Origin of the sequence: Brevibacillus borstelensis (assembly GCF_003710865.1) — a bacterium.
GTDB classification, from domain to species: Bacteria; Bacillota; Bacilli; order Brevibacillales; family Brevibacillaceae; genus Brevibacillus; species Brevibacillus borstelensis.
In genome coordinates this window covers 1-55,502 of the sequence record NZ_RHHO01000008.1, presented here as the reverse complement: position 1 = coordinate 55,502, position 55,502 = coordinate 1, and the positions used below count along the sequence as shown (strand labels likewise).

General features: G+C 51.7%; 62 protein-coding genes, 1 riboswitch and 1 other annotated feature (1 of these 64 running past the window's edge). Of the genes, 41 read left to right on the top strand and 21 right to left on the bottom strand.

Features of this window, described 5'->3' with window-relative positions:
* Together pepF and EDM54_RS04090 are read left to right on the top strand one after the other, a co-directional pair.
* On the top strand, positions 1-1,543 hold the 3' portion of the coding sequence (pepF, locus tag EDM54_RS04095) for an oligoendopeptidase F (RefSeq protein ID WP_122957803.1). It extends 272 nt beyond the left edge of the window; the window shows 1,543 of its 1,815 coding nt (coding positions 273-1,815); the start codon falls outside the window, past its left edge; it ends in the stop codon at positions 1,541-1,543.
* A gap of 268 nt (positions 1,544-1,811) precedes the next feature.
* Complete coding sequence (locus tag EDM54_RS04090) at positions 1,812-2,240, top strand: VOC family protein (RefSeq protein ID WP_003391183.1); 429 nt, start codon at positions 1,812-1,814, stop codon at positions 2,238-2,240.
* Positions 2,241-2,453: 213 nt separating this feature from the next.
* On the opposite strand, the gene EDM54_RS04080 is transcribed toward EDM54_RS04090, so the two are convergent.
* The gene (locus tag EDM54_RS04080) at positions 2,454-3,002 is read right to left on the bottom strand and encodes a cysteine hydrolase family protein (RefSeq protein ID WP_003391184.1); all 549 of its coding nucleotides are present in this window, start codon (positions 3,000-3,002) and stop codon (positions 2,454-2,456) included.
* 142 nt (positions 3,003-3,144) lie between these two features.
* Between EDM54_RS04080 and EDM54_RS04075 the strand changes: the two genes are divergently transcribed.
* Positions 3,145-3,510 carry a winged helix-turn-helix transcriptional regulator gene (locus EDM54_RS04075; protein WP_003391188.1) on the top strand — a complete coding sequence of 122 codons (366 nt, stop codon included), beginning with the start codon at positions 3,145-3,147 and terminating at the stop codon, positions 3,508-3,510.
* A gap of 281 nt (positions 3,511-3,791) precedes the next feature.
* Here EDM54_RS04075 and EDM54_RS04070 read toward each other — a convergent pair whose 3' ends face one another.
* Entirely contained in the window at positions 3,792-4,601 is an 810-nt protein-coding gene (locus EDM54_RS04070; protein ID WP_122957802.1) for a class I SAM-dependent methyltransferase, read from the bottom strand.
* Between the two features lie 323 nt (positions 4,602-4,924).
* On the opposite strand from EDM54_RS04070, the gene EDM54_RS04065 reads away from it, so the two are divergent.
* The 3 genes from EDM54_RS04065 to EDM54_RS04055 all read left to right on the top strand — a co-directional run bounded on the left by EDM54_RS04065 (position 4,925) and on the right by EDM54_RS04055 (position 8,588).
* Entirely contained in the window at positions 4,925-7,186 is a 2,262-nt protein-coding gene (locus EDM54_RS04065; protein ID WP_122957801.1) for a TrbL/VirB6 family protein, read from the top strand.
* Positions 7,187-7,196: 10 nt separating this feature from the next.
* Positions 7,197-7,574: a hypothetical protein gene (locus EDM54_RS04060; RefSeq protein WP_003391469.1), complete on the top strand. Its 378-nt coding sequence runs from the start codon at positions 7,197-7,199 to the stop codon at positions 7,572-7,574.
* A gap of 336 nt (positions 7,575-7,910) precedes the next feature.
* Entirely contained in the window at positions 7,911-8,588 is a 678-nt protein-coding gene (locus EDM54_RS04055) for a hypothetical protein (protein ID WP_148040228.1), read from the top strand.
* On the opposite strand, the gene EDM54_RS04050 is transcribed toward EDM54_RS04055, so the two are convergent.
* The 4 genes from EDM54_RS04050 to EDM54_RS04035 form a co-directional block, all read right to left on the bottom strand.
* Complete coding sequence (locus tag EDM54_RS04050; RefSeq protein WP_081924438.1) at positions 8,512-8,814, bottom strand: putative quinol monooxygenase; 303 nt, start codon at positions 8,812-8,814, stop codon at positions 8,512-8,514. The two genes, EDM54_RS04055 and EDM54_RS04050, sit on opposite strands and share 77 nt — an antisense overlap.
* Before the next feature lie 34 nt (positions 8,815-8,848).
* Positions 8,849-9,487, bottom strand: coding sequence for a nitroreductase family protein (locus tag EDM54_RS04045; protein ID WP_003391476.1), 639 nt, complete (start codon positions 9,485-9,487; stop codon positions 8,849-8,851).
* A gap of 3 nt (positions 9,488-9,490) precedes the next feature.
* Positions 9,491-9,925 carry a MarR family winged helix-turn-helix transcriptional regulator gene (locus EDM54_RS04040; RefSeq protein WP_003391478.1) on the bottom strand — a complete coding sequence of 145 codons (435 nt, stop codon included), beginning with the start codon at positions 9,923-9,925 and terminating at the stop codon, positions 9,491-9,493.
* Positions 9,926-10,254: 329 nt separating this feature from the next.
* The gene (locus EDM54_RS04035) at positions 10,255-10,917 is read right to left on the bottom strand and encodes an NAD(P)H-dependent oxidoreductase (protein ID WP_003391483.1); all 663 of its coding nucleotides are present in this window, start codon (positions 10,915-10,917) and stop codon (positions 10,255-10,257) included.
* Between the two features lie 138 nt (positions 10,918-11,055).
* Between EDM54_RS04035 and EDM54_RS04030 the strand changes: the two genes are divergently transcribed.
* Together EDM54_RS04030 and EDM54_RS04025 are read left to right on the top strand one after the other, a co-directional pair.
* Complete coding sequence (locus EDM54_RS04030) at positions 11,056-11,397, top strand: winged helix-turn-helix transcriptional regulator (protein ID WP_031933154.1); 342 nt, start codon at positions 11,056-11,058, stop codon at positions 11,395-11,397.
* A 159-nt stretch (positions 11,398-11,556) separates the two neighbouring features.
* Positions 11,557-12,138 (top strand): type 1 glutamine amidotransferase family protein, encoded by a 582-nt coding sequence (locus EDM54_RS04025; RefSeq protein ID WP_003391486.1) that lies wholly within the window; start codon positions 11,557-11,559, stop codon positions 12,136-12,138.
* 281 nt (positions 12,139-12,419) lie between these two features.
* Here EDM54_RS04025 and glxB read toward each other — a convergent pair whose 3' ends face one another.
* Positions 12,420-12,803 (bottom strand): methylglyoxalase, encoded by a 384-nt coding sequence (glxB, locus tag EDM54_RS04020; RefSeq protein WP_003391488.1) that lies wholly within the window; start codon positions 12,801-12,803, stop codon positions 12,420-12,422.
* The gene (gene rlmD / locus EDM54_RS04015; RefSeq protein WP_024984715.1) at positions 12,739-14,295 is read right to left on the bottom strand and encodes a 23S rRNA (uracil(1939)-C(5))-methyltransferase RlmD; all 1,557 of its coding nucleotides are present in this window, start codon (positions 14,293-14,295) and stop codon (positions 12,739-12,741) included. Before rlmD ends, glxB begins: the two co-directional genes overlap by 65 nt.
* Before the next feature lie 256 nt (positions 14,296-14,551).
* On the opposite strand from rlmD, the gene EDM54_RS04010 reads away from it, so the two are divergent.
* The 7 genes from EDM54_RS04010 to yhfH all read left to right on the top strand — a co-directional run bounded on the left by EDM54_RS04010 (position 14,552) and on the right by yhfH (position 22,306).
* Entirely contained in the window at positions 14,552-15,115 is a 564-nt protein-coding gene (locus tag EDM54_RS04010; protein ID WP_003391496.1) for an RNA polymerase sigma factor, read from the top strand.
* Positions 15,105-16,829, top strand: a complete 1,725-nt coding sequence (locus tag EDM54_RS04005) for a DUF4179 domain-containing protein (protein WP_051567416.1) — start codon at positions 15,105-15,107, stop codon at positions 16,827-16,829. The genes EDM54_RS04010 and EDM54_RS04005 overlap by 11 nt, the downstream gene beginning before the upstream one ends.
* A 507-nt stretch (positions 16,830-17,336) precedes the next feature.
* Positions 17,337-17,897, top strand: a complete 561-nt coding sequence (locus EDM54_RS04000; protein WP_024984713.1) for an RNA polymerase sigma factor — start codon at positions 17,337-17,339, stop codon at positions 17,895-17,897.
* Positions 17,878-19,578 carry a DUF4179 domain-containing protein gene (locus EDM54_RS03995; protein WP_003391502.1) on the top strand — a complete coding sequence of 567 codons (1,701 nt, stop codon included), beginning with the start codon at positions 17,878-17,880 and terminating at the stop codon, positions 19,576-19,578. Before EDM54_RS04000 ends, EDM54_RS03995 begins: the two co-directional genes overlap by 20 nt.
* 70 nt (positions 19,579-19,648) lie before the next feature.
* A complete protein-coding gene (locus EDM54_RS03990; RefSeq protein WP_003391505.1) occupies positions 19,649-19,990 on the top strand; it encodes a hypothetical protein in 342 nt (113 codons plus the stop codon).
* 336 nt (positions 19,991-20,326) lie between these two features.
* Positions 20,327-20,592, top strand: a binding site (T-box leader).
* Positions 20,593-20,685: 93 nt separating this feature from the next.
* Positions 20,686-21,933 (top strand): threonine ammonia-lyase IlvA, encoded by a 1,248-nt coding sequence (gene ilvA / locus EDM54_RS03985; RefSeq protein WP_031933158.1) that lies wholly within the window; start codon positions 20,686-20,688, stop codon positions 21,931-21,933.
* 211 nt (positions 21,934-22,144) lie between these two features.
* A complete protein-coding gene (gene yhfH, locus EDM54_RS03980; RefSeq protein ID WP_003391510.1) occupies positions 22,145-22,306 on the top strand; it encodes a protein YhfH in 162 nt (53 codons plus the stop codon).
* A gap of 156 nt (positions 22,307-22,462) precedes the next feature.
* Here yhfH and EDM54_RS03975 read toward each other — a convergent pair whose 3' ends face one another.
* Positions 22,463-22,768 (bottom strand): hypothetical protein, encoded by a 306-nt coding sequence (locus EDM54_RS03975; RefSeq protein WP_003391512.1) that lies wholly within the window; start codon positions 22,766-22,768, stop codon positions 22,463-22,465.
* Position 22,769: 1 nt separating this feature from the next.
* Positions 22,770-24,002 carry an aminopeptidase gene (locus EDM54_RS03970; protein WP_122957799.1) on the bottom strand — a complete coding sequence of 411 codons (1,233 nt, stop codon included), beginning with the start codon at positions 24,000-24,002 and terminating at the stop codon, positions 22,770-22,772.
* Between the two features lie 175 nt (positions 24,003-24,177).
* Here EDM54_RS03970 and EDM54_RS03965 point away from each other — a divergent pair, with 175 nt between their 5' ends.
* From EDM54_RS03965 to EDM54_RS03955, 3 genes are all read left to right on the top strand, one after another.
* Positions 24,178-24,735, top strand: a complete 558-nt coding sequence (locus tag EDM54_RS03965; RefSeq protein ID WP_003391518.1) for a hypothetical protein — start codon at positions 24,178-24,180, stop codon at positions 24,733-24,735.
* 82 nt (positions 24,736-24,817) lie between these two features.
* On the top strand, positions 24,818-25,381 hold the full coding sequence (locus EDM54_RS03960) for a biotin transporter BioY (RefSeq protein WP_122957798.1): 564 nt from the start codon (positions 24,818-24,820) through the stop codon (positions 25,379-25,381).
* A 244-nt stretch (positions 25,382-25,625) separates the two neighbouring features.
* The gene (locus EDM54_RS03955) at positions 25,626-26,975 is read left to right on the top strand and encodes a cytochrome P450 (RefSeq protein WP_024984709.1); all 1,350 of its coding nucleotides are present in this window, start codon (positions 25,626-25,628) and stop codon (positions 26,973-26,975) included.
* Positions 26,976-27,180: 205 nt separating this feature from the next.
* Here EDM54_RS03955 and EDM54_RS03950 read toward each other — a convergent pair whose 3' ends face one another.
* From EDM54_RS03950 to EDM54_RS03940, 3 genes are all read right to left on the bottom strand, one after another.
* Positions 27,181-28,551, bottom strand: coding sequence for a sensor histidine kinase (locus EDM54_RS03950; RefSeq protein ID WP_003391524.1), 1,371 nt, complete (start codon positions 28,549-28,551; stop codon positions 27,181-27,183).
* On the bottom strand, positions 28,552-29,271 hold the full coding sequence (locus tag EDM54_RS03945; RefSeq protein WP_024984708.1) for a response regulator transcription factor: 720 nt from the start codon (positions 29,269-29,271) through the stop codon (positions 28,552-28,554). It lies immediately after the preceding gene.
* A gap of 230 nt (positions 29,272-29,501) precedes the next feature.
* Positions 29,502-30,161 (bottom strand): C40 family peptidase, encoded by a 660-nt coding sequence (locus tag EDM54_RS03940; protein ID WP_122957797.1) that lies wholly within the window; start codon positions 30,159-30,161, stop codon positions 29,502-29,504.
* Positions 30,162-30,166: 5 nt separating this feature from the next.
* A riboswitch (cyclic di-AMP (ydaO/yuaA leader) is annotated at positions 30,167-30,305 on the bottom strand.
* Positions 30,306-30,684: 379 nt separating this feature from the next.
* Here EDM54_RS03940 and EDM54_RS03935 point away from each other — a divergent pair.
* The 7 genes from EDM54_RS03935 (at position 30,685) to prpE (ending at position 36,159) form a co-directional block, all read left to right on the top strand.
* Positions 30,685-31,095: a LiaF transmembrane domain-containing protein gene (locus EDM54_RS03935; RefSeq protein ID WP_122957796.1), complete on the top strand. Its 411-nt coding sequence runs from the start codon at positions 30,685-30,687 to the stop codon at positions 31,093-31,095.
* Between the two features lie 87 nt (positions 31,096-31,182).
* Positions 31,183-31,878 (top strand): PspA/IM30 family protein, encoded by a 696-nt coding sequence (locus tag EDM54_RS03930; protein WP_122957795.1) that lies wholly within the window; start codon positions 31,183-31,185, stop codon positions 31,876-31,878.
* A 90-nt stretch (positions 31,879-31,968) separates the two neighbouring features.
* Positions 31,969-32,532 carry a class I SAM-dependent methyltransferase gene (locus EDM54_RS03925; RefSeq protein ID WP_024984705.1) on the top strand — a complete coding sequence of 188 codons (564 nt, stop codon included), beginning with the start codon at positions 31,969-31,971 and terminating at the stop codon, positions 32,530-32,532.
* A 30-nt stretch (positions 32,533-32,562) separates the two neighbouring features.
* Positions 32,563-33,438 carry a cell wall-active antibiotics response protein LiaF gene (gene liaF, locus EDM54_RS03920; RefSeq protein WP_024984704.1) on the top strand — a complete coding sequence of 292 codons (876 nt, stop codon included), beginning with the start codon at positions 32,563-32,565 and terminating at the stop codon, positions 33,436-33,438.
* Between the two features lie 13 nt (positions 33,439-33,451).
* Positions 33,452-34,573, top strand: coding sequence for a HAMP domain-containing sensor histidine kinase (locus EDM54_RS03915; RefSeq protein WP_003391538.1), 1,122 nt, complete (start codon positions 33,452-33,454; stop codon positions 34,571-34,573).
* Positions 34,570-35,199, top strand: coding sequence for a response regulator (locus EDM54_RS03910; RefSeq protein ID WP_003391540.1), 630 nt, complete (start codon positions 34,570-34,572; stop codon positions 35,197-35,199). Before EDM54_RS03915 ends, EDM54_RS03910 begins: the two co-directional genes overlap by 4 nt.
* A 132-nt stretch (positions 35,200-35,331) precedes the next feature.
* A complete protein-coding gene (prpE, locus tag EDM54_RS03905; RefSeq protein WP_122957794.1) occupies positions 35,332-36,159 on the top strand; it encodes a bis(5'-nucleosyl)-tetraphosphatase PrpE in 828 nt (275 codons plus the stop codon).
* A gap of 1 nt (position 36,160) precedes the next feature.
* On the opposite strand, the gene EDM54_RS03900 is transcribed toward prpE, so the two are convergent.
* Positions 36,161-36,511, bottom strand: a complete 351-nt coding sequence (locus tag EDM54_RS03900; protein WP_122957793.1) for a hypothetical protein — start codon at positions 36,509-36,511, stop codon at positions 36,161-36,163.
* 16 nt (positions 36,512-36,527) lie between these two features.
* On the bottom strand, positions 36,528-37,274 hold the full coding sequence (locus EDM54_RS03895; RefSeq protein WP_122957792.1) for an N-acetylmuramoyl-L-alanine amidase family protein: 747 nt from the start codon (positions 37,272-37,274) through the stop codon (positions 36,528-36,530).
* A gap of 150 nt (positions 37,275-37,424) precedes the next feature.
* Between EDM54_RS03895 and EDM54_RS03890 the strand changes: the two genes are divergently transcribed.
* Together EDM54_RS03890 and EDM54_RS03885 are read left to right on the top strand one after the other, a co-directional pair.
* Positions 37,425-37,655 (top strand): YneF family protein, encoded by a 231-nt coding sequence (locus EDM54_RS03890; RefSeq protein WP_003391547.1) that lies wholly within the window; start codon positions 37,425-37,427, stop codon positions 37,653-37,655.
* Positions 37,656-37,675: 20 nt separating this feature from the next.
* Positions 37,676-37,861, top strand: coding sequence for a hypothetical protein (locus tag EDM54_RS03885; protein ID WP_003391551.1), 186 nt, complete (start codon positions 37,676-37,678; stop codon positions 37,859-37,861).
* An 82-nt stretch (positions 37,862-37,943) separates the two neighbouring features.
* Here EDM54_RS03885 and EDM54_RS03880 read toward each other — a convergent pair whose 3' ends face one another.
* A complete protein-coding gene (locus EDM54_RS03880; protein WP_003391553.1) occupies positions 37,944-38,714 on the bottom strand; it encodes a TSUP family transporter in 771 nt (256 codons plus the stop codon).
* 203 nt (positions 38,715-38,917) lie between these two features.
* Here EDM54_RS03880 and EDM54_RS03875 point away from each other — a divergent pair, with 203 nt between their 5' ends.
* From EDM54_RS03875 to EDM54_RS03860, 4 genes are all read left to right on the top strand, one after another.
* Positions 38,918-39,526: a superoxide dismutase gene (locus EDM54_RS03875; protein WP_003391556.1), complete on the top strand. Its 609-nt coding sequence runs from the start codon at positions 38,918-38,920 to the stop codon at positions 39,524-39,526.
* A 171-nt stretch (positions 39,527-39,697) separates the two neighbouring features.
* Entirely contained in the window at positions 39,698-40,171 is a 474-nt protein-coding gene (locus EDM54_RS03870; protein ID WP_255320350.1) for a DUF3221 domain-containing protein, read from the top strand.
* Between the two features lie 155 nt (positions 40,172-40,326).
* Positions 40,327-41,118: a dioxygenase family protein gene (locus EDM54_RS03865; protein ID WP_122957790.1), complete on the top strand. Its 792-nt coding sequence runs from the start codon at positions 40,327-40,329 to the stop codon at positions 41,116-41,118.
* Positions 41,119-41,198: 80 nt separating this feature from the next.
* A complete protein-coding gene (locus tag EDM54_RS03860) occupies positions 41,199-41,660 on the top strand; it encodes a carboxymuconolactone decarboxylase family protein (protein ID WP_003391562.1) in 462 nt (153 codons plus the stop codon).
* A 133-nt stretch (positions 41,661-41,793) separates the two neighbouring features.
* On the opposite strand, the gene EDM54_RS03855 is transcribed toward EDM54_RS03860, so the two are convergent.
* The gene (locus EDM54_RS03855) at positions 41,794-42,339 is read right to left on the bottom strand and encodes a pyridoxamine 5'-phosphate oxidase family protein (protein ID WP_003391564.1); all 546 of its coding nucleotides are present in this window, start codon (positions 42,337-42,339) and stop codon (positions 41,794-41,796) included.
* A 144-nt stretch (positions 42,340-42,483) separates the two neighbouring features.
* Positions 42,484-43,485: a metal-dependent hydrolase gene (locus EDM54_RS03850; protein WP_003391566.1), complete on the bottom strand. Its 1,002-nt coding sequence runs from the start codon at positions 43,483-43,485 to the stop codon at positions 42,484-42,486.
* Between the two features lie 212 nt (positions 43,486-43,697).
* On the opposite strand from EDM54_RS03850, the gene EDM54_RS03845 reads away from it, so the two are divergent.
* Both EDM54_RS03845 and mutY read left to right on the top strand, forming a co-directional pair.
* Positions 43,698-43,988, top strand: coding sequence for an MFS transporter (locus tag EDM54_RS03845; protein ID WP_122957812.1), 291 nt, complete (start codon positions 43,698-43,700; stop codon positions 43,986-43,988).
* Positions 43,989-44,012: 24 nt separating this feature from the next.
* The gene (mutY, locus tag EDM54_RS03840) at positions 44,013-45,125 is read left to right on the top strand and encodes an A/G-specific adenine glycosylase (protein ID WP_122957789.1); all 1,113 of its coding nucleotides are present in this window, start codon (positions 44,013-44,015) and stop codon (positions 45,123-45,125) included.
* A gap of 27 nt (positions 45,126-45,152) precedes the next feature.
* On the opposite strand, the gene EDM54_RS03835 is transcribed toward mutY, so the two are convergent.
* On the bottom strand, positions 45,153-45,311 hold the full coding sequence (locus EDM54_RS03835; protein WP_003391572.1) for a YrzI family small protein: 159 nt from the start codon (positions 45,309-45,311) through the stop codon (positions 45,153-45,155).
* A 134-nt stretch (positions 45,312-45,445) separates the two neighbouring features.
* Positions 45,446-45,601: a hypothetical protein gene (locus EDM54_RS26365; protein WP_170208397.1), complete on the bottom strand. Its 156-nt coding sequence runs from the start codon at positions 45,599-45,601 to the stop codon at positions 45,446-45,448.
* A gap of 513 nt (positions 45,602-46,114) precedes the next feature.
* Between EDM54_RS26365 and EDM54_RS03830 the strand changes: the two genes are divergently transcribed.
* Positions 46,115-48,082, top strand: a complete 1,968-nt coding sequence (locus EDM54_RS03830) for a methyl-accepting chemotaxis protein (protein ID WP_122957788.1) — start codon at positions 46,115-46,117, stop codon at positions 48,080-48,082.
* A gap of 198 nt (positions 48,083-48,280) precedes the next feature.
* Here EDM54_RS03830 and yfhS read toward each other — a convergent pair whose 3' ends face one another.
* A complete protein-coding gene (gene yfhS, locus EDM54_RS03825; protein ID WP_003391578.1) occupies positions 48,281-48,505 on the bottom strand; it encodes a mother cell protein YfhS in 225 nt (74 codons plus the stop codon).
* Between the two features lie 194 nt (positions 48,506-48,699).
* On the opposite strand from yfhS, the gene fabL reads away from it, so the two are divergent.
* The 7 genes from fabL to EDM54_RS03790 all read left to right on the top strand — a co-directional run bounded on the left by fabL (position 48,700) and on the right by EDM54_RS03790 (position 55,429).
* Positions 48,700-49,458, top strand: coding sequence for an enoyl-[acyl-carrier-protein] reductase FabL (fabL, locus tag EDM54_RS03820; protein WP_024984700.1), 759 nt, complete (start codon positions 48,700-48,702; stop codon positions 49,456-49,458).
* Between the two features lie 126 nt (positions 49,459-49,584).
* On the top strand, positions 49,585-49,998 hold the full coding sequence (locus tag EDM54_RS03815; protein ID WP_003391582.1) for a GNAT family N-acetyltransferase: 414 nt from the start codon (positions 49,585-49,587) through the stop codon (positions 49,996-49,998).
* 47 nt (positions 49,999-50,045) lie between these two features.
* Positions 50,046-50,582, top strand: a complete 537-nt coding sequence (locus EDM54_RS03810; RefSeq protein ID WP_003391584.1) for a DUF402 domain-containing protein — start codon at positions 50,046-50,048, stop codon at positions 50,580-50,582.
* A gap of 128 nt (positions 50,583-50,710) precedes the next feature.
* Positions 50,711-52,495, top strand: a complete 1,785-nt coding sequence (locus tag EDM54_RS03805) for an ABC transporter ATP-binding protein (protein WP_024984698.1) — start codon at positions 50,711-50,713, stop codon at positions 52,493-52,495.
* Between the two features lie 20 nt (positions 52,496-52,515).
* Positions 52,516-53,724: an MFS transporter gene (locus tag EDM54_RS03800; RefSeq protein ID WP_003391587.1), complete on the top strand. Its 1,209-nt coding sequence runs from the start codon at positions 52,516-52,518 to the stop codon at positions 53,722-53,724.
* Positions 53,725-53,862: 138 nt separating this feature from the next.
* A complete protein-coding gene (locus EDM54_RS03795) occupies positions 53,863-55,149 on the top strand; it encodes an MFS transporter (RefSeq protein ID WP_122957787.1) in 1,287 nt (428 codons plus the stop codon).
* A gap of 49 nt (positions 55,150-55,198) precedes the next feature.
* Positions 55,199-55,429 (top strand): hypothetical protein, encoded by a 231-nt coding sequence (locus tag EDM54_RS03790; RefSeq protein WP_003391591.1) that lies wholly within the window; start codon positions 55,199-55,201, stop codon positions 55,427-55,429.
* Positions 55,430-55,502: the final 73 nt, after the last annotated feature.

Here is a 55,502-nt window from a genome sequence, read left to right as displayed (position 1 = left end):
CCCTGTCAATCAGGCGAACTCGTCCAAGCTTTCCGCAGTTCGGACAAAGGTAAGCGCCGCCTTGTCTTTTATCGATTCCGAAATCCTTCGGCTGCCGGATGGAACAGTGGAAGCCTACATCCAGCAAGAAGCAGGGCTTGAGCCTTTCCGCCGAAGCCTGCATGAGCTTCTGGAGCAGAAAAGGCACAGGCTTTCCCCGGAAACGGAAGAAGCCCTCGCTGCACTCGGAGAAGTTCTGGAAGCGCCGTATCACATCTTCAGCATGAGCAAACTGACGGATATGCAGTTTTCCCCGGTAGAAGACGAGAAAGGGAATGAATTGCCCGTTTCGTTTGCCTTGTTTGAAACCCGTTATGAATTCTCGCCCGACGCCGAGCTGCGCAAAAAAGCGTACGACTCCTTTGTCCATACGCTGCAGCAGTACAAAAATACATTTGCCGCCGTCTACGCGACGGAAGTGAAAAAACAAGTGGCCCTCTCCCGTCTCAGAGGGTACGAATCGGTCACGGAAATGCTGCTGGAGCCGCAAAAGGTTTCGCTGGAGATGTACAACAATCAGCTCGATATCATTGTCAGCGAGCTTGCTCCACATATGCGCCGATACGCCCGACTCAAGAAAAGAGTGCTCGGCCTCGAGACCGTGCGCTTCTGCGACTTGAAAGCGCCGCTGGACCCGCATTATCATCCCTCGGTCTCCTACGAGGAAGCGAGCAAAATGATCCTGGATGCTTTGCAGGTAATGGGGCCGGAGTACCTTCAGATCATGGAACGGGGATTGACGGAGCGATGGGTGGACCGCTCTGATAACATCGGCAAATCGACGGGGGCCTTCTGTTCGAGCCCGTACGGAGCCCATCCATACATCCTCATAACCTGGCAAAACACGATGCGCAATACGTTCACGCTGGCGCATGAGCTGGGGCATGCGGGTCATTTCTTCTTGGCGAACAAGAGCCAAAGAATCATGAATACCCGGCCGTCGCTCTATTTTATCGAAGCGCCGTCTACACTGAATGAGCTTCTCTTGGGACAGCATATGCTGGCAGGTACGAATGAAAGCCAAATGCGCCGCTGGATTGTGCTCCAACTGCTCGCGACGTACTACCACAACTTTGTTACCCACGCCCTCGAAGGGGAGTATCAGCGTCGCGTCTACCGCCTGGCAGAAAAGGGTGGAGCACTTACGGCGGCTTCGCTTTCCGAAATAAAAGGATCGGTTCTCTCCGATTTCTGGGGGGATGCTGTCGACTTGGACGAAGGCGCCCGCTTGACCTGGATGCGCCAGCCGCATTACTACAAGGGCCTTTATCCGTACACGTACTCTGCCGGATTGACAGCGTCTACGACTGTCGCCCAGATGATCCGGGAAGAAGGCCAGCCGGCCGTGGAAAGATGGCTGGACGTCCTGCGTGCAGGCGGAACGATGAAGCCGCTGGAACTGTTGCGGCATGCCGGTGTGGACATGTCGAACCCGGAGCCGATCCGTAAAGCTGTCGCTTACATCGGATCGCTTATCGACGAGCTGGAACGTTCCTTTGAATAGTGGCTAACAGGCATGGACGCAGGGGGCTCGTCCCCCTGTTTTTTAAGGCAGGAAAGTCGGGGGGGTTTCGTCGAACGTTCGAACAGATAGACTAGCAAAGATGTTTTTCCCTAAACCTTCCAGTTGCCTGCACTATACGGCCGAGCGACTATCGGACTGTAAATATCTTTTTGCTACGTAAGAAGATAAGAGCGTTTAAAATGAAGGAGCTTCGGATATAGTAGTAGATAAAAGAAGGAAAATTCGGATAACGAGGAGTTGTTTGATGATGGCAAAACGACTGATCCCCTATTTGATGATGGACGGAAATGCAAAGGAAGCGATTCAATTCTATCAAACTGCTTTGGGAGCGCAGTTGCTTTTCAGCCAGACCTTCGGTGAAATGCCGGAAAATCCGGAGTTCCCGATGCCGGCAGAGGCAAAGGACCGGGTAGCGCACGCAACAATCAAAGTTGGCGAATCCGAGCTGATGTTCTCCGATACGTTCCCGGGTCAGCCGCACAACGTTGGAAATCAAGTGACGATCTGCATTACAACGAACAGCCCGGAGGAAGCAAAGCAACTGTATGAAGCCTTGCAGCAGGGCGGTCAAGTCAACATGCCTCTGCAAGAAACGCATTTCAGTCCAGCCTACGGGATCGTCACGGACAAGTTCGGCGTGGTCTTCCAGGTATACGCGGAAAGTCACCACAGTTAACATTGTGCAGGTTAATTGAAAAAAGCGCATAGGGAATCCATAAAAAAGAACGGCCAGCTTCGCAGCTTTTTACAGTTGGCCGTTCTTTGTGTATGTTCCGAGCGGGCTTTGTCAGCTGTGCTTTGCCATTTTCTTTTTTTCGGAGTGAGAAGGAAGAAAGCTGTCAGAATGCCGACTGCCAAATTTGCGGCAGAACGATTATAATGGAAAAACTTAAACCATGTCATAAAGGCTGCTAGTGTCAATTACCCGGGCAAAGGTATCCTGCAATGATGCCATAAAAGTATCATGAACGGTTTTTGCAGGAATCACTGTATCGTTCCATACCAAATCCTTGGTGGCACACGCTTCACTGAGCAATATCACTTCATAGCCCAAACGATGCGCGGTTCTCACAGTCGAGTCAATACATATGTGGCTCATCATGCCACAAATGACTAACCGCGTTACTTTCATCGACTCAAGATGTTTTTGCAATTCAGTTTGAAAAAAGCTGTCTGGCGTATGTTTCACAATCACTTTTTCGTCAGATTGGGGCTTTACGCGTTCATGAATGTTTATCCCGTCGGTATCGGGCAGAAAAAAGGCAGCCTCTTTCTCCAGAAGAATGCACTGAATATGGACAATAGGCAGATTCTTTTCGCGGAACAGCGACAATGCTTCTTCTGCGTGAGTTACCGCTTTATCGGGTTGGAATAATTCATTTCTCCCTCCTTTGAAATAATCATTTTGAATGTCTACCAATACCAACGCTGTATTCATGGTACATGGCTCCCTTCCGCAGGTTAAAGTTGTTTCTAAACAGCATTGTAATTTCAGTAAATGGAATGGTGAATTACCCACTTTTTTGTGGGTATGGGAAAGGATCTTTTGCGTCTGATATGATTACACAGAGGTGAGTTCCATGATCATTCGAGAGGTATGCACCTGCCCTTTGGAAATTGTTCACGACATTATAAAAGGGAAATGGAAAACAATGATCATCTATCAATTGAAAGACGGGAATATGTCTTTGGCTCAACTGGAGCGAGAAATCGACCAGATAACCCAAAAGATGTTGTTACAGCATTTAAGAGAACTCAAATCTTGTGGGATCGTCGATAAAATCAAAACGGAAGGGTATCCGTTGCATGTAGAGTACTTTCTTACTGAACGCGGGAGAAAGCTGTTGGACGCGGTACTGATCATGCAGGAGATCGGCATTGAATACATGGTGGAACGGGGGCAAACCGAACTTCTTGATCGCAAAGGCATCAGTTATAAGATTTGAAACATGAACTTTGTTCAATTTGAATGGATGTCTTGCTAAATGAATTTGCCCGTTTGCGCAATCATTCAAGTGAGTCTCAAACATGATGGTTAGTGGACAATCCACCGTCGACTGCTCCATCCTTCCAAACAAAAAGCCAGTCCAAACACGAAAAAAGTTTGAGACTGGCTTCGTTTCATGAACGACCTTTACCACAAAACAACGCTACAGAGGGAACCTTCTGCGACGTGTTTAGCCACATCTCGAAAGGCAGCATCAAAATCCTTCTTCAACGCGGCAGCTTATTTATCCCTTACTCCCTCAACAGCCAACATATACATCGTTAAAGCTTGGGCATCCCGGATTATCCATTCCCGGTATTCGCTTTCCGCTGCTACATATTCCTCTTCCGTTATATATCCGTCTCTTTTCATCTGGACGCCTCTGCTTGAAGCGGTATCCGCCCAAATGCCAATTCTATTTTGGAAATCCGGGTCCGATCGCTTCATGACTTCATGTTGGGGCGTTATCGTGATTTCTTTGAGGCCGCTTGCTTGGAACAAATCTGAAAGGCGGTCGGCAATTCCGTTGTCCATTCCTGCATCGGAACGCCATTTCAAATATGCCGAGTAAAAGGCGAGCATACTCGCGGGCGGCTGCGGCTCCCATTGTATTTTTTCATGATTATAATCGGCAGCCACAATCCTTCCACCTATTTTTGCAGCCGATACCATTGATTTCAAAGCCTCTAGCGGATCAGACAGCCAGATCAAAACGCGAGCCGAGGCAACAATATCAAATTCCTGCTCACAGGCAAGCGTGTAAATGTCACCTGTTTCAAAAGTCAACCCCGGGGTATCGCCATGAGCTTTCCGGGCTTTTTCGATGAGGGCCGGATTGCTGTCGATTCCGACAACACGTCCACTCGGACCTACCGCTTCGGCGATTCCGCGTGTAATGGCTCCAGTACCGCAGCCAACATCAAGAACGGTCATTCCTTCCGTCAGGATTTGTGCAAGCCTTCTGTGGGATGTTGCCAATGACCGCGAATCTAAAACATTGGTCAGCTTTCCCGACAATTCCGCACGATTTCGAGCAGTATTTGTGTCCATGTGGAGTCCTCCGTGACCAATCAGATTTTTCCACTTATTCTACCCCTGCGAGTGGTATAGATAAAATATTAAACTTTTATTAATTCGATAGGTATTAACTATAGGTTTGCGAGAGAACTATCGTTTTTGCTGTCTGGAGATGACCAAGGAGGGTTGAGCGGAAACATATGATAATTTGCAGGGAGCCGTTGTCCCCCCTAATCCATAGTGCCTACAAGTTTTTCGTACTTTTGCTGGATGTAGCCTCTCCATCCAAATACTACCATATGAAAAAGAGACGATTGCAGAAAAAGGAATGTCCGGAGAAATAAGGAGGAGCACTGGTGATTCGGAAGCACTATTTGTTATTGATTCTGGCAATGATTCTTTGCCTGCCGCTGGCCACGTATGCAGCAGACAAGCCAAAGCCAAACATGCTGCGCGCAGATGAGCGAAATGATGCGATTTCGGGCGGAACAGCAAAAGCTGGGGCACCTCCCGACGAGCTGATGAGATTCAGGATCATGTACGCGACATATGCGGAAAGTATGTGGGACGGGCGGATACCGGGCCATTTGCACGGGGATGGGGACGACTTGGGCAGAGGCGGAAACAACCTAGGCAAGGGTGGAGACGACCTGGGCAAGGGTGGAGACGATCTAGGCGGAGACGGAGACGATCTGGGCAAAGGCGGAGACCCGGAGCACGGTACTCCGACCCATGAAAACACCCGCACTCCTTTTGACCCCACAGCCAGCGATCATGACCCAAAAAGCGGCGACTCCGATGGGAAAGGCAATGAGTTGAAAGCAAAAGAGGGCAAGCCAGGCTTTTGGGACTGGCTGATCGGCGGAGCCTCCGAAGCGCTCGACAAAGGCTTGGAGCTTTGGGAGTCCACCGTGGACAGCGTAAAGGAAACAGTGAGGGACGCCATTGACACCGTTGTAGATACTGTGAAGGACGTCGTAACTACCGTCGTAGACGCGGTCGTCGATGCAGGAAAATGGGTCGAGGACCACTGGGAGGTCGTGTTGGTCACGACAGCAGGTGTCGCCCTCACCGTGGGCGGCGTGTTCTTTCCGCCGCTGCTGCCGTTTGGCGTCTCGATCCTGGTCGGCGAAGGGATTTCCGGTGTGATCGGGTACGCCTTTGGCATGCGCGGCGATGAGCTGCTGCGGGAAATGGCGCTTGGCGGCGTACTGTCGGCAGCGGGCTTTGGGGCCGGCGCTTTAATTGGAAAGGCGGCTACGGCAGTCGCTCGCCTCAAACCGGTGGCAAATGCCCTTGGCAAAGCATCCGCTTTGACGAGCCGGGCTACCAGCGCTGTCCGGACCGCCGTTGGCAAAGGAGCGCAAGCGGCAGGGGCGGCAGCCAGATGGGTGCGGCAAACCTCGGTTGGCCGTGCCGCAGCCCGCTTGGGAACACAAGCAGCAAATGCGGTACGGTCGGCAACGAGCGCGGCAGGCAAGGCGGGGAATGCTCTTCGCAGCGCTCTGGCAAGCACAGCGAAGCAAGCAGGCGGCGCTCTGAGAGCAGTTACAGCACGCATCGGGCAAACGCGCCTGGCCCAGAGCGCAGCGTCTGTGGCGAAGAATGTAAGAAGTGCCGCCAGCAGCGCAGGAAATGCCGTGAAAAACAGCAGTGTGTACCGGGCAGTGGCCAGCCTCGGACGAAATACGGGGAAAGGCATCGGGAAGCTGGCAAGCAACGTGGGAAGCGGCTTGCGTACCGTGGCGAAGACGACGGGCAGCAAAATGCAGTCCATCGTCCAGACCGTGAAAAAGACGGCACCTGTCCGGGCTGTCGCAGGGTTCACTCGAAAAGCAGGCACGCAAATCAGCCAGAGCTTCCGGCAAATCGGCAGTGCGATCTCCCGCAGTTTGGCAACGACAGTCCTGCGGAGCAAAACGGCGGGGGCTGGCGAAGGCTTTGCGGTCAGTGTGATGGATGACCGGGCGCGTGGGGAAAAGGTGGATTACCGCAAGGCGGTAATTGCTGCGGCCATCGGGGCGCTGCTGGTGACCGGCGGGTCGATTGGACTAAACAAAGCGTATTCTACCGGGCAGGAAACGGCGCAGGCTGTGGTGAAGAGCAGTACTGAGCAGGCCGAGGATAGTTTGGAGGGGATGCTGCGGGTCGAGCGGCAAGTTGATCTTGCCAAGATGGGAGCGAAAGCTCCTACGGGAGACAATATAAACAAGAATAATATCATTAAAGCGCTTGAGGGGACCACCACTCAGTCTACTAAAATTGCTCAGGCTATTAAAAATGGAGACATTAAAGTTAGCATACTTGGAGATGAGCTATTTGACAGGTATTTTGGGGAAGAATTGGCATTGGCAGTAGGTGATAAGATATATCTTCGGAAAAGTTCGGGTAGCTTGTTAAGTGAAACAGTACATGAGGGAACGCATGCTCTTGATTTCAGAAATATGTATGGGTTTGAAGGAACGAAGACAGAATGGCAATGGGAAAAACGTGCATGGTTTTATGAACGTCAGTTCCAGAAAGCAACAGGTGGGAAAGTTGAGTTTGAGAAAATTGAAGACATGCTAATGCACATATATCTTAATTATAAAAATAAACCATATAATCCGTACGAGTAGGTGATAAAAATTGGATGAATTTGTTCGGAGTATGCTATTTTACCTAAAAAATGGTGAAAAATCCTCATTATTAGAAACAGCAGAAGAGAAGATAGGCAGTGATATGCTAAGAGGTGTCCTGCTTAATATTGTTAATTGGTTAAAATTGGAGTATAAAAGAGTGCATATATGGGATCGAAGAAGTATGTATTCCAAACCTCTTAGCCTTAATGAAAATTACCCATGGTGTAAAAACCTTGTAATTTTGGTTCAAGAAGATAAGTTGTTTGGGAAATATTTCGTTATTGAAAAAAATGGTCTTTACTATAGTTTTTTAGTTGATGAAGAAACCCGTAACATAGCTCGAAAAATAGCCTTCGAGGGTTATAATCCACCAAGAATGAGTTGAATAAATTCTTAAGTTCCAATTTTACTATCTTTATATTTGCTCGTTGGGAAAAATTTATCAGGAAGGAAAACCTAATAGAAATCAATTTTTATGAACTATAAATAAAGACAAATGTGTACTTGAAAATATGAGTTGGTGCTTTGCTGTACCGAATAAAACATTCTGTTATTATACCTTTAGGAAATTTGTGTAATTTTGAATGTGCAACTAGGAATAAAAGGCACGCTCTTTTTAACTTAACATCGTTACATCAACCAGGTCGATTATGGTCAGATACCACTATAATTGACCTGGTTTTGTTATATTAACTTTTCTTATTTTATCTCGGTCCAGACCGTGAAAAACACGGCACCCGTCCGGGCAATCGCAGGGTTCACGCGAAAAGCAGGCACGCAAATCAGCCAGGGCTTCCGGCAAATCGGCAGTGCGATCTCGCGGAGCTTGGCAACGACGGTCCTGCGGAGCAAAACGGCGGGGGCTGGCGAAGGCTTTGCGGTTAGCGTGATGGATGACCGGGCGCGCGGGGAAAAGGTGAATTACCGCAAAGCCGTGATTGCTGCGGCCATCGGGGCGCTGCTGGTGACCGGCGGATCGATTGGACTAAACAAAGCGTATTCTACCGGGCAGGAAACGGTACAGGCTGTGGTGAAGAGTGGTGCTGAGCAGGTCGAGGATAGTCTGAAGGCTGTGCTGCGAGGTGAGGGAACGGGCGACCCTTACGATCTTCTGAGACAACATGGCGTACCGACGACCCTGACGGATGAAGAGATTGCGGCGGCAAAAGCTGTGGATTTGCGGATGGAGATGAAGGGAGAAAAATCCCCCAACGTAGGCACTGTAACACTTTGTAAATTAGAAAAAAGGTCCAACTCGCTTGCCAAATTAGAAAAAAGGTCCAACTCGCTTGCCATCAAGCGGGCTGGACCTTTTGAACTGATTAGCGGGAAGTCTGTAACGGCTCTCCCTGATACAGGTCGACTTGCAACGGGGCTGAGAGAAATTCCTGGGCTTTAGCTGTGAAGGCTTTGAAGTGATCGCTTTGATTGTGGGAAGCGACCGCGTCAGGGCTCTTCCAGACTTCGGCCATCAAGAAGGTATTCTCTTTTTCCGCGGATTGATAAAGGTTGTACGAGATGTTTCCAGCTTCCGCTCGGGAGGCTTCGATCAGCGGCTGGATTTCCTGCAAAAATGTCTCGGTCTTCTCCGGATTTACGTGCATGGTGGCGTGAATGATGATCATGGTGCGTTCATCCTCTCAGCGTGTCGTTTATTCGTTACTTCCAGGTTGCGACCTTGTCCACCGGTAAACGGTAGGACGGGTGACCGCTATCGGCCGCTTTCCCGATGGAGATCAGCATGACGGGGAAGTAGCGCTTCGGATCGAGCCCGAAAGCTTCGGCAATCTTGTCTTTTTCGTATCCGCCGATCGGGTTCGTGTCATATCCGTGGGCGCGGGCGACCAGCATCAGCTGCATGGATACCAGGCCGCAGTCAATCAGGACGGTCTGCAGATTGACCTCGGGAGTCATGTTGGCGTAATACTGGGTGATGGATTCCATCAGTCTTTCTTTGACATCAGCCGGCATGTAGCCAAGCTCCACGGCTTTTCCGTAAATCTCCTCGGCATAGGCAAAGCTGTCGAGATCTCCAAAGACGGCAATCACGGCAGATGATGTTTCTACCTGGGTCTGGTTGAACCGGGCGAGGGGAGCAAGCTTCGCCTTCCCTTCAGGGCTGTCAATCACCAGGAAACGCCAAGGCTGCAAATTGACAGAGGAAGGAGCCATGTTGGCTTTCCTGAGAATTTCCGTCATTTCTTCGCGGCTGATTTTGACGGTGGGATCGTATCTTTTAATGGAACGGCGTCCGGTGACGATTTCTTGAAAATCGTTATTGAGTACTGAAGTGTTCATCTGTCATTCCCCTTCTGTGTAGTTTCGTATGTTGGATTGCATGCGCGCAAGCATCCGGGAAAGCTGCTGCTGTTCTTCCATGCTGAAATCCTGGAGCATTTGCGCCAGGAAACGCTCCATTTCCTTTCGGTAAAGGACGATTTCCTCCCGCCCATGATCCGTGAGGCGGACCAAAGTGACCCGGTTGTCGCTCGGGTTCATCCGGCGAGCGACAATGCCGTCGGCTTCCAGTTGCTTCAGATGCCGGGTAATTGCCGCACTGTCGATCTGCAATTCCTTTTGCAGAGCAGCCTGGCTGATTTCATCGGCATGGTAGAGCTGTTGAAGCAGCCGAAACCGGGACGGGCTGACACCTGTGCAATTTCCAAATTGGGCGCTTAGCAGGAGGTAGAGATTTTGAAGTTTATCAATAATGGAAGTTTCTTTTGAATCCGTCAACAAAACACCTCCCCCGTGAACACGTGCAGCCAATCGTTGACCATGTCAATAGTTGACGCATCAAATAATAGTGCAGGCATAAATATTTGTCAACGGCAGAACGTGCCAGATTTCCCTAATCTGGATAAATCGGTGTTGTATAAGATGGTTACTTGCTGTCACAGAAAATAAAGTGCGTGGCTGCTTCGGCTGATCTGTTGCATTTGTTGCAAAGAAAATCTGTTCCCATGGCATTATTTTCACCGAACAGCTCACAGGAGATTACGGAAATCCAAAATAAAAACGACCATGATAGACCAAGGTCGTTTTTATTTTGTGCAATTCCCTGTTTAGCGTACCCATTGCGCAACTTCTTCGATGGGCCTGCGTGTTTTTTCGCGTGGTTCCTGGACACGGTAGCCGAAAGCCACCATGCATGCGATTCCAAAATGGCCGTCTTCCATGACGCCGATTTCACGCAGAACCTGCTCGACCTTATCCTTATCGAAGCCTTCAATCGGGCAGGAGTCGATGCCGATCTGAGCGGCGGCTGTCATCATATTGCCGAGAGCGATGTAGCACTGTCTGGAGGCCCACTCGAACATAGCCCTTTCATTATCGAGGAGATGGAAGTCATGCTCCAGGAAATTGTGATAAATCTCCCCTTTGCGCTGAACAACTTCCGGAGGCAGCTGCTGCACGTCCTTCATGATATGCTGGATGTATGGTGAATCCGCCAGCAGATCCTCCTTCGTCCGTCCCAGGATAATGACAAAATGGCTCGCTGTTGGAAGCGACCGCTGTGCTCCCCAGGTGACCGGCAGCAGCTTTTCACGTATGTCTTGGTTTTGCAGCACGACGAATTTCCAGGGCTCAAAACCGAAAGAGCTCGGAGACAAGCGTCCTGTTTCCAGTACAAAAGCGAAATCTTCCTCGGAAATTTTCCGTCCGGGATCGAACTCTTTGCAGGCGTGCCGGAAGCGATACGCCTCCAAAATCTGTTCTTTATTCATGCGATCATCCACTCCATTTCTGTTGAATATCCATCTTTTCACAGTCGATTATAAGAGTTATATTGGGTCTACGTAAGTACGCACATTTTTGATAGGTAGTATCAATTTTTATACCAGGGAGGAAGCAGGATGGGGAAGATGTCTATCGGATTAGGTCCTTCCAGCCAAGGATGTCCCGTTGAATTTACATTGAGCGTCATTGGGGGCAAGTGGAAAGGAATCCTGTTATATCATTTGATTGACGGGCCCAAACGATTCAATGAGTTTCGGCGAATCTGCCCGAATATCACCCAGCGGATGCTTACGCTGCAGCTTCGCGAGCTTGAAGAGGATGGCATCATTCACCGGGAGGTCTATCAGCAGGTGCCTCCCAAGGTGGAATATTCCTTAACCGACTTAGGTCAAACGTTGACGCCGATCATTCTCCAGATGAAGCAGTGGGGGGAGCAAAACCGGGGGGCTGTAGCGGCTGAAAAGTGACAACTACAGCACTCCACATGTATGGAGGTTACAGGGAGTATCGTGTTAGAAAAGAGGAATGATATCGGCTCAAAGAAAACTTATCTTGCCTGACCATGCTTGTCAGTGAAGCTGGTTTACTATTAAGTTGCACAAAACTTTACCAAGGAGGGAATCACTTTGAAGGAAGTGTTGATTTTTATAACGGATGGTTTTGCTGATTGGGAGGCAAGCTACGTCAGTTCAGAGCTGAACAAGCCAGAAACAGGATATCGTGTAAAGACGATCGCGATTGATCGGGAGCCCAAGGTTTCGATGGGGGGATTAACAGTCCTTCCTGATTACAGCGTAGGCGAATTCAATCCGAATCTCGATATCGCAATGTTGATCATCCCTGGTGGAACGGGATGGAGAGAAGCAAAGAATCAGCAAGCAAAAGTAATCGTTGACTATTGTGTGAGCAAGGATATTCCTGTCGCGGCGATCTGCGATGCGACCACTTTCTTGGGAAACCACGGATATTTGGATAATCATAAACATACAGGCAATACGTTGCCTTATTTGAAGCAAGGAGCTCCGAACTACAGAGGGGATCAGCATTATGTAGATGCGCAGTCTGTCCGTGACGAGAATCTCATCACTGCGAATGGGAGCGGTGCATTGGAGTTTTCAAGGCATATCCTGGAGAGATTGGGTGTATTAGAAGGCGATGAATTGAATGAATGGTACGAAATATTTAAAAAGGGCTACTTCCCCTCATAATATTTACGTTTGATAGGAAAGCACGAGAGCGTACACGGCTGGAGTGCTTTCCTATTTTTCAGCTCTCAAATCAGGCAAGCCTCACAGATGCCTCTACATGGCTTGAGTGTCGGTCACTGTAAATGAAGCCGAAAGAAGAGGGTAGGGGTGAATTTATGATGAATGTTCACCGAGCCATCAGCTTTATTGAGAGTGGTTCTGCATACTGCTTTCGGTTGCAAAAAACACTTCACCAAACTTACCCGTAAAGTTGTTAAGAACTAGGTCACTTCGTCATGGAGTTACTGCTGCAAGATTTGAATCAGGTTGCCGCATGTATCGTCGAAGACAGCTATTGTGACTTCGCCCATTTTTGTCGGTTCCATTGTAAACGTTACGCCTTTGGCGATTAATCGTTCGTACTCTTTTTGAATATCGGCAACGCCAAACATCGTTGCTGGAATGCCATCGGCTAATAACCTCTGTTGATACTCTTTGGCGGCAGGGTGGTTGTTCGGTTCGAGTACAAGCTCGGTACCGTCTTGTTCTTCGGCAGAAACAAGCGTTATCCATCTAAATTCTCCTGCGGGAACGTCATGCTTTTTTACAAAGCCCAGCTTTTCAGTATAAAACTCGAGTGCCTTGTCTTGGTCGTCTACGAATATGCTGGTGACAATGATTTTCATCATATTTTGCCTCCTTTGATATTTTGACGCTGGTTCCCCCTCTGCATTTTCCCGCCGATCCATCTCCGATTTTCTTGTTCTTTCTCACCAACAGCGATACCGCCTCCACATGCGCCGTATGCGGAAACATATCCACCGGCTGCACCTGCACCAGCTCATACTCGGCCAACAGCTTGGCAATATCCTTCGCCAGTGTAGACGGATTGCAGGATACATAAACAAGCTTCTTCGGCTGTACCTCCAGCAGCGAACGGATCAAAGCGTCGTCCAGCCCCGTTCGAGGCGGGTCCACCACGACGACGTCCGGCTTTATCCCTTGCTTGGCCCACTTGGGCATCAGCACCTCGGCGCGGCCTACATGAAACTGTACGTTCTGGGCCCGGTTGCGCTCGGCGTTTGTCCGGGCATCCTCCACCGCCTCGGGGATCAGCTCAATACCCCGAACCTCACGTGCATACGGGGCCAGCCAAAGCGAGATCGTTCCCGTCCCGCAGTATAAATCCAGCAAAAGCTCGCTGCCGGTCAGTCCGGCGGCTTTTTTTACTTCGTCGTACAGCTTGCGGGTCTGCTCCGGATTCAGCTGAAAAAAGGCCCGGGCCGACAGGTCAAACGAAAGCTCGCCCAGCTTTTCGGCGATGGACGGCCGCCCCCACAGCTCGCGGGTCGTATCGCCAAAGATGACCGAAGTCTTTTTCGGATTGACGTTCTGCACGATGCTGACCAGCTCAGGCAGGCGCGTCCGCAGCTCGAGGATGAGCTCCTTGACTCGCGGAATGTCAGGTGTGGCCGTCACAAGCGTCAGCTGCGTTTCACCGGTGGCAAACGCCACACGTGCCACCACCGTCCGGATCACGCCCGTCCGCTTCCGTTCATCGTAGACGGGGATTCCCAGTTCCTCGATGACCTTTTTTGCCGTGCGAACAATGGTCGTAGTAGCTTCGTGCTGCACCTGGCAGGTCTCCAGGTCCACAAGCTGATGAGACCCGGTCTGATACAGTCCGGCCACCAGCTTTCCGTCCTGTCTGCCGACCTGAAACTGTGCCTTGTTGCGGTAGCCCCAAGGGTTGTCCATACCGATTGTCGGGGCTACCGGGGGATTTTCCAGACGGGCGTACTTTCGCAGCGATTCGATGACCAGCTCCTGTTTGGAGGCGAGCTGTGCCTGATAGTCCATATGCTGGAGGCTGCATCCGCCGCACTGTTCATACACGGGACAGGGCGGTTCGACGCGAGCCGGCGATTTTTCTACGACACGCAGCAGCTTGGCGACTGCGTATTTTTCCTTTACCTCGGTTACCTCTGCATGGACTACCTCACCTGGCAGCGCCTTTTCTACGAACACAATTTTTCGCTTGAAATAGCCGATGCCTTCTCCGTTGATGCCCAGACTTTTGATCGTCAGGGTCATCTGCTGGCCGACCGCGAGTTTTGCGTCCGGTTGTTTATCATTTCTGGGACGAGTGTTATTCTGATGCTTGCCAGGTGACTTCATGGGGTGCAGCTCTCCTTACTTTGTGATGATTCTATTATACCTTGTCTCAGCCCTCTGACCCAAGCTTGGCAAGCAGGCAGGGCAAGAATGGCTTTTTCCTCGGGAGGGAGGAAGCTGTTTCGTACTTATTTGATCCATTGCAGAAAAAAATGATGGAAATAGGGAGAAAGATAATGCCGGTTTATCCGTTATAGCTGATGAACAGACAAAAAGGCTAAAAACTGCGCAGTCACCTTTTTGGATGGGAGGATACCACATGCAGGAGGAATGGGAGCTGATCGAACAGCTTCGAAGGGGAAACAAACAGGCGTACACAGAGATTGTCGAGCGCTATAAAGGGAAAATCTACGCATTTCTGTACAGAATGATCGGCCACTCGCAGGATGCTCAGGACTTGACGCAGGAGGTATTTATCAAGGCGTATTGCAAAATTGGCGATTATCGGCCGGACTTCCGCTTTTCTGCCTGGCTGTTTCGGATTGCCGCCAATCATTGTCTGGATGAGCTGCGAAAGCGAAAGCGCCTGCCTGCGACAACAGCGGAAGAAAGCGAACTGGTTCATGAGAATACACCTGAACGAATTTTGCTGGCCAAAGAGCAACATGAAGTGCTGCACGAGAAACTGCTGGCACTGGAGGACGATCATCGGGTCATTTTGCTCCTTCGTTATGTAGAGCAGCTAAGCTACAAGGAAATTGCAGAAGTCCTGTCCATTCCGGTAACGACGGTGCAGATGCGGATTTTTCGGGCACATAAAAAATTGCGACAGTATATGATTCCCGTGAAAGGTGGTGGTCCTGTTGAGGTGCGTGAAGTCTAATCAACTGAAGGCATATCTGAGCGACGACCTGCCTCACTCGGAGAGCCTGCTGGTAGAACGTCATGTTGAAGAATGCAGCTATTGCCAAAGCGAGTTGGAAAAGATCGGAGGAGAACTGCGAGAGATCCGGGTTTTGGGGGACATCCCGCCGTTGCCGGATGCGTTCACGGAGGAAGTGGCAAACAAGCTTGCGCATCTTCCATTTCCCTTTCAGGCGCAGGATGAACGAATGCAGGTTGCCTTGAATAAACCAATCAATTGGAAGAAAAGGAGCATGGATATTATGAAGAAGACAGCGATTACCGTAGCCGGTCTTGCGGCTGCCGTTACATTCGGAACGATGGTTTCACCGACGTTTGCCAATTACGTAAACAGTTTGTTCAATACCGTAAATCAAGCGGACGGCGGCATGAAAAATGCGGCGGCCGAAGGCTACGTACAGGAAGTAGGCAAGAAAGTGACAGACAAAGGCATCACTGTAACTGTCAAGGAAGTGCTCGCCGATCCGACGCGTATCGCTTTGATCTTTGAAATGGTCGATAAAGATGGAAAGAAGCTTGACTTTAAGGCAGGCGAATACGGTGGGGAATTTACGCTTACGGACAAGGCCGGGAAAGACCTGAATCCCGAGGGAGATGGCTGGAGATGGGGAAAATACGGGGATTACATGCTTATTAGCAAAAACCTGCGTGATGTATTCGACAGTGCAGAGAAGGTACCTGACGAGCTTACGGTTGGATTTGCGTTCAATAAAATCCGGGGCACCGAAGGATCATGGAAGCTGGATATCCCTATTGATATGAAGAAGGCAAAAGAAGTGGCAAAAACGATAGAGATCAATCAGGAGTACACATCCCCGCAGGGAGTCGTCATCAAGCTGGACAACATCATGACCGTGCCCAGCGCCAGTCTGCTCAGCCTGGAGACGCATTGGAACGAGCAGAGAAACAAGGAGTATTGGAAGCTGATCGAGGAGAAAGGCTGGAATGATGCGCCAGAGGAGCCAAGGAAGGAAATGCGGTTAACCCCTGGAGAGATTATGCAAGACTTTTTGACTAGCTATAATCTGGCGTATGAAATTCTCGACGAAAAGGGAAAGCGGATCGCCGGTCGGGATGATACGTTTTTCAAGACTTTGAACGGTATTGAAAAAAATAGCGTACACAGCATAAGTTCAGGAAGAGGAGAGGGCGATAGCCAAACAATGGAGTGGTGGCACGGATTTACACCGTTTACAGGCTATGAAAAGCTGACCTTCAAGCTCCATTCGATCTATCTGAATGAACCGGCTTCCTTCGAGGCCAAGATTGCCCTCGATGAATTGAACAAGCAGCCGGTGACGGTTGAAAACAGCGGAAGCACCTTTACCTTTAGCAAATTCCACCTGAAGACAACGGAAGCAGAGGAAAAGATCGGAGGGTACAAGTCGGAGGGGAAAGGCGGGATCATCGAGTTTGAGGCAACCCTGCCAAAGGACATCGTCTACATCACCGATTGGAAAGCAAAAGACGAGGCAGGCAACGTATACAGTGTGAGCATGGACCACAGCGACGGTGAGTACATCCGCGGCAAAGACGGACGCGTGCAGTTTAAAAGCGCTCTGTTCATAGACGGCTTGGAAAAGCAGCCGAAGGAGTTGACGATCAGCTACGGAATTCAGGAACACCAGTACCGCGACGTCAACTGGGAAGTACCCATCCAGCTTGACAAGTAAGGCAAGCTTTCGCTCTCTTTTTGCAAGAATAGGGCAGCGAAATTGCGGGGGGAGTTGTAAAATTTCTCCCCTCCCGCGTGAATATCAAATTTCGACGAAAAAGAGGGCGTGATGTCCCTCTTTTTTTGTTATTGTCTTTCCGCACCGGCAAGCGAACTGCCTCCACCTGCTGTAATCCTCCTACTCCCCCCTAACGTTAAAACATCAGAAAGCATACTCGTTCAAGAGCCTCCCTAAAAATTTCCCTAAGATTTGAAAGAAAAGGATGAAAACGTTCGTTATACTTCATGAACACAGCCAAACAGTCTGCCAGTATCAGCCGCATGCCTGAGGAGCGGCGACGATAACCTGGATGCAAAAAGGGATCAGCCAATTTGGTTATCGGAAGCCAGCGGGACAATGGCGTCTGGAACAGCGGCATTTCCGTTAGGGAAAATTTGCAGACCTGTTTTGGCAAAAAGGCAATCGCTGCGCAGCAAGCCTTTTGCATAGGAGGAAAAGAAAAACATGCAGGACGATAACGAGCTCGTTCGTCTGGTGCTAGGGGGAAACCAGCAAGCCTATGCACGACTTGTCGACAAGTATAAAGGAAAAATATTTGCCTACCTGTACCGGATGATTGGACAGAAGCAGGATGCCCAGGATTTGGCCCAGGAGGTTTTTACGAAGGCGTATTTCCAACTAGGCAAGTTTCAACAGGACCGCAATTTTTCAGCGTGGCTCTACCGTGTTGCTGCCAACCACTGTCTGGATGAACTCAGACGGCGGAAGCGCACCGTTAAAACCACTGGCGAAGAAGTGGAACTGATCGAAATGGAGACGCCGGAGGAAGCTTTCTTGCAAAAAGAGCAGAAACAGGTGCTTCTCCGCCGGATTATGGACTTGGAAGAGGAATACCGGTCAGTGTTCGTGCTGCGCTACATCGACCAGCTCAGCTACAAGGAGATCAGCGAGGCGCTGGCGCTTCCGATGACGACTGTCCAGATGCGGATTCACCGGGCGAAGAAGAAGCTGCGGGAGAGCTTGGAGAAAGGGGGGACTTCCTTGTATGAAATGTCACAAATCTGACCAGTTGAAGCCGTATTTCGACGGGAAGCTCTCCCCGCTGGAATCAGCCAGGCTGGAGCAGCATGTCGATCTATGCATCCCTTGTCAGGAAGAATTGGCTCACATCATGGAGGGTACGCCAGAAGCGGAAGAACTGCTGGCAGAGGAGCTGCTCTCTCCTCGCTTTACAGAGCTGGTCATGGAGGATATTGCCAGGCAAGAGAAAAGCAGGAACAAAAGAAAAACGTGGAAAAAAAGGAGCATGGATATTATGAAGAAGACAGCGATTGCCGTAGCCGGTCTTACGGCTGCCGTTACATTCGGAACGATGGTTTCGCCGACGTTTGCCAATTACGTAAACAGTTTGTTCAATACTGTTAAAGATGTGGACGGGGGCTTGAAACAAGCAGCGGTCGAGGGCTACGCCCAGCAAATCAACAAGCAGGTAACGGATAAAGGCTACACCGTGACCGTCAAGGAAGTGCTCGCCGATCCGACGCGCATTGCCCTGATCTTTGAGATTGTCGATAAGGATGGAAAGAAGCTGGATTTCAAGGCGGGCAATTACGAAGAGAGCTTTACGCTTACAGACAAGGCCGGCAACGACCTGAATCCCGAGGGAGATGGCTGGGCACGTGGGAAATACGGGGATTACATGCTTGTCAGACAGGATTTGTATGACATATTTGACTCAGTAGAGAAAGTGCCAGACGAGCTTACGGTCGGCGTTGAGTTCAATAAAATCATGGACACCGAAGGCTCGTGGAAGCTCGATATTCCCATCGATATGAAAAAGGCTAAAGAAGTGGCGAAAACGGTAGTGATCAATCAGGAGTATACTTCGCCGCAGGGGGTCGTCATCAAGCTGGATAACATCATGACCGTTCCCAGCGCCAGTCTGCTTACCCTAGAGACGGCTTGGAACGAACAGAAAAACAAGGAGTATAGGAAGCTGATCGAGGAGAAAGGCTGGAATGATGCGCCTGAGGGGCCCAGGAAGGAAATGCGGTTAACTCCTGGAGAACTGATGCAGTACTACTTGACTGATTACGGTCTGGCCTATGAAATTCTTGACGAAAAGGGGAATCTGATCGCAGGTCGGGATGATACCATGTTCGAAACCTTGAACGGCATTAGAAAAAATGAGGTGCGCAACACCAGCAAAGGCAAAGGAAAAGGCGAAGGACAAGGAAGGGTGTGGTGGGACGGTTTTGCACCGTTTACAGGCCATGAAAAGCTGACCTTCAAGCTTCACTCGATTTATCTGAATGAACCGGCGTCCTTTGAGGCCAAGATTTCTCTCGATGAATTAAGCAAACAGCCGGTGACGGTTAAAAACAGCGGAAGCACCTTTACATTCAGCAAATTCCACCTGAAGACGACGGAAGAAAAGGAGAGGTTCGGAAGGCACGAGTCTCGTGGCAAAGGCGGAATCATCGAGTTTGAAGCAACCCTGCCGAATGACATCGTATATATTACCGATTGGAAGGCAACAGACGACAAAGGCAACGTATACCGTATGAGCATGGACAACGGCGACGGAGAGTATACCCGCGACAAAGACGGACGCGTGCAAATCAAGAGTGCTCTATTCATAAGCGGCCTCGAGAAGCAGCCGAAGGAGCTGACCATCACCTACGGCATTCAGGAACGTCAGTACCGCGACCTCAATTGGGAAGTTCCCATCCAGCTTGACAAGTAATGCCAGCTTTCGTGCGCTCTCTCTTTTTGCTATAATAGGGCAGAGAAAATTGAGGGAGTTGTGACGGAGGATGCAAGAGCTGTTTGACAAAATGAAGGAATACTTGAATATGGACACGGAAATTTCCTTTGAAGAGTTTGACGGTTACTATAAAAAGGTGACAGCGTTCCTGAACGACAACTGGACCGGCCTGGGCGAGGACGACACCATGCATATGCTGTTCATCCTAGACAACCTGAAGTCCAACGGGGAAGACCGTTCCAAGCGCAAGACCAAGGAAGCCAAGAAGTACGCCAAAATGGCACAGCGCTGCGAAATCTGGGCGACCGCTCTGATCAATCGTCTGCGTGAAGCAGGCCTGACCGACGAAGAAATCGGCAAGCGCTACGAAACGATTTACGAAGCCGTATAAGCAAATTGTGAAGCCGCATAAGCAAATTGCGAAGCGGTGTAGGCAAGATGCAAAGCAGTGTAAGCAAATAGCAAGGAAGTGTAAGCAAACCGAGGGGAAACCCCGGAAGCAACTGAGCGCACAAGAAGGCGGAGGATGCGGCAAGCATTCTCCGCTTTTTTATAAAAAGCTGGTTGCGACCTCTAAGTTGAGCCTTTTAAGTTGAGCCCTTTTGAGTGGCTCCCTTTTGCTCGGACTCATGATAGACCTGTTCCCTTGAAATAAGCACATCCTATTGACAAAGAGCAGACAAAAATCTATAATTTTTAACTAATTTAAAATATTACGTAAGGACGAAAAGAAGCGTAGAAAAGGAAGAGTAGGAGCAAAGGCGACGCGCAGAGAGCCATCCCCCTGTGCTGAAAGGATGGACGTCAGCTTGCTGTGAAAATCACCTTGGAGCTGTGTTCTTGAAAGTTTCGCGGATGCGATTCGAGTAAAGGACAACGGAAGCCGCCACCGTTATCCGGCGGAGTCTCTAGATTTCACCGGAGACTCTCAAAGTCTGTTTTTCGCAAGGAAACAGAGAAGCTGAGTGGTACCGCGATGCCCTCGCCTCAGCCAGTCGTGCGCAATTTTTGCACAGCTGGCCGACGGCGGGGGCTTTCTTCTTTTCGAAAAAGAAACAGGGTGTGCACCAGGAGAGGAGCAAGACCATGAAAACAGTAAGTATGGAAGATATCATCGTTGCCAATCACGTACTGAAGGATGTGATCGCAAAAACGCCGCTGCAGCTAAACAAGCGGCTGTCGGAACGGTACGGCTGTCATGTGTATCTGAAACGAGAGGATTTGCAGGTAGTCCGTTCCTTCAAAATCAGAGGGGCGTACAATCTCATCCGCAATTTGTCCGACGAAGAACGCCAAAGGGGTGTCGTTTGCGCCAGCGCAGGCAACCATGCGCAGGGTGTGGCCTATTCCTGCCAGCTATTGCAGATTCGCGGCACGATTTTCATGCCGGCCACGACGCCCAGGCAGAAGGTAACACAGGTCAAGCTGTTTGGCGGAGACTACGTGGATGTTGTCTTGGGCGGAGACACGTTTGACGACTCGTTTGCGGAAGCCATGACATTTTGTCTGCAGGAAAGCATGACCTTCGTCCACCCGTTTGACGATCCGTACGTAGTGGCCGGACAGGGGACGGTAGGGGCAGAGATCATGAACGACATGGACGAGCCTGTCGATTATGTCTTCATGAGCATCGGCGGCGGAGGGCTTGCCGCAGGTGTGGGAACGTATGTAAAAGGAATCAGCCCGTCCTCGCGGATCATCGGCGTGGAGCCTGCGGGAGCGGCTTCTATGACAGAAGCGCTGGCCCACGATGATGTGGTTACGCTTGACGAAATCGACAAGTTCGTGGATGGAGCGGCGGTCAAGCAGGTGGGACAGCTTACGCGGGAAATATGCAAGGAAGTGCTGGACGACATCGTGCTTGTTCCGGAGGGGAAGGTCTGCACGTCTATTTTGGAGATGTACAATGAAAATGCCATCGTCGTGGAACCAGCCGGAGCCCTGCCGATTGCGGCTCTTGATCTGTACCGGGAGCAAATCGCAGGGAAAAACGTCGTCTGCATCATCAGCGGCGGCAACAACGATATCGACCGGATGCAGGAGATCAAGGAACGCTCGCTGTTGTATGAGGGGCTGAAGCACTACTTCATCATCAACTTCCCGCAGCGTGCCGGAGCCTTGCGCGAGTTCATCGACGGGGTACTGGGGCCGCATGACGATATCACCCGGTTTGAGTACACAAAAAAGAACAACAAGGACAACGGCCCTGCACTGGTCGGGATCGAACTGAAGTCTCAGGAGGATTACGAGCCCTTGATCGATCGGATGAAAAAGCACGGCATCCGCTATGTGGAAATTACCCATGATCCGTATCTGTTTAATCTGCTGATCTAGGCCCGGGATGCCTGAAATTATGGTACAAACAATTGTTGTAATACAGTAAGGAATAGTCAAAAAAGTGCTAATACAGAGAAAACAGGAGCAAACAGAAGCGAGAGCGAGCAAGTCTGTGATAATACAGCATAATGTTTTATAACAAAGTTTTATAAAACAAGTGCTGTTATAATACAATAACCTCAACGAACAAAATCGGGGGGTTATGGTCATGACGCCAATCACGACGTTCTTTCGCAATCTCGAATCGAAATGCTGCGCAGCTTGCGGCCAAACGATGGTCGAGCAGGCCGAGTCTTATATGACAGAGTGCTTTGCTTGCCAGGAAAAGGCCACACACGATGCATACCTGTATTATCACACAAAGAAATAGGCAGCCCCGCGATAGCATATGAGGAGCAACTGCCATGTATATAGAAAGAATTCAGCGCTTGCAAAGAAATGGATAGAGCAGCAGAGAAATGTCTCTGTCGACTCTATCCATCTTTTTTTCAAATCGGTTTGGGGAAGACAAGTCTTCTCGTTTTCGCTACCTTTTGTTCAAAACGACTTTTTCTGCCTGTTCCTTGACGTAATCGATCAAGCCGAGCTGAAAACCGCGATTTTCGAGCAGCCGTTTTGCTTCATACGTTCCCGAGTAATAAGCGAGTACGTGAGGATCAGTTTCCAGCACGTGGCGGCACGCTTCATCCTGCCACAGCTCCTGGTACCAGTCAGCCTGCTTGATCTTTTCGATAAGCTCTTCGTAGGGCGGCTCCGGCTTTTTCCACGGATTCAACCGGTGGAAAATTTCTGCCACGATCGCGACTACGACCAATATTCCGATTAAAAACATGCTAGAAGGCCCAGTTGCCGCCGCGGAACAGAGGCTCTCTCGTACCGTCGGCAGCAATACCGTCGATGTCCATTTCATCTGATCCAATCATGAAATCGACATGAGCCAGGCTGGTGTTGATGCCTCGCCTGTCCAGCTCCTCAGGCGACAGGCTGGTTCCTCCCTCGATGCAGACGGGGTAGGCATTCCCGATCGCGAGGTGGTTGGAGGCGTTTTCGTCAAAGAGCGTGGAGAAGAAGATCATATTTGACTGGGAAATCGGAGACTGATGCGGAACCAAGGCGACTTCCCCGAGATAATGGGAGCCTTCGTCCATCTCGATCAGCTGCTGCAATACTTCATAGCCCGTTTCCGCAGAGAAATCGACAATCCGACCGTTTTCAAAGGTGAGCGAAAAATTCTCGATCAGATTTCCGTTGTAGCTGATCGGCTTCGTGCTGCGTACGACACCGGAAACGCCCGTCTTCTTCGGAGCGGTGAAAACCTCTTCTGTCGGCATATTGGCCATGAAGGGGACCCCTTTGGCGTTTACGCCGCCTCCGCCGATCCAGATGTGAGATGTCGGCAGTTCGATCGTCAGGTCGGTACCCGGCGCCTTGTAGTGCAGGGCGTGGTACTGCTTCGCATTGAGATATTCGACTCTTTGGTTCAGATTCTCCTGATGTTCTCTCCAGGCCTGAACCGGATCGTCCTGATCGACGCGGGTAGCGCGGAAAATGGCCTGCCAGAGCGCCACGATTCGCTGCTGCTCGGGAAGGTCGGGGAAGACCATCGCCGCCCAGGCAGGGTTCGGTGCGGCGATCACGGACCAGCTCACCTGATCGCTCATCGTATAGCTGCGGAATTTGTTTAACGCTTGACCGGCTGACTTTTTCGCGGCAGCCAGACGCTCGGGGTGAACGCCCTTCAACAGATTCGGATCGGAATCGATGATGCTGAGAAAGGCCGCCCCTTCTTCTGCCATCGTTTCCATCCCTTTTGCTTTCCACAGCGGATACTCATGAAAGGCCTCGTCCGGTGCGAGATCGTACTTCATCCGTGTCAGCTCGTCATCGCGCCATTCCATATGTACGTCTTTTGCCCCTGCTTCGTACGCTTTTCGTGCAATTTTTCGCACCAGATCGGCGGAGGAAAGGGAAGCGGTGATCACCAGAGTCTGTCCAGGCTGCACATTTACGCCGACTTTTACCGCCAATGACGCATACCGGTCCAGCATGGTATCGAATGCATTCATGAAAAAACCTCCTCACAACAACGGATTCTCTTTTTCAGGGATCGCAGTGATGAATGAGCTTATTATAACAGAGCGTAAAGCTGGCATGCTCTTGAACTTGAGACTTCGCTTGCAATGAAAAGAATTTAGGGGCACTCTATGGAGAAAGAGGTGCAAGGGAAAAGGAGGAGCGGACATGTTTCACCCGCTTGTTTTTGACAATATCAAAGTGGTGCTGGAAGGAGCCGTGTACGACAGGGACTTTGAAGGCAGCATCACGATTATCGGGCGTTCGGACACCATGGATCTGGCGACGTTCCACAGGCAGTTTCAGATCGATTTTCGGCTGGCAGACGAATTCGGGGAGGCAAAGGGTGTCTTCGCCCAGATGCAGCTGCGTACGTCGCTTGCCGATATTGCGGCCGAACAGCTGGAGCAGCCTTTGACAGAGCATATCGGCTGTACGATCTGCATCCATTTTTTCATGACAGTCACCGATGTGCAGCGGGAGACAGAAGCCGTGGCGCAGATGCTGAATGATATCTGGGGGAATCGGCCGTACATAACGCAAACCATTAAAGCCAAGCTGGACGAGTATCAGCTCCACTGGCCGCCCAAACAGTACGAAAACCAGATCACACTCGACTTTCATCGCAAAATCGACGAGGGCAACATCGAGGATCTCCGCGGCTTGGTGGATCATACAATCGCATCGCTCACACAACTGCATGCCGTCCTTGCGAAAAGATCGTGAAGTAACTGTTTACAAGCAGAAAAACAGGCAGTATCATTTTGTTAACGCACTTTATTTTTAAGTTGACAAAATGGAGGCTATCATGAGAAACGAACGATTGAAATGGCTGGTGCTTTCTGCCATCTTTGCCGCTGTAACGGCTGTCTTTTCGCAAATTACGATTCCGCTGCCGCTTATTCCGATTACGGGTCAGACGCTGGCTGTCGGCTTTACCGCGACGATTCTGGGGAGCAGGCGGGGGACCGTAGCGATTCTCATCTACGTCCTGCTGGGTGCAGTAGGCCTTCCTGTATTCTCAGGTGCTAGCGGTGGACCACAGGTATTGGTGGACAAAACCGGCGGTTACATTTTTGGCTTTATTTTTACGGCTTTTGCCACTGGTCTCATTCTCGAAAAAACGCGTTTTACCTTTACATGGGCTCTGGTCGCAAATATTGTCGGCATGATTATTACGCTCATCTTCGGGTCGGTCCAGCTCAAGTACGTTCTGGACATTCCGTGGGACAAGGCTTTTGCCGGAGGAGCCGTACCATTCCTGCTGGTAGGTGTCGTCAAAGCCGTCCTGGCTGCCTGGATCGGCATCAAGGTGCGCGAGCGGCTCGTATCCTCAAATCTGCTTCAGGCACACAGCAGACCGCTATCCTGAAACAATCCAAATCGCTCGCCGAGTTCGGGCGATTTTTTTTATTGCCCGAATCCTTGTATCCACATTTTGATGGTTTACGGCAGTTCAGTCCATTGTCCGTGTCCTCGGTGGTTGCGAGACCTCCTCCGACAGCAACATCGACAGTCATTTCTCTCAGACATGGCACTCATGGTATAAACGGCCAGACTGGTTGGATACTACAAACAGTATTGGGAAAAACACGACTGAGAATGGGGGAATGATCGTGAATATAACCACCATACCTGGCCCAAAAGGACTGCCGATCTCGGGCAACCTGCTCGCCTTTCGCCGGGACCCGCTCCGCTTCCTGCGCGAAGCTGCGAAAGAACACGGCGATGTGGCCCACTTTCGCTTTGGCCCCTCGCGGCATGTGTATTTGATCAGCAATCCGGACATGATCAAGGAAATTCTGGTGAGCAAGCAGGCCCATTTTCGCAAAGGAAAAGGCTTGCAGGTCGCCCGGGCGGTCGTCGGTGACGGCATCCTCACCAGCGAAGGACAGAAGCACATACGCCAGCGCAGGCTGATGCAGCCGGCATTCCACCGCGAGCGGATCGCGACCTACGGCGAGTCCATGGTCCAGCAGGCGATAAGCTTGATGGATGACTGGAAAGCAGGAGATGTACGCGATGTGCATGAAGACATGATGAAAGTGACGCTGGCGATTATCACAGAGACGATGTTTGGCAAAGGTCTCAAGGAAGGCGCCGACCAGATCGCCAGGGCCATCGATGTGGGCCTGAAATACGTCTCGACGAAAGCGTCGTCCTTCATCGACATTCCGCTCACCGTTCCGACCTCAAGCAACCGGCAGTTCCGCGAGTCAGCCGAGCTGCTCGACAAGACGATTTACAACATCATCGAAGAGCGCCGCCGTGAAGGAGATCAGGGGCGCACTGACCTATTGGCGATGCTGCTGGCGGCAAGAGATGAGGATGACGGCAAAGGAATGACGGATGAGCAGGTAAGAGACGAAGTCATGACCATCTTTGTCGCAGGCCATGAGACGACAGCCAACACGATGTCCTGGATCTGGTATCTGCTGGCGACCAACCCTGAGGCGGAAAAAAAGCTCTGGGCCGAGCTGGACGCGGTGTTGGGAGGACGGCTGCCCACGGTAGAGGATATTCCGAATCTGAAGTATGTAAACCAGATTATCAGCGAAACGCTGCGCTTGTACCCGGCGGCTTGGACGATCAACCGGGAAGTCGCCGAAGAAGTGGAGATCGGGGGGCATACGTACAAGCCCGGAGATACGCTCATGATGAGCCAGTACGTCATGCACAGAAGCGAGAAGTACTACGACAGGCCGGAGGATTTCATCCCGGAACGGTTTGAGGGGGACTTGCTGAAGCGTATCCCGCAATACGCCTACTTTCCGTTTGGCGGAGGTCCGCGCATCTGTATCGGGAACAACTTTGCCCTGATGGAAGCCGCGCTGCTGCTCGCTACGTTCGCACAGAAGTATCGCTTTCAGCTCGCCGACCCGGGCAAGCCCGTGGAAGCGGAGCCGCTTGTCACCCTTCGCCCGAAAGGCGGTCTGATGATGAGGCTGGAGGCGCGGTCGCAATAACGAAAGGGCACAGAAAAAGACACGGACCATTGACGGTTCGTGTCTTTTTGCATAAAAAAAAGGCATCTGCCCACCATTTTTGCAATTTCCGCTAAGGTGTTAGATACCGAACTGGGGTTATTTATCACTGAAAGCAACATGCTATACAAGATAATCTACCAGACAATTATAAAGGATATATTAACTGAGAATAAATCTATATAAATTAAGATTGGAAAAAGGGGATCGTAAAGGAAAAAGAGCTCCCCCTCCCCAGCTCGCTGCTGACGGAAATCGAACCGCCGTGACGCTGGACGATGCTTTGGCAGATCGTCAGGCCCAGGCCGGTTCCGCCATTGTTGCGATTGCGCGATTTTTCCGCGCGGTAAAACTTGGTGAAGATTTTGGTCAAATCCTCCTGCGAGATGCCTTCACCCTTGTCGATCACGGAAAAGAGCACATGCCCCTCCCGCTGGTCGCAGGTGAGCAGGATCGATCCGTTCGGCTTGTTGTAGTAAATGGCGTTGTTTAACAGATTTTCCAGTACGCGGCGGAGCTTGGTCTCGTCCGCCTCGATGTACAGATCATTGGAGATGCGCAGCTTCCACTGGAGTGTTAGTCCCGATTCCTTGATCTTGACCAGGTAGTCCTCAATGATTCCTTTTGCAAAGCTCTTGACGTGGATGCGGCTCAGGTTCAGCTTCAGCTCCGTACTTTGCTGGGTAAAGTCCTGCAGTTCGTCGAGCAGCTTGTCGAGATCGTCCGTCTTCTGTTCGATCTTTTTCATCTGCTTCTTGATCCGTTCCAGATCGGTTACCCGCCCTGAGGCGATGTAGGAGGCGTATCCTTTGATTGTTGTCAGCGGTGTCCGGAAATCGTGAGCGATCGCGGAAATCAGCTCGGATTGACGCTCTTCGGAAAACCGGAGCTGATCGACCATGTCGGAGAAGTAGCGAAACAGACGGCCAAATTCGTCTTCTGAATGGTACGTAAACGAAACCAGCCGTTTTCCTTCGCGAATTTCCTGCGTTACGCGGGACAGCTCGTTTACCGGCCGGTGAATCCAGCGGACGAAGAAGCCGAGCAGGACAAGTCCGACCAGGGCAATGCTCCCGTAGATGTACCAGAGCATCATGCTGACCCCTTTTGTTGCCATAATATCGGAGTCATCTGTGTAGAAGTAGATGATGGTTTCGCCTTTTTTCGGCGGTTCGTGTTGAAAATGGTATTCCGCCACAACCTTCAGATCGGTATTTTCCTTTTTTATTTTCCTCGGCGGATTTTTCAAATTGTATGCCTGGGATGTCTTGATGAAGATCGTGTTGCCGTTGGCGTCCTTGACTAACATTTTGTATACCAAATCCTCCGGCAACTGCTTTTCCAACTCGCTGCGGTCTGTCGGGTCCTTGAAATTGCTGGCGCTGAGCAGCTGATTGACGCGAACCTTTTCAGCCGTTTCCTTTTCATAGCGATATTGATTGTGGCGATCCGTTTTCAGTTGAACGACAATAATATCCTCGAAGACAAACTTGAAAACGAACAGGTTCAGCGCAATCAGTGCGAAGAACGAGAGGAACAGCTTGTTGCGGATGCTCATCTACACCTTCTCCCCGATGAAAACGTAACCCGTCCCCCACTGCGTTTTGATGTACTGCCGCTCCCGTTCCAGCTTTTCCCGCAAATTTTTGATATGAACCGTCACAGTATTGAGGGAGCCGTAGCCGTATCCCCATACCCGGTCGTAAATTTGTTCGCGGGTAAACACAATGCCGGCATTTTCGGCCAGAAAGGTGAGCAACTGAAATTCTTTGGTGGAAAGGTCAATTTTTTCTTCATTTACATACACCGAGTACGTTTCCTTGTGGATTTCCAGTCCTTTAAATTTCAAAACGGTAATGGAGGAGCCGGATGGGTCCTTTTCGCTGTGCTCTTCGGTATGCTTGCGAATCCGCTCGTACCTTCTCAGATGCGCCCGGATGCGGGCGAGCAGCTCTTCCGTGTCGAATGGCTTCGTGATATAGTCATCGGCGCCGATTTCAAAACCGACGACTTTGTCGACCGCTTTTCCTTTCGCACTGAGAAACAGGATCGGCAGGTCCGATTCGCGGCGAATTTGCGAGCACAGCTCATAGCCGCTCATATTCGGCATCATGATGTCCAAAAGAATCAAATTGGGCTTCAAGCCTTGCTTCAACAAAGTAAGGGCATGCTCCCCGCTCTCTGAAAAAGTGACCTCATACCCTTCGTTTTCCAAAATATCTTCAAGAAGCTCTATGATTTCCTGATTGTCGTCTACAAGCAAAATATGGTCTTTCACAGGTACTCCCCCAGTAACCTCAAATCTCCTGAATATTTGTATTCTCTCCTATCATAACACGGTTTGACTGGTGAAGGACAAAGAAACCAAACGTTACCAGCGTGTTCCGGCAGGAAAAAGGACATATAATGAAGAATAGCGGGTGTTACTTCCTATTGACACCAGGTGCTAAATTTCGTCAGAAAAAGCCAGAGACCTAACGTCCCTGGCTTTCATTTTTGTGCTTGCACTTACTTGCTAGGCTGCGCTTCCGGCTGTTGTTCCGGCTGTGGCACTGTATGTGTCTCAACTGGTGTCTCAGCTGCAGCTGCTGCCTGCTGCCCAGGCTGTTGCTCTGGTTGAGCTGCCTCGGGCGCTTTCGCTTGTTGTTCTGGTTGTGCTTCAGGCAAGGAAGCCGCTTGTACCGCTTTCTTGGCTGGAGGAGTGTCGGTGGCTTTCGCCTGGAGTGCCGGAGCAGCGATTCGCTTGGCTCCTACATAGCGTTTGCTCCAGTAGTAAGGGTCGCTCAATTTGGTATTGACGACGCCTCTGCCAGATTCCGAGTGCACAAACGTGTCATTGCCGATGTAGATTCCTACGTGGGAAATGCTTCTTCCATTCGTCTTGAAGAAGACGAGGTCGCCGGGCTGCAAATCTTTGCGGCTAACCGGTTGGCCGACTTGGTACTGAGAAGAAGAATTGTGAGGCAAATCTACACCTAGCGCATCAAACACATAGCGTGTAAAACCGGAGCAGTCAAAGCCCTTTTTCGTGGTACCGGAAGACTTGTAAGGGACACCGTACAGATCATTGACGACATTCATCAGGGGGGTTCCCTCCTGAGCATGCGCCGCACTGGCACCCATCGCAAGCAACCCGGCAATAAGCAAAGAAACTACTGTCTTGCGCAAAAGATACTGCTCCTCTCCTGAGCCTACGAGGTTAGCTGAAGGGTTCGGTCGAAAGGAATTCCCTAGACTGCGAGAGCGCAGCCATTCACCCCAAAGATAATGGGTCCCCCGTTTCCGCATAGCGGAACTCGGCTATTTTTCGATGTTTTTTTACACGCACCTCCACACAATTCAACACTTGTCCCACTTTTCCTTTTTATACCCATGCTTGTTCACGATTTCGTCACAATATTTTGTCATAAGCTGTAACGTTTCGGCAGTACCGTGCAAGCGATGTTTTTCTTCTATAAGTAATGGAAACGATGTGTCGGACTCTCCCGCTACAAGACGGCTTCACCCCACGCCGGAAAAGGGCTGAACCTAATCAGGAGGGACCCTTGTCCGATTGGGGGACGACACTTTATCCGTCCAGGGACGGAGGCAAAAACCAACCGCTCGCCCGTTATGTCGAACACTGGCCCCGTCTAGAATAAAGGCATAAGGTTGACACACCAACAAATAGTCGATTGGAGGGAAGCATTTCATGAGTGAGCGGTCTGGCAAGGTGCTCCTTGGACTCGCATTGCTGCTGACCGGAGGGTTTGTCTTATTGGACCAACTCGGTATCGATGGCGGCGATTTCCTCGGTGTGCTGATCCCCGGGCTGATCATGTTATACGGAGCCCGTAAAGTGATTGGCAGTTCCGGTTCCCGCTTCTGGGGGATACTGATCTTTCTGTTCGGGCTGTTAATGTTGATCGGCAAGCTGCATTTACTGTTCAATGTCGTACTGGCTATCGGAGTGATTTACCTCGGGTACCGCTTTATCCGCCGCAGTGACAAGACGCATGATTCCATGCCGACAGCATGGGAGCGGCAGTGGGCACGGCAGGTATTGAAAGAGGATGCTCTGGACGGCTGGGAGCACAGAATGGCCAAGAAGCAACAACCTTGATATCGATGACAAGTGATGAAACAAACCTGAAAAGTGCAAGGTACATGACAATCAAATTTCTTGTGATATGATAAGGAGGACTAAAAAATGGGTATTTTTAAACGACTGCGTGACTTGACGGTGGCTTCTGTGAATGACGCTTTGGATTCGATGGAAGATCCGGTGGTTATGCTCAATCAGTACATGCGTGACATGGAAGTGGAGATCGGACAAGTGGAAGTGGCAGTAGCGAAGCAAGTGGCCCTGGAGAAGAAATTCCACCAGCAATGGGAAGAGGCAGTGGCGCTTGCGGAAAAACGCGATCGTCAGGTGAAGCTGGCGCTGACCGAAGGAGAAGACCTGCTCGCGCGCCGGGCTTTGGCCGACAAGAAGCAATACGAGCTGCGTGCCCAGGAATACGAAGCCCTTTATCTGACAGCATCGGAAGCCGCTCAGCAAATGCGCGAGAAGCTGGCCGAGCTGAAAGAAGAATTTTATAAAATGAGAGCGAAAAAATTCACTCTGATGGCAAGAGCGCAAGTAGCGAAAACGCAAAAACAAGTGAACCATGCAATTGTCGGCATGGGCAATCAATCTGCCGGCAAAGGCTTTTCCCGGATGGAAGAAAAAGTGCTGCGGATGGAAGCGGAAGCCAATCTGAGCGGCCAGTGGCGCCAGACCAGCGCTGGTTTGGAGCAAGCTCTCGAGTCCCTTGAAAAGAATGATCTGGATGAGGAGCTGGCCCAAATCAAAGCGTCTTTGCAAAGCAAAAAGGATGCCGAGCCTGCGAAAGTTCAGGAGTAACGACAGGAATCAGGCATCTCGTGTAGAATAGGAAGTGGCAACCAGGCAGCCTGTCCAAGCAGGCTGCTTTTCCCCTAGGAGGTTCTATCCTTGGCAGACTTTATGGTCTTTTTACGTCGATTTTTTGCGGAGCCAGGACGTGTAGGAAGCATCATTCCCAGCTCTCGTTTTTTATGCGAAAAGATGCTGTGCAGCGTGGACTGGAATCAGTCTGACGTGATTATAGAACTGGGGCCTGGAACAGGCGCCTTTACGGAAAGCATTCTAAAGAAAAAAAGGCTCGATACCAAATACATTTTGGTGGAGAGAGATCCGTTGTTTCGCGAAATGCTGACTCGCCGATTTCCCGGCATCACGATGTGGGATGAGGCACTGAAGCTGCAAGAGTACATGAGTAAGGCCGGGATTGGCAAGGCTGATGCCATTATCTCCGGACTTCCGTTTGCCAACTTTCCCGCGGAATTGCGGACGGGGATCTTGGATGAAGTCCAGTCTGCCCTTGCTCCGGGTGGCCTGTTCATCACGTTTCAATACTCCCTCCAACTGAAAGCTGAGCTGCAGACGCGCTTTCAGCGGGTAGAAACCACATTTACGCCGTTGAATATTCCGCCTGCGTTTATTTATACTTGCCGTGACGGAAGTGTAGGAAATTAGCCGACATGGGGCGTAAGAGAGGAGACCTTTGTGAAATTGTCCCGCTTACAAAAAATGACGGTCGGTGTCTTGATCATTTTGACAGGAATTGGCCTTTTTCTTGACAGCTTGCATATAATCACGTTTGGCCTCTTTGATTTGTGGCCGATGGTTCTCGTGTATTTCGGCGTACAGATGTGGGGAAATCACAAGCGTGTTCGGGGAGGCCTGCTGGCCGGGCTCGGCATCATGATTGCTTTGGACATGTGGCTTCATATCGGCATGGATGATCTGTTCCAGCTTGTAATCCCGCTTTTGTTCATTTACTTTGGATTTCGGCTGATCCGTGGGCGTTCGGCTGACAAAGGAATCCGGCCGACAATACCGGAGGCTGCCGAAGCAGCCGATGCTGATCCGAATTTTGCTTCAGCGGAAGATACGGCAACAGGCAAACAATCAGGGCATTGGAGACAGAAAGCGGGATACCGCAATCCATTTGGAACGGAAAGAAGCAGATGGACTGCTTCATCCGCGGGCCCTGGCAGCATTTTGTCGCCCAAAGATTCCCGCAGTTCGCTGATCGGTGATTTTCACTTGACATCCGGCCGCTTTGAGCTAAGCCAGTTGCATATCTGGCACGGAGTCGGGAATGTTGTCATAGATCTGTCCCGGGCGATGCTGATGGATGATGAAGCGTTTCTGATAGTCGACGGTTGGGTGGGGGACGTCACTATTTACGTTCCGGTAGACATGCCAGTAGCCGTATCTGCGGAGGTGCGCATCGGCGATCTGGAAGTGTTTGGCCATAGGCAGGGGGGCATCAATCGCAGCGTGATGATCCGCTCCGAACAGTACGAACAGGAAGCGCAAAAAATCCATGTACAGATTTCGCTGCTCGTCGGCGATGTTAAAGTCAAGTACATTTAGGGGGTACTGACAAATGCGACGACAGCGGTTGGCAAGTATCCAATGGCAGTACGTGCGCTACGGTTTGCTGCTGGCCGTAGGAGCGGTTACCGCCTCCTTTTTGTGCAGTTTGATTCTGTATTTCGTGGTGGCCGGGGACCCGGACGTCACGAGATGGCTTGCGACCTACCTGCATCTCTATTTGCCGGAGAAGCTGGATTGGAAAACACAACTGGCCTCGTTTGCATTCGCGATCCTGACAGCAAGTGTCGTCGGGTTGGTCGGAGGCTACATTTTCGGGAATTTGCTGAAAAAGAGACTGCAGGTGCTTTGGGAGGCAGCCACCAGCCTGGGGCGCGGCATATTGTCTTCGCGCGTCCCTGAGCTGGGCGAGGACGAGATCGGTGAACTGGGCTGGCAGCTGAACCGTCTGGCGGCCCAGTGGGAAGAACAGGTCGCTTCCCTGCAACGGCTGTCCAATCACAACGCCGCTTTGGCGGAACAATTGAAGCATACAGCGGTCACCGAAGAGCGGCAGCGACTGGCCCGCGAGCTGCACGACGCGGTCAGCCAGCAGTTGTTTGCCATCGCGATGACCACTGCAGCCTTAAAAAGACTGATCGAAAAAAATCCGCAGCGAGCTGCCCAGCAGATCGAGCTGGTGGAAGAAATGGCCGCGGCTGCGCAGGCGGAGATGAGGGCGCTCCTGCTGCACCTCCGCCCGGCGACTTTGCAGAACAAGGCACTGAAGGAAGCCATTGAAGATCTGCTGGAAGAGCTGACCCGCAAAAATGCGATGGAAATTAGCTGGGAGATCGAAGAAGTGGACAACCTGCCGAGCGGAATCGAGGACCATCTGTTCCGCATTTTGCAGGAATCACTCTCCAACACGCTCCGGCATGCCCGTGCCAACCACATCGCGGTCAAGCTGTTTACGCTGAAGGGGCAAGTCAGGCTGCGCATCGTAGACGATGGCGTCGGCTTTGATCCGGAGGGAGAGAAGCTGACTTCGTACGGATTGAGAAGCATGCGGGAGCGGGTGGCAGAGCTCGGCGGCTCGCTGGATATTTACTCGGCAGTCGGAAAAGGGACGCAGATCGAGGTGCGCATCCCGATCATGCTGCAAGCGGAAATGGAAGGGAGAGAGCTGACATGATACGCGTATTGCTCGTGGACGATCATGAAATGGTGCGAATGGGATTGGCTGCTTATCTGTCTACTGAAGACGACATTGAAGTAGTAGCCGAAGCATCCAGCGGTGAAGAAGGAGTGAAGCTGGCTGTCGAGCTGCAGCCGGACGTGGTTTTGATGGACCTCGTGATGGAGGGGATCGGCGGCGTGGAAGCGACCAGGCGGGTACGTGAAACCTGCCCCGCTAGCAAAGTCATCGTCTTGACCAGCTTCATTGATGATGAAAAGGTATATCCCGTCATTGAGGCAGGAGCGTTCAGTTATCTCTTGAAAACCTCGCGTGCAGCCGAAATTGCCCGGGCGATCCGGGCGGCAGCCGCAGGCGAGCCGGTCCTGGAGTCTCGCGTCGCCGGCAAAATCATGGCCCGCTTCCGTCATGGACAAGAAGCGCAGCCGCATGAACAGTTGACGCCGCGCGAGCTGGAAGTATTGAAGCTGATCGGCCAAGGCAAGTCCAACCAGGAGATTGCGGACGAACTGATCATCGGCATCAAGACCGTGAAGACCCACGTCAGCAACATCCTGTCCAAGCTGGGCGTCGAGGACCGCACACAGGCGGCCATCTACGTACATACGCATCATCTGGATTAGTTGCTTGCCCTTCTCCTCTATTTCCATAGGCTATCCCGTTTTCCGCTAATTCGGACTCACCCCCTTGGGTGAGTTTTTTTGCTTGAATTTGGCAATCATAGAATGTAGAAGATGCGGAAAGGAGAACGGGCTATGAGGCACAAACCGCGTACACGCTCCAGGATGATGGCTGCCGATCAGGGTGTCGACATTGTCGGCGATGTCCATGCTTGTTACGACGAGTTTATGGAACTCTTGCAGCGCTTGGGATATGAACGTTGTCACGACGGGACCCACCGGCATCCTGAGGGCCGGAAGCTCCTTTCTCTCGGAGACATTACAAGCCGCGGGCCACAATCGATCAAGATGCTGCAGTTTTTCATCCGGCATGTGGCAGCGGGCCTGGCGGAGATGGTGGACAGCAACCACGGGTGGAAAATTGCCCGCTGGCTGGATGGACGCCCTGTCATGCTGGCGCATGGTGACGAGAAGGTAGCTGACGAGTTTCAAATATTCGAACGGGAGTACGGGGCCAGGAGGGCCGATCAATTAAAGGAGCAGAGCAGGAGACTCCTGTTTTCCTCCCCTTCGCACATGATGGTGCACTATCAGGGACGGCTAGTCCTCGTTGCGGTTCACGCGGGGATACGCGATGATTACATCGGAAAAGAATCTCCTTCCATCCAGAGCTATTGTCGGTACGGAGATGTAGCCGGGACAGGGGCCGACGGGAGACCGATCCGCAGGGATTGGGCAGCCGAACGGGTAAAAGCCGAGCCGCTTATCGTCTGGGGACATGATCCTCGTCCCGAGCCGGAAAGAAAGAATGGCACGCTCAATATCGACCAGGGATGCGTGTTTGGAGGGATGCTTACCGCCTATCGCTTCCCGGAGGACGAGATTGTGAGCGTACCAGCACGTGAAAACTACTCAGGCTTGGCAGAAACGCCGTTGACACGCTATTTGGCCGAGTTTGGATGAGTCACACTCTCCAATCGGCTGAAGTTGACCCGGGTGAGGCGGCTGTCTCCCCCTGCTCCTTTGCCGGGGGGCTGCTTTGACCGTTTCGCTTGCGGAGCAAGGTGACCTGCTGCATCGTATTTTTGGCAGTCGAGTGGATGCCGACAGCGGCCAGAGCAGCCGTCCCGCCTTCCAGCAAGGCAATTCGCCAGTCGAATCCCGTGCTGTAGATCCATTGATTGACCATGTAAAGACCGAGGATGAGCACCATGGCGACCCAACCGCGCAGCTTTTTTGGTATGCGGAGAAAATCCGACATGCTTGCAGCGGCGGCCAAAGCCAGCGCAATGATCAGACCGAGGTCAAAACCCATCAGAATCCCTCCTTGCTCAAGGTGTGCGCAATTTTTCGAACAGCCGTTTCAGGATGACCGCTTCCGCCCACAGAGGCAGCGGTTTATCCGGCTCATGGCGCCAATCTTCGTTTGTAAGCAAGCCTTCTTTAAACATCCAATCTATCGCTTCTTGCTTCCATTCAGGCACGTTTGCTCCTCCTCCGTCTCCTGGATTTGTCTGGGTTGGCGGCTTGTATGGACGGTTGGTGTATTCGCAAAAGGAACGGACCACGCCCTCTGCGAGCTCTCGCCAATCCCGGTCCAATTTTTCCGCATCCAGCGGATTGTCGGCGAAGCCGTATTCGATAATCACTGTCTCCACACTGCCGGTCTCCCGGTGCATGAAGTAGTAGTCTTTGCTCGGGTTGTTGGGGAGTGTGCGGGTAAAGATGCGGCGGCCCGGCATCCCTTCTGCTTCCAGGTCATCGAGGATCAGACGGGGAAATGTAGGGGAGGAGTAAATCGAGTAAATAACCTCCGCACCCCGTCCTCCACCGGCATTGACGTGGTTGGAGATACAATAGCGGGCACCGCTGTTTCTGACCAGAGTGGCGCGATCATCGCTCGTCAGGGTGGTATCGCCGGTTCGGGTGATGGCAACAGGAATGTTCAGGGTCTGAAATCTCGAGTATTGGTAAAGGGAAATCTGCAAATTTTTCTCTTTTTCTGTAAAGAGCTGATTGGAGCCGCCGCCCGGATCGATCCCGCCATGCCCCGGGTCTATCACCAAAATGGGGGTCATATAAAGTCACCTCCTGTTTCAGCATATGCGAAAAGGTGCGAACATGCCGAAGGACAGTTCGCTCATTTTCCCCGGGCGGCGATGTACAGAGCACGCAGTTGTGGTACAATAGGAGAGATTTAATTCCCAAAAGAGGATGGTAATGTATTGATGGCTTGGTACAACTGGGTAATCCCGATCGTGACATTGATTATCGGCCTTGCCGGAGGATTTTTCGGCGGCACGTACTATCTGCGCAAGCAGGTGGAAAATATGCAGATGGATGACAAACAATTACAAGCGATGGCTCGTTCCATGGGCGTTAACCTGAATCAAAAACAACTGAAGCAAATGAGCCGCAACATGAAAAACATGAAGATGCCTAAAAAGTTTGGCAAGTAATTGGCAAAGGGGATGTCGACATGGGTCCGACCCGTCTGCGTTATACGATGATCGGCTTCATTGTCGGCGTCGTCGTTGTTTATTTAAAAGGGCTTCCGATCAGTGAAGGAGTTCGCTTTGCTTTTCCTTTTTACGGAGCGGGGCTTGGTTTGTTGATTGACGGCATCATCTTGCGCCTAAAGCAGCGCAAGGGGAAAAATGAGTAGCCGTAAAAGAGCTGACAGGAGCATACGCAGTACAAAAAATGGATAGAGCAGCCAGAGATTTCTCGGCTGCCCTATCCATTTTTCAGCTTGTAAAGAACAACTCATAGACCATCTTGGTAATCAAGGTGATGGACACCAGCAAAAACAAGGGACGAACGTAGCGCACACCTGTTTTGATCGCAACACGGGCACCCAGCGTGGCCCCCAGGAGCATCGCCACACCCATGGTCAGCCCGGTAATGAAAATCACTTTGCCCTCCAGCATAAAGACCAGCAGAGCCGCGATGTTGCTGGCCAGGTTCAGGATGCGCCCATTGCCGGCGGCTATGACAAAATCATAGCCAAAGAGAAGAACCATCAGAAAGACGAAAAACGATCCGGTGCCGGGTCCGAAAAAGCCGTCGTAAAAGCCGATCAAAAACGTGACCGGAATCCCCAGACCGAGCGTAAACTTGGTGTATCCCTTAAACGTGGTGTTTTCGCCAAACCGCTTGTTCAGCAGGGTATAGACAAAAATTGCGGCCATCATGATGATGACCAGCACCTTGAGAAATTCTTGCGGGACAAACAGTACTGTTTTCGCCCCGAAATAGGCGCCCACAAGCGAAACGGGGAACAGGATCGCCATCAGTTTCTTGTCAAATTTACCCATGCGAATAAAGGTGACGGAGCTGGTGGCCGAGGAGATGGTGCCTGCCAGCTTGTTTGTTCCCAAAGCCAAATACGGCGGAATGCCAAGCCCAAGCAGTGCAGGGAGCGAAATTAAGCCTCCACCGCCCACGGTACTGTCGATAAAGGCAGCGACAAAACCAAAAAAGGCAAGAAACAGAATCGTTGATAAGTCCAAGTCCATAGAAGATCACCTTGCTTGTTGAATTGGGTTCATGAATAATCCAAGTCTAGCACGGCTTTTGTACATTGCAAGATACTATTTACTGATATAGGGGGATTTTGAAGATTACGATACTTAGCATACCGATTTGTTGTAAAAGTGAGCGGTTTGCATTATAATAAAAAGCGAGCTTGAACTACATACCATTGAGGAGGAATGTTATCATGGCACATCAACTTCCTGAACTGCCTTACGCACACAATGCGTTGGAGCCTCACATCGACGCGCAAACCATGGAGATCCACCACGGACGCCACCATGCTACTTATGTAAACAACCTGAACGCTGCATTGGAAGGCCACGCTGACCTGCAAGCGAAATCTGTAGAAGAGCTGATCAGCAACCTGGATGCATTGCCAGAAGCGATCCGCACTGCTGTGCGCAACAACGGCGGCGGTCATGCGAACCACGCTCTGTTCTGGCAAATCCTGAGCCCGAACGGCGGCGGAGCACCTGCTGGAGCACTGGCAGATGCGATCAACGCAGCATTCGGCAGCTTTGACAACTTCAAAGCTGAATTCGCGAAAGCGGCAACTACCCGTTTCGGTTCCGGTTGGGCATGGCTGATCGTAGATGGCGGCAAATTGGCCATCACCTCCACTCCAAACCAAGACAGCCCGATCATGGAAGGCAAAACGCCAATCCTCGGTCTGGACGTTTGGGAGCATGCTTACTACCTGAAGTATCAAAACAAACGCCCTGATTACATCGGTGCATTCTGGAACGTTGTAAACTGGGACGAAGTCAGCAAGCGCTTTGAAGCTGCCCGCTAAGCGGAAATCAACGCGATAGCATTGCTGCTTACGAACAAAAGGCATGTCGGACAAACCGGCATGCCTTTTTTGTTTGTTTCCTCGCCTTCGCAACGAAACGTCAACTGCCATCGTCTTAGCCATAGGAATAGAAAAAATAAGCGAAAAGGGTGGTTGATCACCGTGGATAAAATGTTGAAGCAGGTAGGGATTGCGCTGGGGCTATTGCTGGTGGTGGGTTCAGTGGTTGCTGCGGGCAAAATGCTGCCAGGCGAGTCGCCGCAGGCAGAAAAGCAAATCGACATCGCAGGAACCGTCACCGCTGTCATCACCGGACCGATCGGGGGGCAGCCGGATCAATCAGCAGATCCGAGCGCGTCTGTATCGAGCAAGGACACTCCCAATGGTATCGATCCGGCTCAGCCGACCGGGATTGTCGCGATCATGGTTGAGGCGGATTCCCAAAGCGGCAAAACGCCCTATGATAAAGCCTCTGTCTCTCTCCGAAAGTCGCCGGAGCTGCTGAAAAAGCAAGGGGATTCGCTCGTGCCGGCGACATTGGATGACTTGCGGGAGGGAACCAGGGTGGAGGTTTCTTTCGACGGGCCTGTCGCCGAATCCTACCCCGTACAGGCGACCGCAGGGATGATCGTCATCGTGGAATAGAAAAGCAAATCAAACATGCCGGGACAGTTGATCGATTTGACACTTGGTCTCTGTCGGAGAGCGGCCTGCAAAGGAAAGGATAGAAAGTATGGAAGGAATGAGATATAATACTTACTAAAGGTAATTAAGTGTACAAAAGGAAGGTGTCTTGCACCATGAAAATGCCATCGCTTTTCCTCGCTCATGGAGCGCCGCTGCTTGCGATTGAGCGGAATCAATATACGGAAGCACTGAAGCAGCTGGCAGAGGAACTGCCTCGTCCGAGGGCCATCCTGATTTTTTCCGCCCACTGGGAGAGCCGCGTTCAGGCTGTCGGGACGACAAAGCTCAACGCTACCATCCACGATTTTGGCGGCTTTCCTCGTGAGCTGTATGAAATTCAGTACCCGGCCAAAGGCGATCCCGCTCTGGCTGCCGAGGCATTGCGCATTTTCGCAGAGAATAACATTCCGGCAACGGCCGAGCCGGTCCGCGGGCTGGATCACGGGGCATGGGTCGTCTTGCGGATGATGTACCCGGAAGCAGATATTCCAGTCGTCTCGCTCTCGGTCAATCCGCAGCTTTCAGCGGAAGAGCAGTATGCGATTGGCAAAGCCCTGCAAGCTTTCCGCGAGGACGGTGTCTTGATCATCGGCAGCGGAGGAACGGTACACAATTTTGCCTACATGAGTATGCGCTCCGATACGGAGGAGGGAGACGAGTGGGCCGTTGCGTTTGAAGAATGGCTGCGGGACAGGATCGAGGCTTGGGATCTGGAGTCCTTGTTCCGCTACGATACGCTTGCTCCGTATGCCCGGCAGGCTGTTCCTTTGCACGGAAGCGAGCATTTCGTTCCCCTGCTCTATGCGATGGGCGCTGCCGATGAAGACCGAACGGCAGCCAGGGAGCATATCAGCTTTCGCTATGGCAGCCTCAGCCATGTCATCTGGAAATTTGGGGCGAAATAAAAAAATCTCGAAAAACCGGTCACAAACTCGAGGGGTTTCTCGTTTCAAGTACGAACGAGAAATCACAAGAGAGAGGATCGATGGCAATGAAACCGAGAATGGAATATCGCAAGGCAAATCCCCAGGCTTTCCAAACAATGCTGCAAATGGAGAAATTCGTCCGCAGCAGCGGGTTGGACCACAAGCTTCTGGAGCTGGTGAAAACGCGGGCGTCCCAGTTGAACGGCTGCGCATACTGCCTTGACATGCACACTCGTGAAGCGAGAGAAAACGGCGAGACTGAGCAGCGCCTCTATCTGCTCAATGCCTGGAGAGAAGCGGATGTGTACACCGAAGCAGAGCGGGCGGCACTGGCTCTGACGGAAGCCGTTACGCTGATCGCAAAAGAGGGCGTTCCGGAAGCGGTGTTCCAGAACGTACAGAAGCATTTCAGCGAGGAGGAAACCGTCTCCCTGCTGATGGCTATCAACACGATCAACTCCTGGAACCGGTTGGCGATTGCTACCGGAATGAGCGCCCCTGCTGACTTGCCGGTACGGTAATGGATGAATCGCCCTACGCGATAGATGTTTATGAATGACAAAAAAGACACGCTGTCCTGCAGTGTGCGGCGACCGAGCTTACAGGTCGCGGCCCGCGGGGATCAGACGTGTCTTTTTGATGTAGAGGTGTTGTTTACACATCCATCTGCCGGGTACGGCCGGGATAAAAGGCATTCTTCTCCGGCAGCGGATTTCCTTTCGCGGTGATCGCATCGGGTTTGATCCGAAAAACGGCTGCGACGCTTCCCATCGAAGAGCGGTACTTCACTACATGCTGCAAGGAAAGCGGCTCCGGGTAGTAGCCGGGAACGTATTTGTCCAGCATGGCTTGCAGGGCATCGCGCATTTCTTCCGGCTCCTCGACCCGCTCCACCTTGCCGAAAACCATGGCACTCATGTAGGCTGTGTCGGTGAGAGCCGGCACCGGATCAGCGATCGTTCCGTATTCGTCGCAAACGCTAAAACAGACGCGGGCGTTTTTGGCGATCATCTCGACTTTTCTGCCGGAATCTGCTCCGTGAAAGTAGATATTGCCGTTTAGCCAGCTAAAATTCAGCGGAACGACATAAGGCTCTTCTCCGTCAGTCAGACCGAGGTGGCCGATCCTGGCTTGCGTGAGAAAGGCATCGATTTGGTCTTGATCAGTAACTGTGCGTTTGGAATAGCGGATGGGAAACAAAGGATCTCCTCCGTTCGATGTAGGATGTACGTCCATGATAGGAGGATTCTGACCTTTCGGAAAGGGTCAATTTATTCTTTTTGCATCGGGTCAGATTGGGCAAATAAAAAGCGCCTGCCCGAGAGCAAGCGCTTTGCTTGACGATTATCCCATTTGAATTTCTTTGTCCGGATCGAGCTTTTTGGCAAGCTGCTCTTCCCCGCGATGAATCCAGCCCACGAACGAGTCGCGGATATTCATATCGTTATCCAAATAGACCACGGCTACGAACATATAATGGCTTTTTCCGGAATACCTGGCCCGATAACGCAGATCAAACCATCTTACTTCGTAGCCAAACGGCTGCTTTCTGGTCTCGACATGCGCATGACGCACAAAGGAAAGAAACGCCTGTACCTTCTTGTCAGTCTTGGCGACGGCAATCAGTTCATTCTCCGGCTTGATGGTGAAAACATCCAGGATACTGACCTCGCCGCCGTGGACTTCCCCGACGTACCAATGCTGATTTGTCTGGACGACAAACGTCCACTGATTCCAGGAGAGCGTAGGAATGACTGTGTAGGTTCCCGCTTTGCCGATGTATGCGCGAACCGCTTCGGTCGTTCGTTTGTTCACTTGCCAGCGCCAGAAGTAATACGGAATAAGCGACAGATACACCCATAAGAAAACATGTCCCGGATCAGCCCCCGCGCCCCACAGCATCAGGCCGGTCACATGGGCGGCGAAGATAAACGGATCGAAAATAAAAATGACATTCCAGGCGATCCACTTGTTGTGAAACGGATACAACCCTTTTGTTCCGTAGGCGTTAAACAGATCGACGAATACGTGGAGACAGACAGCGACAAAAATCCAGCCGAGCAGGTGCAGCCAATGAACTTGCGGGGAAATGGCCTGCACGAGGGCGAAGACCGCGGCTGTCCAGATAGACAGCGCCGGAATGGAGTGAGAGACTCCACGGTGGTGGCGGATGTAAGCGGCACTTCCTCGAATACGGGTGAATCCATCCAAGTCAGGTGCTTGTGAACCGATGACGGTTCCGATCATGACCGCCTCTGCCAATCCCGGTGTCGAAGCCACGACAGGATCAAGATGGGCGAGACCGGCCAAGCCGAAGCCCATTGCAAAGTGCGTTGCAGTATCCATGAGGTGCGGATGCTCCCTCCTTTTCGTTCGGGCAAAAATATGTTGCCGCATCAAACGCGGTAGCGCATCTTGAGAGTGCCTCCATTGAGGTTTCTTATCAGTTATTATAGCGTGTTAGATGGGAAAATTCCCTTTTCGGCTGAAAAAAAGTATCCTTGTTCCTTTGGAAATGGGCAGGTATGATGAAAGGGACCGGAAAGGAGAGGGGCAACGTGCTCATCGTTTTCATCGAATACAAAATCGAAGAATCCATGCGCGACCAGTATCTTCGCCTATTGGCAGAAATACCGGACAGAATCGGCGAGAAGGGAGCGCGTGAATACCGCTGCTGGGAAGGATATGACCAGCCCGGATTGTACGTCGAAGCCTTTCATGTAGAGAGTGTCGAACAATACGAAGCGATAAAAGCATGGCGACTTGCCGATCAGGACTTCTGCGCCTGTATAGCGGGAGGGGCAGCCAAATTGCACGTATGGGCGTTTCAGCCTGTCCAATTGGCGTGAGAAAAGGAGTTTGTGCAGACAAGTATGGCAGGAAAGCAAAAAAAAGCATTGACGTATACACTACCCGAGGAATTTCATGTTTTTGGATTCTCACGCGATCTGTTGGCCTGGTACGACGGCCAGAAGCGTGATCTCCCCTGGCGAATCAATCGGGACCCGTACCGGATCTGGGTTTCGGAAATCATGCTGCAGCAAACGAGAGTCGAAACGGTAAAACCGTATTACCAAAACTTTATGGAAAAGTTCCCGACCGTAGAGGCTTTGGCCGACGCACCTGAGGAAGAGGTGCTGAAGGCATGGGAAGGGCTGGGGTATTACTCGCGTGCCCGCAATTTGCAAAGCGCTGCCCGGGAGGTCAAGACCCGCTACGGCGGCGTCGTGCCGGACAAGCCCGAAGAAATCGCGACACTGAAAGGAATCGGTCCGTATACGGCGGGCGCGATTCTCAGTATCGCCTACGAAAAACCGGAGCCGGCCGTGGACGGCAATGTCATGCGCGTTTTTTCGCGTCTGCTGCTCATGACCGATGACATTGCCAAACCGGCAACGCGGATAAAAGTCGAGCATCTCGTCAGACAGGTCATACCCGAAGGCAGAGCGGGAGATTTCAATCAGGCGCTAATGGAGCTGGGCGCGCTTGTGTGTGTGCCGAGGACTCCGCAGTGCTTGACGTGCCCGGTGTTTGATTACTGTCTGGCCCGTCGCGAAGGCGTCCAGGAAGAACTGCCGGTAAAAGGCAAGGCGAAACCGCCGCGCCCCGTCAATCTGCAGGTAGCCGTTGTCCGGCGCGGGGATCGCGTATTGATGAACAGGCGGCCGGAGCAGGGGCTGCTTGCCGGGATGTGGCAGTTTCCGATGGTGGAAACCGATGCAGACACGCCGTCAGTCAAGCAGCAAACACTGCTGGATGGCTTGAGCAGCCGTTTTGGCCAGGATGCGGAGGTGCTTGAGCCATTGATGGAGGTGCAGCATACGTTCTCGCATCTGCATTGGAACATGGAGGTATGGCTTTGCGACTGGATTGACGGAGGGGAGCTCCCTTCCGATGCCCGTTTTGTTACCCTGGAAGAGATCTCGTCCCTCGCGCTCCCTGTTGCCCATCAAAAAATTGTGGAAAAGCTAAAAAGCGACCGCTGATGGTCGCTTTTTTTCGCTATTTATGGCTTACCAGCGGCAGTATTCAGGGAACTGGGCCGCCTGAAGCAAGCGCTTCTCTTCCCATTCCCGGATGAATTGCTCCTGCTGGTAACGCGCCTCGACTTCCTCTGGAGACAATACACGCTTCTCGATGATAATGCTGAAGAAAATCATTGGAATATACATGGTGCTACCCCTCCTACAGGGACGAATATAGTCAGTCAGCCGCCTTCTATCGATTTGACTCCTGTGAATCTCATTTTCTGACGGCGAATTTTATTTCTCATCTGACATCCCTCCTTGGTTATCCTTTCAAAGTCTTACCCGCGAATCGCAAAATCAGGGTACTGGGCAGCTTGCATCGCTTGCGCGTCTGCGCGTTCTTGCAAGTAGCGTTCACAGTTGTACTCAGCCATGCGCTGTGCAGCGTTGTTACGCTCGATTTTGATCGTGAAGAACAAAAAGTTGACTACCATCTCGAATCACCTCCTCTCAAGGGGAAAATGGATATAAAAAGACCGCGGGCCAGGGCCTACGGTCTTTGTAACGAAGAAAATGGGAATCAAAAAGACCACAAGCTACAACGCCTGCGGTCTGGTATGCAACGAATAGGGTATGAGTAAGAAAGGCAGTTCTTACAATGCTACAATTCGTTCGTCCAGGAGGCGCTGTCATATGAAGTTTTGGAAACCAATGCTAGATCGAGTGCTGCGATAGTTACCATCATCATGTTGTTTGCCTCCTTCCTTAAAATGGTTGATAAAAATCGTACTCTTAGAATATGGCAAATTTTTCTCATTGTAAAGGACTTTTTGCCGAAAAAATAAAAGAAAATAAATTCTGACAACAAATTCAGCAATTTCAGTCAGATCAAATTTTTTATATATGCTTACAAAATATATGGAGGTAATTAGTATTTTTATCCAGTTTTTCATTTCAACGAAAAGGGTAGATAGAAGAGGACAAAAGAGACAAAGGGGCGTTCGCCATTGCGGAAGAGGAAGACATCGGTCAGAACGAAATTGATAGCGACATTTGCAGCGATACTGATGATCCCGACACTCGTACTGGGACTGCTATCGTATCAGAGCGCAAAGGAACAGCTCGCAGAGCAGCTGCTGAGCGCAGCTCACGAAAACGTGCGGCTGGTTGACGAGCTGCTTGAGCGAATGCTTACCGCACAAGAGCAGTCGATTCATTTCTTTGCCGAGACAACAGGGGAAAGTCAACTGGCACCCGGCCAGCTTGCCGCTCTGAAGCAACGATTAAAAAGCTTTCTTTCCACCCATAAGGAGGTGGGCGAGATATACATCGGGACAAAGACCGGCATTATGCTGATGGGATCGGATACGAAGCTGCCGGATGGATACGATCCGCGAACGAGGCCCTGGTATCAGGCGGCCATGGCAAATCCGAATGAGCCGATTATCATCGATCCGTATGTAGATGCGGCATCAGGCAGCATCGTCGTCGGTATTGCACAGGCTCTGACAGACCGCTCGGGTGTAATCGGGATGGATTTGCACCTCGGTACTTTGGAGGGGACTGTCAAGCAAGCGAAGATCGGCGAGACGGGATACGTCGCCATTTATGACAAAGCCCGCCGCATTCTCGTCCATCCTTCACTCAAGCCAGAGGAGGAAAACAAGGAGCCGTGGATGGACTCCTTGTATGCGGAAGAGACGGGGCGGTTTGATCTTGCCGACGCTGGTGAGTCGGCAGGTGCTGTTTATGTGACGAACCGTCAAACTGGCTGGAAGCTGATGGGGCTGATGTATCAGGCAGAGGCCGATCGGGTAGCCAGCCCGATTTTCCAGAAGACGCTGTGGATTACGGCAATGGCGCTGGCTCTCGGGAGCGTGCTCGTCTTTGTCATTTTAAGAAGGATGCTTGGCGCACTCAAGCGCTTGACTGCAGCAGCAGAACGCATGGGTCAGGGAGACATTTCCCAGCAGGTAACCGTTGAAGCCGAAGACGAATTCGGCAAGCTTGGCCACAGTTTTAACCACATGGCGCAATCGTTGCGAACATTGCTTGCCACGATCAAACATTCGGTAGAGCAATTGGCTTCGTCTGCAGAGGAGCTGTCAGCCAGTGCAGACCAGACGAGCAAGGCAACGGAGCAGATCGCCACGACGATCCAGGAGATGGCCGTCGGAGGGGACCAGCAGGTGCAGCACACACAGAAAAGCTCGGAAGCTTCGGAGCAGCTTGCACAAGGGATCGACCAAATTGCCAGCTATGCGAGCCAGGTGTCCTCTGCCGCCCGGCAAACAGCCCGGCTTGCCAGCGAGGGCGATCAATCGGTTCAGGAAGCTGTTCTGCAGATGAAAGCCTCCAATCAAAGCATTCAGGACTTGGCTGAAGTGATACAGAGCTTGGGCGGCCGTTCCCAGGCAATCGGCAGCATCGTGGAGCTGATCGCCAATATTGCCAAGCAAACGAACCTGCTCGCCTTGAACGCTGCGATTGAGGCGGCACGGGCAGGCGAGTCTGGACGCGGTTTTTCAGTCGTGGCTGATGAGGTCCGCAAACTGGCGGAACAGTCGTCGGATTCCGCCCAGCAAATCGCCATGCTGATCCAGTCAATCCAGTCAGAGACGCAAACAGCCGTCGAAGTGATGAAGCGAAGCCGTGAAGAGGTGACTGCCGGGATCGAGAAGGTTTCCATTGCTGGACAGTCCTTTGACCAAATCCGTATATCTGTCGGGGAAGTAGCAAAACAAATCGGCGAGGTTTCCGAAGCGACCCAGCGCATGTCCGCCCGTACCCGTCAGGTAAGCGAATCCATTCGCAGTATAGCGGAGCTGTCTCTACTCAGCTCGGAGGGTACACAAAGCGTGTCTGCAGCAGCGGAGGAACAGCTCGCATCCATGGAGGAAATCGCCTCGTCTGCGGTGGAACTGGAGAAAATGGCGGCTCATCTGCAGGAGCAGGTCGCCCGCTTTCAGACATAAAAAAGATGCAGGGCCGGGGATTCCTCGGCCTTTTCTGCTTGCTGCCAGCCGAAAAGCTTTAGCTGCTGCACGGGCCCCAGGTTTAGACCCAAAACATGAAAATCAAGCCGATCATTGCCGCGAGACTGAAAGCGACGATCGCAATAATGGCGCCGAGCTGTCGGTTCCTGGTTTTCACTGAAACTGACCTCCCTTCGTTTAGTCGTAAATGGGGGCAGAAGAATGATCCCAGCCTCCGCCGTCTCCGCCGACAGGACCTCGGGATTCCAGCTCTTTGATGATTTTGGCGTGCATGGAGGTTCCTTCTGCGTTCAGATAGGCAGCCAACTGCGACATCGAGTGGTGGTAGTAAAGCAATTCATTCAACTCCCAGTCGTCCAGCGATGTCATCGTTAATTCGGACAAATCTCGGCCAATATACATAGAAATACAGTCCCCTTTCCGCTCAAACCGTTCTTATCGTAGTATGGCTGACCTGACTCGTTTCCATCCCGGACGGAGCGGGCTTCTGTCGTTATGTCTTTTGACGGGTGGCAATTGCCAAAGCGGAGATGTATAATAAGTACGAAATATTTAGTACCTGATATTAATAGTTGGTGTAGCAGGAGGGTAACCTTATGAATACAACAAAAAAGGTGGCACTGGTGACAGGGGGAACGCGCGGGATCGGCAAAGCGATTGCATTGCAGCTCGCCGAACAGGGCTATGATCTCGTCTTGAACTATTTGCGGAACCGTTCCGCCGCCCGGGAAGCGGCAGCAGAGCTGGAGGCAAAAGGGGTTCGCGTCCATTTGGTCAAAGCCAATGTCGGGGATGTAGAAAAAATCAAAGAGCTGTTTGCGGAAATCGACCGTGAATTTGGCCGTCTCGATGTATTTGTGAACAATGCAGCCTCCGGGGTGCTGCGTCCTTTGATGGAGCTGGAGGAGAGCCACTGGGACTGGACGATGGATATCAACAGCAAAGCGCTTCTGTTCTGCGCCCAGGAAGCGGCGAAATTGATGATCAAGACCGGCGAAGGCGGAAAGATCGTCAGCCTTTCCAGCCTGGGTTCGATCCGGGTTCTGGACAATTATACTTCGGTGGGCGTATCCAAAGCGGCTGTCGAGGCGCTCACCCGCTATCTCGCAGTAGAATTGGCGCCGCACAACATTGTCGTAAACGCAGTGTCGGGCGGTGCGGTTGATACGGACGCGCTGCGCCATTTCCCTAACCGGGAGGAACTTCTCGCGGATTCTGCAAAGCGCACGCCTGCGGGACGGATCGTGGAACCGGAGGACCTGGCCAATGCGGTCATGTTCCTTCTTTCCGACAAAGCATCGATGGTTCGGGGACAAACCCTGATTGTCGATGGAGGCATTTCTCTGCTGACATAATTCAAAAAAAGCCAGAGGGGATCGGAAGGCAAGCAAGCCTCCACCCCTCTTTTGCATCTTCATACGGAGACAAACTTGTCCTTTTTGGTGTACAATAGAAAAAGAAGGCATCGAAGGAGGCAACTTATGCTGATTCGTCCGTTTCGGCTCGGTGACTATTCCGCAATTACTCGCATTTGGCAAGAAACCGGTTTGGAGGAACAAGAAGCAGAGTCGCTGAATGATCTGGCCAAGCAGCTTGCATGGGACAGCGATCTGGTAATGGTAGCAGAAAAAGAGGGTGAAGTGGTCGGTGTGGTTGTCGGTACCATTGACGGGACACGGGCTTATTTTTACCGTTTGGCAGTTCTCCCCCGCTTGCAGGGTGCAGGTATAGGCCGGAAACTGGTGGAGGCGATCGAGAAGCGCTTCAAACAGCGTGGGGTCAATCGCGTCCTGATTATGGTGAATCAAGGCAATCCTGAAGTACTTCCTTTTTATCATTCACTTGGCTATGAGATGCAAAAATATGTTACACTTTCCAAAAAGCTCTCTTCCTAAGGGAGGCTGTCCCCATTCAGATAGAGAAGAGAAGAAAGGGGAGGGTCATGTCGCCAGCTCCGGGCTCCATTATCCGCATTGAAAGCTATAAACACGACCACTCCCTGCATCGCATCTGGGATAAGACGACACTAATCCACACCAGTGATGCAGTAGTGATTGGCGGCAACGATCGAGTAAAAGTGACAGAGTCTGACGGCCGGGAGTGGCGTACACGTGAGCCGGCAATCTGCACGTTTGGTCGCGGGCAGTGGTTTAATACCATCGCCATGATTCGGGACGATGGGATTTACTACTATTGCAACATCGGTTCCCCGTTTAGCCTGAAGGGGAATCTCTTGAGCTACATCGATTACGATCTGGACGTAAAGGTGTTTCCCGATATGACGTACACGATTCTCGACGAAGAGGAGTTTCTCTTGCACGGCAAGCAGATGAATTATCCGCCTGTAGTCGTTGAGCGCGTACAAAGCGCATTGCGGGAGGTGCTGGAATGGGTGCGTCTGAGACGAGGCCCTTTTCAAAACGGATTTGTCCAACGCTGGTATGAGCGCTACCTTTTGGTGCGTGAGGACGAGGAATAATCCCTTTCCCGATTGACGGGGGAGGGATTTCCTTGTTTGGCGGCCTGCTTTCGGGTTTTCTATGAATGGCAAAAATAAAATCCGGCAGGTTTTCGATTAGACGGAGCATGTAAAAGGAGGAACGGGCTTTGAGTATCCGTCGCTACATGAAGTATGTAAAGCCGTATGCCAAGCAAATTATCGGGACGATTTTTATCGGCATCATCAAGTTTTCCATACCGTTGCTCCTGCCGCTGATCATCAAGTATGTAATCGACGATCTATTGCCCAGTCCGATGCCCCAGTCGGAAAAGCTGACACATCTGTTTTGGCTGATGGCAGGAGCGTTTCTCGTTTTTACTGTAATCCGCGCCCCTGTGGAATACTATCGTCAGTACTTTGCCCAATGGGTGTCCAGCCGCATTTTGTTTGACATCCGCAACCAGCTGTTTGATCACCTGCAGCGACTGTCGATGCGCTATTACAACAATCACAAGACGGGCGAGGTCATTTCGCGGGTCATAAACGACGTCGAGTCGACGAAGAGCTTTATCGATACGGGCTTGATGAATCTGTGGCTGGATCTGATCACCATCGGGATGACGCTCGGGGTGATGATTTACATGGACGCGGAGTTGACGGTAGTGTCCATCCTCGTTTTCCCGCTGTACGGATTTTCCGTCAAGTATTTCTACAAAAGGCTGCGTCAGTTGACGCGGGAAAGATCGGCAGCGCTGGCTCATCTGCAAGGCCATCTGCACGAGCGGATCAACGGGATGTCGATGATTCGGAGCTTTGCTCTCGAAGAGCATGAAAACAAACAGTTTGCCAAAGAGAACGATCATTTTCTGAAGAAGGCGCTGGCGCTGACACGCTGGAATGCAAATACGTTTGCCGTTGTCAACACGATTACGGATATCGCCCCGCTGCTCGTCATTTCTTATGCGGGCTATCAGGTCATCAACGGCACGATGTCGATCGGGACACTGGTCGCTTTTTACGCATACCTGGACCGTCTCTATACACCGCTGCGCCGTCTCGTGAACTCCTCGACGACATTGACGCAAGCCGTGGCTTCGATGGACCGGATGTTTGAATTTATTGATGAATCCTATGATATTACAGACAAACCCGATGCTGGCGTGCTCCCCGTCAATCCGGAGACAGGCAGAATTCGCGGGGAGGTTCGCTTTGAAGACGTTTCGTTTCGCTATCGGGATGAAGGGCCGCTGGTGCTGGAAAAGATAAACCTGACGATTCGGCCTGGCGAAACAGTAGCCATCGTCGGGATGTCGGGGGGAGGCAAGTCTTCCTTGATCAGCCTGCTGCCCCGCTTCTGGGATGTGACGGAAGGGCGCATTACCGTTGACGGCGTCGACATTCGGGACGTCAAGCAGCAAAACCTGCGCAGCCATATCGGCATGGTGCTGCAGGACAATATTTTGTTCAGCGAATCGGCACGCATAAATATCATGATGGGCAATCCGGATGCAACGGAGGAAGCCGTGATCGAAGCGGCCAAGGCTGCCAATGCGCATGACTTTATCATGGACCTGCCGGAGGGCTATGACACGGAGCTTGGCGAGCGTGGTGTAAAGCTGTCCGGGGGGCAAAAGCAGCGGATCGCGATAGCCCGCGTCTTTTTGCGGGACCCGGGCATTCTCATCCTGGATGAAGCGACTTCGGCGCTCGATCTGGAGTCGGAGCATATGATCCAGGAGTCGCTCGCCCGCCTGACTAATGGACGGACGACAATCATTGTGGCGCACAGATTGTCGACGATCACCCACGCGGACAAGATCGTCGTGATGAAAGAAGGACGAATTGTGGAACAGGGTCGCCACGAAGAGCTGCTGGAGCAAAAAGGCGTGTATCACAATCTGTGGCACGTGCAGGATCTGGGCACTCCCGGCGAGCAGCAGCCGGCCTTGTAAGAAGGAGGGGGGAAGCGCCAATGGAATCTTGGCGACGCAACTTATACGTACTGTGCGGGGCTCTTTTTGTCGTGATGATGGGAATGAGCATGATCATGCCGTTTTTGCCGTTGTACATCCAACAGGATTTTGGCGTCGAAGACCCTCATGAAGTGACTGCCTGGGCAGGAGTCATTTTTGGCGCCAACTTTTTGACGGCTGGTCTCGTTTCTCCGATCTGGGGCAATCTGGCTGACAAGTACGGGCGCAAAATCATGATTTTGCGCTCCGGCTATTTCATGTCCATCATAATCGCAGCGACTGGCTTTGCCAACTCCCTGTGGATGCTGCTTGGCCTCAGGCTGTTGAACGGGATGGTTGGCGGTATTATCCCGGCGAGTACCGCCCTCGTCGCTTCTTCAACGCCGAAGGAGCAGATTGGCTGGGCTCAGGGACTTCTGCAATCCTTTATTACAGCAGGGTCCATCATGGGTCCGCTGTTTGGCGGGCTTTTGGAACCACGTATCGGGTTTCGGATGATATTTGTCGTTACAGGCTCCCTGCTTTTACTGGCTACACTCGTGATCACCTTTACGGTAAAAGAGACGTTCGTTCCGCCGGAAGAAAAGGAGCGGACCAGTCTGCGCGATGATTTTCGCATGATTTTTTCATCCAAGAAGCTCCCTGTTCTGTTTTTTGTGACGGTCATGATTCAGTTTGCTCTCTTTAGCATCATCCCCATCCTGCCAGTCTACATCGGTATTCTCTTGGGCAGTGCGGGCAACGTAGCCCTCTGGGCGGGGATCGTCCAAGCCGCGATGGGAACGGCAAATGTGCTGGCAGCTCCTCGTTTGGGCCGTTTTGGCGACCGATTCGGCTCGCAAAAAGTGCTTCTCGGCTGCTTGCTGGTTGCCGGACTGTTGTTCATCCCTCAAGGCTTTGTCACCGCCGTATGGCAATTGGTGCTGCTGCGCTTCCTTTTGGGCTTGTCGCTCGGAGGACTGCTCCCATCGGTCAATGCCTTGCTCCGCCGTGCCACCCCGACTCATATGGTCAGCCGGGTCTACGGATACAATAACAGCTTTGTCAGCATCGGAAGCATGCTGGGGCCGATGATCGGCGGCTTTATGGCGGGCTACGTGAGCATCAACGGCGTTTTCTGGATGACCAGTGCGTTTTTGCTCATCAATGCAGGCTGGGTATACTTCAGCTTTTTCCGGAAAAAGGAAGTCTTGCAGGAAGGGACCTGATCAAGTAAGATTGATTTACATAACACTGTTCGTGAAAGGAGTATTCCTCCATTGTAAACCTCTTGTCGGCTTGTTCACCCAAACAGAAGCTATCAAAAGCATAATTTGTTTGGAAGACCGACAGGAGGTTTATTTGTCATGTTCACAAAACGGTATTGGCTGCTGTTTTCCGGGCAGTCTTTGGCCAATCTTGGCGATGTATTTTACGTGGTGGCAGTCGTATCAGCCGTGTACGTCTCGACCCAATCGGCTCTTTACACGGGGGCTGTCCCGATTCTCTTTGTCGCGGCACAAACGCTCAGCGGATTGCTCGCGCCGCTGTTCTTCAGGCGGGTCACGCTGGCTGGGGCCTTGCTTGCTTCGCAAGGGTTGAAAACGATACTGCTCGGCCTGCTCGCGTTGTTTCTCAGTTATGCAAGTGCGGCGGACCAGCAGCTCGGTACGGGAAAATTGCTCCTTGTTTTTGGCTTTGTCTTTGCCAACGCCTTTTTGGACGGCTGGGCTTCCCCTGCGCGAAATGCCATGGTTCCGTCATTGGTGCCGCGCGACGGCCTGGTAAGGGCGAATGGACTGATGGCGACCTCTGACCAGACGCTGCAGTTTGCCGGTTGGGCGGCTGGCGGATTGCTGGTGGCTATGCTCGGATATGCGCATGTGCTGTGGGGAACGTTTTTTGCCTATGTGGCAGCTACGCTTGCGGTTTGGCCGCTTGGAAAAAGCGTCGACAAATCCACCGCCACCACACCCGACAACCCCGACAAAGCGTTGAAAGGCGCTGTGCAAGAGCATGATAACGCAGCCCAGTCCTGGACGACTGGCTGGCGTCTGATCACAAATCAGCGGCCGCTGCGGCTGCTCGTGCAGATGGAAGTGCTGGAAGGCTTGGCAGGAGCCGTCTGGATGGCCGCCATCCTGCTTCCTTACGTTCATACGGTACTTGAGAGAGGCGAAGAGTGGTGGGGATACATCAATGCTGCCTACATGCTGGGCTCGGTCGCTGGCGGAGCTGTAGTGCTGGCTTGCGCTGATCGCATGCGCACGCGGCTCCTGGCTGCTGTTCTGACAGGCACGCTGTTCTCCGGGCTGATCACGCTTTTGTTCGGTCTTGGCACATGGGCGTGGAGTGCGCTTCTTTTGTCCTTTGCCCTCGGCCCTTTTTACCAGCTCCAGCAGGTAGCCAAGCAAACGATGCTGCAGGAAGCGTCTCCGCCTGCTTCCCTGCCGCTCGTACTGTCAGCCAAGGGAACATTGGACTCGGTTACGTTTGGTTTATCCGTACTGATCATGGGGGGACTTGCCGATTTGGCCGGTGTCCGCTCCGTATATATACTCGCCTTTGTCCTGCTCGGCACATCGGCTGTTGTCGGAATAAAGCTGCGAAGAAATGGAGCATTTTCCGCTCAAGCCGAATGGAGTGAAAAATAGAAAAAGCTGAGGTGTTTGCCCCAGCTTTTTTTTAAGGGAGTGAGTCTGGATGACGGGAAAGACCAAAATACATGAGAGTCAGCCTGCAGGCAATCCCCCGATAGCTGATCAGCCTGTCAATCCGCTGCTGGAACAGGCCCAGGCAGCAGAAGGAGGGGGACCGCCAAAGCCAGTGGATATGCGCTCCATGCCGAAATGGCTGAGAGTCTTTGGCTATTCCTTTCTCGCTGCATTCTTTCTCCTTGTTCTCCTGCTACTTGTCTCCAGCGTGTTGACTTGATGGAACCGTTGCTAGTTGGCCCTTGTTTAATAGGCCCTTGTCCTAAAGGGCCTCAGGCTGTCGAGAAAGTCGA

What these genes read in the sequence shown, in the direction of transcription:
- EDM54_RS04090 (WP_003391183.1), top strand. Translation starts at nt 1,812, where the DNA reads ATGGCAAAACGACTGATCCCCTATTTGATGATGGACGGAAATGCAAAG.
- EDM54_RS04080 (WP_003391184.1), bottom strand. Translation starts at nt 3,002, where the DNA reads ATGAATACAGCGTTGGTATTGGTAGACATTCAAAATGATTATTTCAAA.
- EDM54_RS04075 (WP_003391188.1), top strand. Translation starts at nt 3,145, where the DNA reads ATGATCATTCGAGAGGTATGCACCTGCCCTTTGGAAATTGTTCACGAC.
- EDM54_RS04070 (WP_122957802.1), bottom strand. Translation starts at nt 4,601, where the DNA reads ATGGACACAAATACTGCTCGAAATCGTGCGGAATTGTCGGGAAAGCTG.
- EDM54_RS04050 (WP_081924438.1), bottom strand. Translation starts at nt 8,814, where the DNA reads ATGATCATCATTCACGCCACCATGCACGTAAATCCGGAGAAGACCGAG.
- EDM54_RS04045 (WP_003391476.1), bottom strand. Translation starts at nt 9,487, where the DNA reads ATGAACACTTCAGTACTCAATAACGATTTTCAAGAAATCGTCACCGGA.
- EDM54_RS04035 (WP_003391483.1), bottom strand. Translation starts at nt 10,917, where the DNA reads ATGAATAAAGAACAGATTTTGGAGGCGTATCGCTTCCGGCACGCCTGC.
- EDM54_RS04030 (WP_031933154.1), top strand. Translation starts at nt 11,056, where the DNA reads ATGTCTATCGGATTAGGTCCTTCCAGCCAAGGATGTCCCGTTGAATTT.
- glxB (WP_003391488.1), bottom strand. Translation starts at nt 12,803, where the DNA reads ATGAAAATCATTGTCACCAGCATATTCGTAGACGACCAAGACAAGGCA.
- rlmD (WP_024984715.1), bottom strand. Translation starts at nt 14,295, where the DNA reads ATGAAGTCACCTGGCAAGCATCAGAATAACACTCGTCCCAGAAATGAT.
- EDM54_RS04010 (WP_003391496.1), top strand. Translation starts at nt 14,552, where the DNA reads ATGCAGGAGGAATGGGAGCTGATCGAACAGCTTCGAAGGGGAAACAAA.
- EDM54_RS04000 (WP_024984713.1), top strand. Translation starts at nt 17,337, where the DNA reads ATGCAGGACGATAACGAGCTCGTTCGTCTGGTGCTAGGGGGAAACCAG.
- EDM54_RS03995 (WP_003391502.1), top strand. Translation starts at nt 17,878, where the DNA reads ATGAAATGTCACAAATCTGACCAGTTGAAGCCGTATTTCGACGGGAAG.
- EDM54_RS03990 (WP_003391505.1), top strand. Translation starts at nt 19,649, where the DNA reads ATGCAAGAGCTGTTTGACAAAATGAAGGAATACTTGAATATGGACACG.
- ilvA (WP_031933158.1), top strand. Translation starts at nt 20,686, where the DNA reads ATGAAAACAGTAAGTATGGAAGATATCATCGTTGCCAATCACGTACTG.
- yhfH (WP_003391510.1), top strand. Translation starts at nt 22,145, where the DNA reads ATGACGCCAATCACGACGTTCTTTCGCAATCTCGAATCGAAATGCTGC.
- EDM54_RS03975 (WP_003391512.1), bottom strand. Translation starts at nt 22,768, where the DNA reads ATGTTTTTAATCGGAATATTGGTCGTAGTCGCGATCGTGGCAGAAATT.
- EDM54_RS03970 (WP_122957799.1), bottom strand. Translation starts at nt 24,002, where the DNA reads ATGAATGCATTCGATACCATGCTGGACCGGTATGCGTCATTGGCGGTA.
- EDM54_RS03965 (WP_003391518.1), top strand. Translation starts at nt 24,178, where the DNA reads ATGTTTCACCCGCTTGTTTTTGACAATATCAAAGTGGTGCTGGAAGGA.
- EDM54_RS03960 (WP_122957798.1), top strand. Translation starts at nt 24,818, where the DNA reads ATGAGAAACGAACGATTGAAATGGCTGGTGCTTTCTGCCATCTTTGCC.
- EDM54_RS03950 (WP_003391524.1), bottom strand. Translation starts at nt 28,551, where the DNA reads ATGAGCATCCGCAACAAGCTGTTCCTCTCGTTCTTCGCACTGATTGCG.
- EDM54_RS03935 (WP_122957796.1), top strand. Translation starts at nt 30,685, where the DNA reads ATGAGTGAGCGGTCTGGCAAGGTGCTCCTTGGACTCGCATTGCTGCTG.
- EDM54_RS03930 (WP_122957795.1), top strand. Translation starts at nt 31,183, where the DNA reads ATGGGTATTTTTAAACGACTGCGTGACTTGACGGTGGCTTCTGTGAAT.
- EDM54_RS03915 (WP_003391538.1), top strand. Translation starts at nt 33,452, where the DNA reads ATGCGACGACAGCGGTTGGCAAGTATCCAATGGCAGTACGTGCGCTAC.
- EDM54_RS03910 (WP_003391540.1), top strand. Translation starts at nt 34,570, where the DNA reads ATGATACGCGTATTGCTCGTGGACGATCATGAAATGGTGCGAATGGGA.
- prpE (WP_122957794.1), top strand. Translation starts at nt 35,332, where the DNA reads ATGAGGCACAAACCGCGTACACGCTCCAGGATGATGGCTGCCGATCAG.
- EDM54_RS03900 (WP_122957793.1), bottom strand. Translation starts at nt 36,511, where the DNA reads ATGGGTTTTGACCTCGGTCTGATCATTGCGCTGGCTTTGGCCGCCGCT.
- EDM54_RS03895 (WP_122957792.1), bottom strand. Translation starts at nt 37,274, where the DNA reads ATGACCCCCATTTTGGTGATAGACCCGGGGCATGGCGGGATCGATCCG.
- EDM54_RS03890 (WP_003391547.1), top strand. Translation starts at nt 37,425, where the DNA reads ATGGCTTGGTACAACTGGGTAATCCCGATCGTGACATTGATTATCGGC.
- EDM54_RS03885 (WP_003391551.1), top strand. Translation starts at nt 37,676, where the DNA reads ATGGGTCCGACCCGTCTGCGTTATACGATGATCGGCTTCATTGTCGGC.
- EDM54_RS03880 (WP_003391553.1), bottom strand. Translation starts at nt 38,714, where the DNA reads ATGGACTTGGACTTATCAACGATTCTGTTTCTTGCCTTTTTTGGTTTT.
- EDM54_RS03875 (WP_003391556.1), top strand. Translation starts at nt 38,918, where the DNA reads ATGGCACATCAACTTCCTGAACTGCCTTACGCACACAATGCGTTGGAG.
- EDM54_RS03870 (WP_255320350.1), top strand. Translation starts at nt 39,698, where the DNA reads ATGTTGAAGCAGGTAGGGATTGCGCTGGGGCTATTGCTGGTGGTGGGT.
- EDM54_RS03865 (WP_122957790.1), top strand. Translation starts at nt 40,327, where the DNA reads ATGAAAATGCCATCGCTTTTCCTCGCTCATGGAGCGCCGCTGCTTGCG.
- EDM54_RS03860 (WP_003391562.1), top strand. Translation starts at nt 41,199, where the DNA reads ATGGCAATGAAACCGAGAATGGAATATCGCAAGGCAAATCCCCAGGCT.
- EDM54_RS03850 (WP_003391566.1), bottom strand. Translation starts at nt 43,485, where the DNA reads ATGGATACTGCAACGCACTTTGCAATGGGCTTCGGCTTGGCCGGTCTC.
- mutY (WP_122957789.1), top strand. Translation starts at nt 44,013, where the DNA reads ATGGCAGGAAAGCAAAAAAAAGCATTGACGTATACACTACCCGAGGAA.
- EDM54_RS03835 (WP_003391572.1), bottom strand. Translation starts at nt 45,311, where the DNA reads ATGTATATTCCAATGATTTTCTTCAGCATTATCATCGAGAAGCGTGTA.
- EDM54_RS26365 (WP_170208397.1), bottom strand. Translation starts at nt 45,601, where the DNA reads ATGGTAGTCAACTTTTTGTTCTTCACGATCAAAATCGAGCGTAACAAC.
- yfhS (WP_003391578.1), bottom strand. Translation starts at nt 48,505, where the DNA reads ATGTATATTGGCCGAGATTTGTCCGAATTAACGATGACATCGCTGGAC.
- fabL (WP_024984700.1), top strand. Translation starts at nt 48,700, where the DNA reads ATGAATACAACAAAAAAGGTGGCACTGGTGACAGGGGGAACGCGCGGG.
- EDM54_RS03815 (WP_003391582.1), top strand. Translation starts at nt 49,585, where the DNA reads ATGCTGATTCGTCCGTTTCGGCTCGGTGACTATTCCGCAATTACTCGC.
- EDM54_RS03810 (WP_003391584.1), top strand. Translation starts at nt 50,046, where the DNA reads ATGTCGCCAGCTCCGGGCTCCATTATCCGCATTGAAAGCTATAAACAC.
- EDM54_RS03800 (WP_003391587.1), top strand. Translation starts at nt 52,516, where the DNA reads ATGGAATCTTGGCGACGCAACTTATACGTACTGTGCGGGGCTCTTTTT.
- EDM54_RS03795 (WP_122957787.1), top strand. Translation starts at nt 53,863, where the DNA reads ATGTTCACAAAACGGTATTGGCTGCTGTTTTCCGGGCAGTCTTTGGCC.
- EDM54_RS03790 (WP_003391591.1), top strand. Translation starts at nt 55,199, where the DNA reads ATGACGGGAAAGACCAAAATACATGAGAGTCAGCCTGCAGGCAATCCC.